Genomic DNA, 57,671 nt, shown 5'->3' with positions numbered 1-57,671 from the left:
CCCCTGAAGGCTCGACACTGATACCGGGCAGACGTTTAAGGACACTCTCTAAGGTGCGATCCACTTTGCGTGCAATCTGTCCGACGCTGTACGTTATGGTGTCTCCGCTCTGCCTTATCGGGTTGCTCTTTACGGTAACATCCGGCAGCACAAGACGCTCTTCGCGAAGCCGGAAGTCTACTTCAATGGAGCTTTTATCCCTCCAGTCCGGTTTTATGCTCTCTTTGTTGTACCCCAACAAACCGCACTCCAAGATATAGTCTTCAGATTCCGGTTTATGAGAGAGCATATACTCCCCTTTCTCATTTGTGAATGTATAGGCTATCGTCCTATATTTCCCGGTGCCATCGCCCCTTTTAAGCCTTACCGCAGCCCGAAGAATGGGTTTGCCGGTCGCATTGTCCGTAACCGTTCCAGATATTCTGACCTGCGCAGATAAAGCTCCACAAGAGAAAAGAAGCAGAGAAAATAGAAAAAGGGATCTCATAAAGTAAGATTTTGGTACTCTTATATTTCAGAGCTTTTACTCATCTTCCAGCTCCAAATAGACGTGATCTTTTTTCGGCTGTTTGGCAAAAGTGCCACCTTTAGATGAGTTTGGTAAAGACTGATAATAAGCGACAGGGTTGCTGTGGTATGCTTTGAGTTGCTTTTGAAATCTGGGATAAGTGGTCTTGGCAGGCTTGGAAAACTTATCCTTGTAAACAATACCGCCATCGGACTTTCGTACACCAAATGCTCTAAAAGCCAGTTTTCCTGTCCGGTCCACAGCTTCCAGTATCAATCCCGGCAGCCCGTTTAGCTTCCAGGGACCATCTGCAACATCCAGCTCTTCTGTGTACCAAACATCCCAGATCCGCCCTCGGAAAGTGCCTTCTGCCTTTTTGCAGTTGTAACCGAGTATGTTTTTCTCGCCATCCAGTATCTTCCAACGGATCTTTCCCAGCGGTTCTTCAAAAGAGAAAGGGCTGTAACTTACAAACTGCAACATCTCCATTTTATTCTTATCGTAGTACTTATACACTGTTGCAATCTTAAGAGATGGTCTGTCGTAATCGAATGTCGTCTTCCACACAAAGTCTCGAGGACCTTCAACCATCTTCATTTTAATAAAAACGGAATCGGAACGGTAATAGCCATAACGCATATAAGCCGAGACCTTATCCCCGATAATCAGAATATCTTCACTCTTTTCTATAACAGAGTGATCCGCTGCTTCCGGTCGAGAAAACTCGTATAACACTTCCAACTTTGCGAGATCCAACGTATCGGGCCAAACGGCTCGTGAAAGACGGCGATTCTGAGCAGTAACTCCTCCAAAAAGGAATAGTAGTGCAAATGATATGGTTAAAATTCTCATAGTTAATCTCTTTTCTCTTATTCCGAGTAATAATTCATTCAATTCATGCAGCCCCAAGCTACATAAAAATTCCTAATAAAAGCCACGAATATCTTGACAGATGTTTTTTCTCCAACTTACATTTATGAGGAATAAATAGTAAAATACCGGCAGATAAACCGAATATGCTTTCCTGAAAATTCCTCTTCTTAATTACAGAATAGCTCTTTCTAAAAAGAATGAACCTGCTCACAAAACAGATTGATCCTATATAAAAGTATGGCTAAAGCCTTAAAATGTTGGAAAGCAGGACTTGGTTTGCAGAGATCAAGGCTTGAAGTGTGGTTTTCAAGCCGTGAAATGTGGGACTCAAGCCTTGATTTCCACCAATCGAAGCTCGAATAGCACTTCTTAATACGATAAGAGAAAGAATTAAACGTATCAAACGGATCTTTTAGACAGGGTAAGAGAGAAAAAGAGTGGCGTATTCATAAAAAGTGTGTACATTTAAGAAGTGAAAAACTGACCAACCGTCAAGTGAGGAACTGTAATATCTAATTTTAGAACAACAAGTAACTATGAAGTCAAAAGAGTACTTTTTTAAGAATTTAGTGTTTGAAGGAGGAGGCGTAAAAGGAATATCTTACGTGGGAGCTCTTGAAGTATTGGAGCGAGAAGGCATTTATCAAAACATCGAACGCATTGCCGGGACTTCCGCAGGAGCTATCGTGGCGGTTCTGCTCGGCGTGGGATATACTCCCAAGGAGCTTAAAAAGATCCTGTGGGACCTTAATTTCAACAGCTTTATGGACGATTCTTGGGGCATTATTCAAGATAGCCACAGACTGATCAACGAGTTCGGCTGGTACAAAGGAGACTTTTTCCGTTCATGGATTGGCAATCTCATCGCTAAAAAGTTGGGCAATAGCGAAGCGACTTTTGATGATCTGAAACACTCGCTTAAAGAGTTGAACACAAAAGAGATCTATCTTATCGGAGCCAATCTATCCACAGGTTTTTCGGAAATCTTTTCGCATGAACACACCCCGAGATTCTGTATAGCGGATGCGGCACGTATATCCATGTCTATTCCTCTCTTCTTTGCCGGCAAGCGGAGTATGCGGGGAGACCTCTATGTGGACGGTGGTCTGCTGGACAACTATCCGGTAAAAATCTTCGACAGACGCAAGTATGTCCAATCGAATTGGAACAGAACGGACTACTACGAAAAGATAAATGAGAATCTGAAAGAGCGGAGCAGGAAGATCTCAGAGTACGTTTATAACAAACAGACATTGGGATTCCGTCTCGACAGCAAGGAGAAAGTTGCGATGTTTAGAGACCAGGCAGAGCCTCCGAAAAGGGAGATAAAAAACTTCTGGGATTATACTCTGGCTCTGCTGGGTACGCTGATAGATGCGCAGGATAATGTGCACCTTCACTGCGACGACTGGCAAAGAACCATCTACATAGACACTTTGGGCGTGAAGGCTACGGACTTTGCGATCAAGGAGGATAAGAAGAAAGAGCTGTTGCAGTCGGGCATCACCTACACAGAGGAGTATCTCAAGTGGTACAACAACAACGATCCGAAATCCAATAAGTAGGCATCGTCCGGCAAAAAAGCAGGACAGCAGAGCCCCATAAACGACAAGAGGAGATCAACTCTCCTCTTGTTTTATATGGTCTGTATTGTTCCACATTTTTATTATAAACCCATTGTCTTTTACTTCGACTATTCCCAACGATGTATTGGCTATCTCCGTAGTACTCTCCAACATGGTAAGAGAAGAGCCGTTGAGCAGACACCAAAGCACCTTGATGGTGAAGCCGTGGGAGATAAGCAGGACTTTCTCCTCCGCTCCCCGGTATCGCCGGCTGATTTCGGAGATAAAGTCGGAGAGTCTTTCCGTTATGGCTGCCGGTGTTTCCGTCTCCGGAGGTGGGGCGAAGGTGGAAAAGTCTTTGGGAAAAGCTTGTCCCTGAAACGACCCGAAGTAGCGTTCTCGCAACCTCTTATCCGAATAGAGAGAAGCCTTACCCCGATGAAAGGAGAGGATAAGCTCTGCCGTGTGGTGCGCCCGACCCAGATCGCTGGTATAGATAGCAGAGAAAGGTATTTCCGCCACTCGCTTTCCCACCGCTTTTGCTTCTTCTATTCCTTTGGGTGAAAGTGTCCCGTCCAGCTGCCCCTGGCATATATTCCGGGCATTTTCGAGGGTTTCTCCGTGTCTGATAATGTAGAGTTCCATCTTCAGTACTGGCAGTTATGATCGCTCCGCACTTTTGAGATAGCGTGCGGATATGGGAAGAATAATAGGTTTGCCCGATACGGGATTGCTGCTGACCACTACAACGGTATCGAAAACCGCTTCGATATTTTCATACGTAAGCACATCGTGAGGACGACCTTGGGCATAAGGTCTGCCACGCTTCATCATCAGGATATAGTCGCAATACTCCGCAGCCATGGAGAGATCGTGCAGGATCATAAGGACGGTGAGCTTCTCCCTCTCGTTCAACTCCTGCAACAGATTCATGAATGCCATCTGATGCCTGATGTCGAGATGGGCTGTCGGTTCGTCCAAAAGCAGTACGGTGGGTTGCTGTGCGAGTGCAGAAGCGATGCTAAGCATCTGTTGTTCTCCTCCGCTAAGCTCTTTCATGTTCTTGTGACGGAGATGAGTGGTTTGGGTCAGCTCCATATAGTGTTCCGCCAAAGCAATATCCTCCTTTTTATCGAAGAACTGATAGCGGTCTCTGTACGGAAGTCGCCCCATCAGCACATACTCCTGCGCCGTGAGATCCACGGGATCTCTAAACTGCGTTACTATCGCCATCTCTCTGGCTTTATCCTTCAAGGAAAAGGAAGAGAGGTCTCTGCCGTTGATCTCCACCGTGCCTCTTTTCAGAGGGAGCGTGCCGGAAATTCCTTTGAAAAGCGTTGTCTTGCCCGAACCATTGGCTCCCACTATCCCGGCAAAAGCACCCTCTTCCAAAGAGAGAGATACTCCTGCGGTTTCAAAGCCGGTGCTGTACCCACAGGTAACATCTTTAAGCGAGAAAAGTGGAGTGTTCGACATGACGGAAAGAGGTTAAAAGAGGTGTTTACGACTCTGTTTCGGGAATCTGCTTTGCCTCTTCCCACCAGACATCCATCTCTTCCAAAGAGAGGTCTTTAAGCTCCACGCCGTGCGCCTTGGCTTGCTTCTCTATGTGCGTAAAGCGATGGATGAACTTTCTGTTGGTGGCTTCGAGAGCATTGTCCGGATTGAGTCCCCACAGACGAGACATATTGATGATGCTGAAAAGGAGATCGCCAACCTCGGCTTCCAGCTCCGCAGAGGGCTTTCCTTCCGATGAACGGAATGCCTCTTCCACTTCTGCCAGCTCCTCTTTCACTTTGGCAAAAACATCTGTACGATTGTTCCAATCGAATCCGACATTGCGAGCCTTGTCCTGTATTCTGTATGCCTTGATCATGGAAGGCAGACTTCGAGGCACGCCGGAGAGTACAGTCTTGTTTCCACCCTTTTCTTTCTGTTTGAGTTTCTCCCAATTGCTCTCCACTTCAGCAGCGTTGTCCACGCTCTTATCCCCGAAGATGTGAGGATGTCTGAAGATCAACTTGTCCACCAAAGCGTCGCACACTTCGACAATATCGAACTCACCGTCTTCTTCACCTATCTTCGCATAGAAAGCGACATGCAGTAAGACGTCTCCGAGTTCCTTTTTAAGCTCTGCCATATTACGAGAAAGGAGCGCATCCGAAAGCTCGAATACCTCCTCTATCGTATTTGTCCTGAGAGACTCATAAGTTTGTTCCCGATCCCACGGGCACTTTGCCCGCAGGATGTCGAGAATATTCAGCACCCGTCCGAGAGCTTGCTGCTTCTCTTCGGGAGTATGTTTAGTCATATGTCATTAAGATTACTTGTTTCGTTCTTTGAACTCTCGCTTACCGGATTCCAAGAAATCCAAATACTTCGCAACGTCTTCATCGTATGCGTAAGATGGAGCAAGAGGTTTGCCTTGAGCGTCCAACAAGACGTAATAAGGCTGTGAGTTGGTTCCGAACTTAACGCGTTGCAGATAGCTCCACTTCTCTCCGATGCTCTTGAGTTTACGTTCTTTACCATTTTCGGTAACGATCATCGGTTCAGGGAGATTGGTCTTGTCGTCCACGATAAGTGTAATGAGAACGTAGTCGTTATCTATAACACTCTTCACTTTAGGGTCTGTCCAAACGGCTGCTTCCATCTTACGACAGTTCACACAACCGAAACCGGAAAAGTCTATCATTACCGGCTTATTGTGTTTAGCCGCATAGGCCATACCTGTTTCGTAGTCGTCAAACTCTGCGTGTACCTCTGCTTCGTAAAGGTTAAAGTCTTGAGTGTATAGCGGAGGAGCGAATGCACTAACCGCTTTTAGGGGTGCACCCCACAAGCCGGGCACCATATACATGGCAAAAGCAAAGGATATAGTGGCCATAAGAAGGCGAGGAACGGATATGCGTTTCACTTCGGAGTCGTGCGGTAGAGTGATTTTGCCCAAGAGGTACATACCAAGAAGGGCGAAGATGATAATCCATAGAGAAACGAACACTTCTCTATCGAGGATGCCCCAGCCGTATGCAAGGTCTGCCACGGAAAGGAACTTAAGTGCCAATGCAAGTTCAAGGAAACCGAGAACAACCTTTACGCTGTTGAGCCAGCCACCGCTCTTCGGCATGCTTTGAAGCATATTTGGGAACACGGCAAAGAGTCCGAACGGAATGGACAACGCCAATGCAAAACCAAACATACCCACTGCAGGGCCTACGGCATTACCGATGGTAGCGGCCTGTACAAGCAGTGTGCCGATGATAGGACCGGTACAAGAGAAAGAGACCAATACAAGTGTAAAAGACATGAAGAAGATGCTCAACAAACCTGTTGTGGCATCGGCCTTTGCATCCAACTTATTGGTCCAGGATTGTGGAAGTGTCAGCTCGAACATTCCGAAGAACGAAACCGCAAACACAACCAGTAGCAAGAAGAAGATAATATTGAATACGGCACTTGTCGAAAGGTCGTTAAGCGCGCTTGCTCCAAAGATTGAAGTGATGGTCAATCCGAGAAGAAGATAGATAACGATGATGGAAAGGCCATAAGTGATAGCGTCTTTGATGGCTTTCTTGCGGTCTTTGGTTCTTTTGAGGAAGAAGCTCACGGTCATCGGTATCATAGGCCAGACACATGGTGTAAGGAGTGCCACCAAACCGCCAAGGAATCCAAATATAAATATTCTCCAAAGAGATGTATCCGTTGTTCTGGACAGAGTGGTATCTCCAAACGATTTCAACTCCTCCACAACCGGCTTCCACAGGTCGCCGATAACGGTATCTTCGCTTTTTTCAGCAGAAGCCGCCTCCATGTTGGCAGATTCACCTTCCGCTCCGGATATTACCGGACTACCTTTTTCAAAGTTAAATTCCACTCTTTCGGGCGGCAAACAGCTCTCATCATTACAAGCCATGAAGAACACTTCCCCGCTTACCTTGTAGTTTTCAGGGTCTTCGACATTAAGCTCTTGCGTGAATATAACCTCATCGGCATACCAACGAAGGTTCATCTCGAAGTTTTTATCAAAAACATCCAACGGCTTTCTGTCCGGTGCTACCTCTCCTGAGAGGGTCATTCCGGCGAGTGTATCAAACAGAAATTCTGTTGACGAAGGACCGCCTTCAGGTAGATTCATGTCGTACACGTGCCATCCACTCTTCATCTTTGCAGTGAAGGAGATACGCGCCTTGCCGTCTGCAATGTCCGAGATAGAGATATCCCACTTTACGGCATCAGTAATCATCTGCCCCAATGCTGTATTTACCAAGAGCAGGGCAAGGGAAAAGAATAGGAATACTTTTTTCATAAAGATAATTTAGAACGGTATTTATAGGTCTATATTTGGTTGTCGGACTGTCTGTTTTTCAGATAACCGAACAGATGCGTGGGGAAAGAGCGTTTCAAAGAGATCCGTTTGCCGGTTTTGGGATGCGTGAAAACCAATGAGATCTGCTCCAACGCTATTCTGTCTTTAAGCGTGAACGGAGAAGAGTTTCTCTTGTCTCCCATGATCACCAATCCTTTGTTTGCCAAGACCTGACGCAGAGAGAAGATCCGTCCAAGAGAGGCATTCAGCCGGACGACACTGCTTTCGCCATCGGTCCGAAGCAGAGAAAGCTCCACCACGGATGCGTTTCGCTCTCTGGTTTCACTCTTACTCTTCTGTTTCTTGGAGCTATCCTCTTTGTTTCTTGCAAGTGTAGAGATCTGCATCTTATTCTCGGCAGGCACGCCTCCCACTGCGGCAACAAAGATCTGTTCCTGCACAATCTTGTTCCAAGATGAGATGATAAGCTCTTTCGCTTGCAATCCTTTGGCAAAGATCACAATGCCGGAAGTCTCTCTGTCGAGCCTGTTCACCATAAAGAGTTTGGCATCCGGATCGTACTTCTTGTAGTGGTTGCTAAGCAGGCGGATAGCCGTGCGATCTCCATACTTACCGGTGGTGTCCACCGTATACTGCCCGTAGAGCTTCTCTATGACCACGTAGTCCGAGTCTTCCCAAAGGATTTTGATTTTGGGATGATTGAACTCCTCCGGTCGGGAAACTCTTGAAATCTGCACCACATCTCTCGGAGAAAGCAGATGCGTTGCCTGCGAAATGTACTCACTATTCACCAACACACGCTTGGCCGAAAGCAGCTGTTTGGCAGAGCTACGAGAACGAGAAGAAACGTGTACAAGGTATGGCAATAGCTCCATTGCCTCTCGCACATGATAAGTCTCCTGAATAGGATTTCCTTTCAAAGTGGGTGTTTTTCTCTTGTCTCCGGGTGTATTCATAGACTCCGATATTTTAAGAATACAAAAATAGAGAAAACTATTGACACCTTTGGTATGTGATACCTAAAATGTGTCCTTGAAGAAGAGATTTTCGGAGGGAGTTTTTATATAAAAATGGTCTCGCAAAAAATCTCCGAATCAGCCTTTCGGACGAGTCCCGAAGCGAGGCAGGAAAGAGTAGAAAAATCGGAACAGCAAGAGTATCAAACGGATATAGATTTTCTCGAATTCCGAAAAAATTTTTTCTCTGTGCGCTTCATCGCCCTCTCTCAGGTTAAACAATGTAAAATCTAACACACCTGACTGTAAATATATACTAATAGAGAAATTGCCACAAAAACGACCTTTTTACGAAGAAAACAGCTAAGACACTCACAATCAACGCACAAGCCAAAAATTCTAAACACGTTAATTGAATCCGGTAAACGTGTTCATTGAAATCACTAAACGTGTTTACTGAAAAATTAAACACGTTAAGCCGGAAGAATATGCTCGTTTACTGTTTTGGCTTAACAAGTATTGCAATTTGTGTTAATAAAACGGGGCAAATTTAACAGTTCGGTCGTGCTCTGAAAATGACCTCTCCGATCAAAATAGAGAGAGCCCAAAGGCGGTGTATGGAATATATAAAAATCACCCTCAAAAGGCGATCGTAAAGAGTGCAAAATCGGTCTCCAAAATCTCTTGACACTACTCTGTTTCAGGCAACACATTTTTAGTCTGAGATTTGCTTTTGAAAACTCTTTTTCAGGATATGGTCAAGGTATAATGAAAATGGAATGATTTTTTTTTATCTTTGAGAAAAAGGAATTGCAGAAGAGGCTTAATATGGTCTTCGGGTATCCTTTTCAATTGTAGTATAAACACGTCCGACACTATGAAGACAACCAATGCCTCCAACTATCGTAAGTACCGCATCTGCTCGTTTGAAATGAGTCGTGGTCTGACGAAAATGTATAGCACATCATTCTATTCGGCTTCCAATCTTTTCTCCAAAGATATACGTCCTGCCATACACAGCATCTACGGTTTTGTTCGTATAGCCGATGAGATCGTGGACACCTTTCACGAGCACAACCAAAAGGAGTTGTTGGATCTCTTCGAAGAGTCTTATCATCTGGCACACAAGTATGGCATCAGCACGAATCCTATCCTTTATGCTTTTCAGCTGACGGTAAAGCAGTTCGGCATTCCCGAAGAACATATACAGGCATTCCTATCGAGCATGCGCGCGGATCTTGAAAAGAAAGAGTACAAGACAGCAGAAGAGACGGCAAAGTACATCTACGGTTCGGCGGATGTCGTGGGTCTGATGTGTCTGAAAGTCTTTTGCAAGGGGGACGAGAAGCTGTTCAAGGAGTTGGAGCAACCGGCCATGAAGTTGGGTTCGGCATTTCAGAAGGTCAACTTTCTCAGGGATCTGAAAGACGACTGTTTCGGATTGGGGCGCACTTATTTCCCAAATCTCCGCATAGAGAGTTTCGATGAAGCCACGAAGATGGAGCTTGTAAAAGAGATCGAACAAGAGTTTGACGAAGCCTACAAAGGCATACAGAAGCTCCCGGAAGATGCCCGGCTTGCCGTCCTCACCGCATATAAATATTACAAAGGCTTGCTCAACAAGATAAAGAGAACCCCTGCGGACAAACTTCTTCAGACAAGGATCCGTGTCCCGGACTATCAGAAAGGGCTGCTTTTACTCTCTGCAATCATCAAAAACCGAATAAACATTCTATGACTTCAAACAATACAGCAGATATGGTGGTCCTTGTGGATGCAGGCGACAACACGCTCGGCACCATGGAAAAGATGGAAGCACACCGCAAGGGAGTGCTGCACAGAGCGGTATCCATACTGGTCTTTAACACCCGGAAAGAGTGGCTTCTGCATCGGAGAGCCCGGGAAAAATATCACGCCGGAGGGCTTTGGACCAATGCCTGTTGTACGCATCCGTTCTTGGAAGAGAGCTACGAAGATGCCGCTTGCAGGCGTATGATGGAAGAGATGGGGATAGAAGTGGAAGCGAAGAGACTTGTCCGGCTGTTCGACTTTACCTATACTGCATTGTTCGACAACGGGCTCACCGAACACGAATATGACCGAGTCTTTGCCTACATAACCGATACAGAGCCGGTTCCGAATCCTGACGAGGTCATGGATTGGAACTACTTGCCCCACGAAACATTAGACTCGGACATCCGCAACCATCCCGATCTTTACACCCCTTGGTTCAGGATCATTTACCAAAAAACCATGGAGCATTCGGACAAGATAGAGGGCTGTTTTGAGAGAGGATAATTACCAATCAAAAAAAACGATAATTACTAAACTGAAAAATGGTAATTACTAAACTGAAAAACGGTAATTACTAAATTGAGAAATGGTAATTACTAAACCAAAGAATGGTAATTACCATTTTCGGGAACGATAAGCGAAACAGAAAAACAAGATATTTACAATCACTTTAGCAACCATAACAACCGATGCAAAAACATAAAAAAGCAGATTGGCTAATCATGGCTCTCATCGCCATCTTCTACATCTTCGGTGCGCTCCAATTGGCTAACCCCGAAACCCGAACCCTATATACCGGGATGACACCTTGGGTTCTGCTCTTCTCCGTACTATTCCTGGGGCTGTACGACAAAACCCCTAAAAGATCCGGGCTGCTGCTCTTCTCCCTCATCGTAGCAGTACTCAGCTTCGGCGTCGAAGTATGGGGAGTGGCAACGGGAGATGTGTTCGGAAACTACTCTTACGGCAGTGAACTGGGGGTAAAGATAGCCGAAACGCCGCTGCTCATCGGTCTCAACTGGGTGCTGCTACTCTATCTGAGTGCAGCCATATCAAGCTTCCTGCCACGAAACATCCTCTCTTGGATCATCTTGCCATCTATACTCATGGTCGGCTACGATATGGTTATGGAGCAGGTGGCACCACGTATGGACATGTGGTCGTGGGGCGGTGATGTAATCCCTATTCAGAACTATCTCGTATGGGGAGTGCTTGCTCTGCTGTTTCATACCCTGAGATACGTGATGAATATCACTGTCCGCAACAGAATGGCACTGTTTCTCTTCACCATCCAAGTCCTGTTCTTCCTCATCATTCTTATCGCATAATATGCTCGAAGCCCGACATCATCCCATCGTCTATCCCTTTTTTCAGTACTACACGGAGTACCTCATCCGGAGAAGATTCCATGCTGCCAAGATCATCGGGACATTCACGGACAGAGGACTGCCTGTATTGCTCATGGCCAATCATATCGGATGGTGGGACGGTTTTTGGGCAATGTATCTGAAACGGAAAGTGTTCAAGCGAAAATTCTACTTCATGATGCAGGAAGATCAGCTGCTACGCTACCGCTTCTTCAACCGCACCGGAGCATTCTCCGTCAATAAAGGCAGCAGGGAAGTGATCCGTTCTCTGGAATACGCCACACGGTTGCTCGAAGAGAAAGAGAATATGCTGCTGATCTATCCGCAAGGGAAGCTCCAATCTCTTTACCTATCCGAGTTCTCTTTTCAAAAGGGCATCGAACGCATCCTAAAAGATAAAAGAGAAAGCGTACAGGTGATCTTCTCCGCCAACCTTATAGATTATCTCGCCCATCCTAAGCCTACGGTAACGATGTATATAGAAGAGTTTGCCGGAGAGATGAGCCTCGACACTTTGGAAAGAGAGTATAACAGATTTTATGCCGACTGTCTCTCCCGACAGCTCCACACGGAAGAATGATCGAGTATATCGCATACGCCGTTTTCGGATTCGCTCTGCTGAGATTCCTGATAGCATCCCTCAACATGCTCTTCCTCGAAACTCTGCCCAAACATCCGCGCATCGGAGAGGCAGAGAGAGGGAAAGTCTCCATCCTTATACCTGCTCGCAACGAAGCCGACAACATCTCACACCTTCTCTCCGACCTTAAAAGAGTAAACGATGAAAGCATCCGAGAGATCATCGTACTGGACGATCAGTCCGAAGACAACACTGCCGAGATCGTCTCTCATTACTGCCGGGACGATGCCCGTCTGCGTCTGATCTCCTCCTCATCGCTACCCGAAGGATGGCTTGGAAAGAATCATGCCTGCCACTCTCTCGCCAAAGAAGCCGAAGGAGACTTCTTCCTCTTCCTCGATGCCGATGTTCGCATAGAGCCGGGATTCGTAGACAGAGCCATGGCATACTGTCAAAAGAAAAAGACAGACCTCTTCACCGTCTTTCCTACACAGGATATGGAGACATGGGCAGAGAAAGTTTCCGTTCCCAATATGCACATCATTCTACTCACGTTGCTGTTTCTGCCGCTTGTGAGACTATCATGCTTTTCATCGCTATCGGCGGCAAACGGACAGTGCATGCTATTCAGACGAAACGCCTACAAAGCTCTCCTCCCCCACTATACCTATCGCCACAGCAAAGCGGAAGATATTGAGATCGCCCGATATTTCAAGAGAAAACGGCGCAAAGTGGCGTGTCTTACCGGAATAAAAAGCATCCACTGCAAGATGTACAGCGATCTTCAAGGAGCACTGGACGGATTTTCCAAGAACGTTACCTACTTCTTCGGCGGAGCCAATGCCTATCTCCCTGCTCTGCTGTTCTGGTCTGTAACCACCTTCGGTATCGTTCCACTTCTGCTCTCATCCTCACCTATCTTTGCGCTGTACTATATCGGAATCGTAATTGTTACGCGGCTGATGGTCTCTCTGACTGCCGGACAGTCTCCCTTCTACAATATACTGCTCATCATTCCTCAGCAGATCATGCTTGGGGCATTCATTCTGAAATCGTGGATCAATAAGCGACGCCTGGAGTTCAGATGGAAAGGTCGTACTCTATAAACAGCTAAAACAGATGAAACACTTCACTCTACTATTCCTCCTGCTGCTCTTCTCTCTTCCTCTTTCGCTATCCGCATCGGAAAAGGAGAGCATCTACAACGCATACATATATAATAATATGGAGTCGTGGAAGCGTGTCATAGACCGGATGCACGCCATTAAAGAGAAAAACACAGAGCAGGAACTGGAGCTTCTCAACTTTGAATACGGCTACATCGGATGGTGTATAGGCAATAAGAAAAACAGCCTTGCCAAAACCTACATGAAGAGGATGGAAGAGAGGATGAACAGGCTCAAGAGCCGGCAGGTACGCCCTGCTCTGATGCTTGCATACGAGTCCGCCTTTCTCGGATATCAAGTGGGGCTCAACAAATTTAAGGCTCCATTCTTGGGACAAAAGAGTATATCGGCTGCCGAAAAGTCTGTAAAACAAGACCCCGACAATGCTTTCGGATATGTGCAGCTCGGCAACATCGACTTCTTTCGCCCTGCGCTCTTCGGTGGTTCCAAGCCCAATGCTCTCAAGCACTACCTCACGGCAGAGCGGCTATACCTCTCGCAGAAAGGAAGCAGTGCAGAAATCAAAGACTGGAATCTGCTTGCACTTTGGATACAAATAGCCCAAACCTATGACGCACTGGATGACGTCAAACGCGCAGACGAGTATTACAAAAAAATATTGATGGCAGAACCAAACTTCAAATGGGTGAAGGATGAGCTGTACTCCAAATTCAAACAAAAGCACAACATATCATGAATAAGAAAGTAACAATTATAGGCACAGGTCTTGGTGGCTTGGCGAGCGGACTCCTACTATCCAAAAGAGGCTTCCAAGTGTCTTTCATTGAGAAAAACAGCGAGCCGGGAGGACGTCTGAACCGGATTCGGAAAGATGGTTTTACCTTCGACACCGGTCCCAGCTTCTTTAGTATGTCTTATGTATTCAAGGAGTTTCTGGACAAGTGCGGTGTTGAGATGCCTTTTGAATTTGTAGAACTCGATCCGCTCTATTCGGTAAACTTCCGAGGAGATGATAAGACCTATCACCTATACAAGGATATAAAACGACTTGCCGAGCAGTTCGAGGAAGTGGAGCCGGACTTTGAGAACAAAATGAGGCGGTATCTCAAAAAATCGAGAGCGCTGTTTGAAGACACATTTGATATTGTCATCCGCAACAACTTCGACAATATGTTCGACTACATCACCACGTTGATGCAGGTCAATCCACGCCATATACCGGTTCTTCTCAAAACATTCTGGCAGCATGTTACAGAGCATTTCTCCTCAAAGGAGGCACGTCAGATCATCTCGCTGGTAGCATTCTTTCTCGGTCGCACGCCTTTCGACACCATGGCGATATACAGCCTTCTCTCCCACACAGAGTTTTGCCATGATGGCTATTACAATGTAAAAGGAGGGATGTACAACATCGTGCAGGGGCTGGTATCGGAGCTGGGAAAGGCAGGAGCCACATTCCGATTTGATACAGAGATTAAAGATGTCTCTTTCAGTGGAGACAAACTCACAGCCGTGATAGATAGAGAGGGCAACAGATATGAGTCCAACATTTTTCTTTGCAATGCAGACGCCGCTCTGTTCAGAGGAAGAGTGCTGCACCGAAAAGCGTACAGCGAGCAAAAGCTGGCTCAAAAAGAGTGGACCATGGGCTATCTGACGTTCTACATCGGTATTAAAGGAAAGCTGCCCCGGCTCGATCAGCACAACTACTATCTCGGCACAAACTATGAGGAGTATGCACACAACATCCTCAAAGATCCCGATACGCTGCAAAAGCCATACTACTACGTCAATGTCATATCCAAGCACAACGACAGCTGTGCCCCCGAAGGATGCGAGAGCCTGTTCTTTGTATGTCCCGTGCCAAACCTGCAATACAAAAAAGATTGGAGCGATAGAGATGAGATCGTGGACAGCATCCTTGAGGACTTCTCCAAGAGAATAGGAGAAGATATACCCTATATGGTAGTGTCGCGTACCATCTATACACCTAAGGAGTGGGAGGAGAGATTCAACCTCTATCAAGGTAGCGGTCTGGGGCTATCCCACAAGATGATGCAGATAGGCGGATTCCGCCCGGCGAATTTTGATGAAAAGTTGTTCAATCTGTTCTATGTGGGAGCTTCCACGATACCGGGTGCAGGACTGCCGATGGCTGTTATCAGTGCGGATTTGGCTTGCCGGCGGATAGAAGCTTTTGCGAACGAACAAAAGAGCAGATAGCCTGGCTCTGTCTCCATCAAGGCTTTAATAATTCATCTATAAGGGAATAAAAAAGCACCTTAACGGCTATAAAACTCTGCTTAAACAGATTCAAAACCAAGCATCAAGACTTGAATGGCAAAAATCAAGCTTTGAAAAGTACCCATCAAGGCATGATCTCTGCAGATCGCGCCTTGATGCCATAAAAGATACAGGATAAGAGCATCTTTTATACCCATTCAAAAAATCTTGCGAATACGTTTAATCTAAAAAGAGAGTATATCCGGGTATTCCATGATATACAAAGCAGGGTGTGCCATACCGATATGACACACCCTGTTTCGGTATAGAAACCGGAGATCGAAAGTTATCGTTTCACGATTCTGCGAGCAGCATCCCAAGCCACAAGCAGTCCGCCGGCACTCATGATAATGTCCTTGATCACGAGCCGTCCTACACCCGACAAGTATGGAAAGCCATAATGGGGCGTCGGTAAGTCTCCACCCAGATTGGGAACCCAAGACTCCGGAGTTGTTATAAGGAACGAAAGCGTAACGATGGACATACCAAAGGTGAGTAATCCTCCTATCAACCCGACCTTGGGAAGCCAAATACCCAGGAGGACAGAAAGCCCGATAAGCACAATCATCGTACCAAGGCCATAAGAGAAAGGATATGTACCGTTAGCCTTGTGCCAGTCTATATTCTTTTGTACCATCTTCCCCTCCGGATTTTTATGCAGTGTATACTCCTTGACCATCTCTCCTTTGTCATTCTCTACATAAGTATTAGACTTCGTGTAGAAGAAACTCATGAAAGGGCTGTTGCTTACAAAGTGCACGATACCATCGGCTTCGTATTGGCAAGCTTTAAGCCCTCCGATCCACGCCATAACCACAAAGATGGATATACGCATGAAGTTAAAGAATGGGCGCTCCAGGTTCAGAATAATTTTCCCGGATGTCTGAAAGATCTGTTCCATCAACTTTTTCATATCAACTTATTCATTTTACTATTTACACTGCAAAGTTCCGGCTTTTGAACAACGCAGGGAATGGATAAACATGATATTAACATGGATAGATTTGACACCCATCCGGTAAAAAGCCATACGAAAAAGATTTTCCGGTATTCAGTGAGGAGGTTGAGGAGGAGTAATGATGGTGATACCGACTTCATCCCTGAAGTGCTTCGGCGAAAGCCCTGTTGCCTTTTTGAAGTAACGGCTGAAGTAAAACTCGTCTTGGAAGTTCAGCATCAGTGCAATCTCTTTTATGCTCTTGTCCGTAAGGTGAAGAAGCCTTTTGGCAGCAATGATAACCCTGTCTTGTATCAGCTGTGTAGGACTTTTTCCAAACACCTGCTTGCTCTTCCGACTCAATACTTCGGGAGAGACACCCACTTCACGGGCATAAAAAAGCACTCTCCTCTCCTCCAGATGATGCTTCTCCAAGAGCTGCTCGAACAGGAGTGCCTGTCTGTCCGTAACACTGTTCAGCTGCCCCTCCAAAGCATCTTTCTGTCTGCTGCACAAGGCAAGCAGAAGTTGGAGATAGGTTTTGATGATAGAGGAAGTAAAAGGAAGCTCCTCTTTGTCCCTGTGCTGCTCTTCTGCAATCCGGTCTGTCAGCTCGTAAAGATAGCGCAGCAAGGAGGGCGAAACTGTTACGTAGGGTTTCAGATAGGCGTTGTTGAACAACAATCCATTGCAAGCCACCTCATATTTATGGTACTCGATGCAGTAGAAATCGCTATGAAAAGAGAGTTGTCGATAGCTCTCAGGGAGCTTTGACCACACCAAACTCTGGTAAGGTGAGAGGAATAACACCGTATTGGCTTCCGCATCGTAATCCGTACCATCCACCATGAATGTAGAACCCTGCTCCAGAAAAACAATGGTGTAAAGAGAGGAAGTAAAACTACTTTCCGGGATATTCGGCGGAAAATCTTGTATAGAGATTAACTGAGACATAGATCTGCTTGATATATATTATATTCCAACCTCTGATGGCAAAGATAACAACTCCCGACAAACTTTTCCCGTAAAGGTTCCGGATATTACATATTTTGTACGGATAAGCACTCCCCGATCCCAATCATAGATATCGAATACAACAATTTGAGCATAAAAGTATAATAGAAAGGAATATTAAGTACCTTAGCAAACTGGATGAAAGGAGTTACTCACCTTTCCTTAATAGTACAAATTATGAAATAACGGATTTGACAGGTATGATGAAATCTTTTTGGATAAGTGTAATACTACTGGTATTATCGGTTGCTACGATGAAAGCTCAAAACAGCAGATTCAACTCGTTTACCCATAACGAAAGCATTGCTTACTGCATCACCTCCAAAGGTACACCCAATAACATTGTCCGTCTTGACAACAACTGGGAGATACTTCTCGCTTTAAGAGAGCCTCACACCATTAAAGCATTGGATTCGATCAATGTTAAGTTCACGTACAGTCAGCTGCAACTGCTTGCAGATTGGAAGTTGATCCGAAACAACAAAAACAAATTCCAAACCAATATAATAATATTGGACAGCCTGCAAACCCTCAAACTGCGCAACCATTCTAAGGAGCTATCGGAGGCTTTGGCAGGTAAAATCGGGAAAGATGTTGCCGATTTTGTGAAGCTGTTGAAGAGTGAAGGAAGAGAGCGGAACTCGTACAGCATCCTTTTCTCTTATGTTATTGATGGACTGGTATGGAAGTGTTTGGAGGAGAGAGGAGCTATCAGAAAAAAAGAACTCTCCATGAAAGAACCCTTGTGGAGCGGTGAGTTTTGGACGCTTTATCCTAAAAGAGATTTTTACTGCGGTACTAATACTCTGTCAAGCAAGGGTTACTCGCTCAAAATCAACTGGAGTGAGGGTGCTTTTTCAAGGATAAGACCTTTTATCTCAAATACCCGACAACTGGATCTTCTCTTGAGAGACTTTGAGAAAAATGGGAAAATCACGGAAGAGAGCACCATTGCCGTATTTTCCAAGTTTAATTTATTCAATGAATCCGGGCATATAACCGTACCAATCCTTGAGGAAAACGATAAGAACTCACTCTATCTTCAGTCGAAGAAGATAGCCGATAGTGTTGCGGATTTTCTGGATCAATCTTTGGATATAGAGCTGTTGCAGAGGGAGTTTGGATTTGCAGACAAGTCGCAAGCAATCGTCATCATGTATCACGAAATACTTTGGGATCTGCTTGCGGAGCTGGAAAACAAAAAGATAATCACGAAACCGACTATTTTTATAGCCCCAGATGCTGCCAAGGATGAAAATGTTTCGGATCTGATCTTCTTCGTGAAAAGATAAGCGGATGAGTGATGTTTCCTTTCTTTCCGAAACCAACTGTTCGAGATATAAATATTATTGTGTACCTTTGCAAGGCGGAGTGAACAGGCGTATGTTCACGAACACAAAGTATTTAGGATAGATAAACAGAGAAAAGGAAATAACACGATTAGAACAGATGAGTAAGATTGTAGGAAACTTAATCCCCAACACATTCTTCATCACTAAGGGTAGTGGAGAATCGGATCTGGAACTACACGCAGGGTCATACCATATGGCGCTTTACGATGCAGGTATTTCAGACTTTAACATTATGGTTTACTCTTCCGTGCTTCCTGCTACGGCAAGGTTGGTAACAATGGATGAGATAGACCTTCCTCCTTTCGGCTCGGAGCTGAAAACCATCATGTCCGTGTCTCACGGTATGCAAGATGAGTTTGTTTCTGCCGGAGTGGTGTACGCATGGATGTATAAGGATGAAAACTTTGACGAAAAGATCGGTGGTCTTGTGTGCGAAGTGAGCGGAAGGTATCGTATAGAAGAGCTTGAAGCTCGTCTTATCCGTGTAATAAATGACCTGCACGAAAAGACTTACTCCCAATACTATCTTGGCGAACTAAACTTTATCACAGAAGGCATCACCATAGAAAAGAGATATGGTACAGCCCTTGCCGGACTTTGCTTTATAGACTTTGTCCAGCCTGAAGTAAAGAAATAACGGTTTCTCAAGTAAGGGAAGAAGATCGACATATAAAATTCACAAGAAAGGGAGATCGTGCTGTAAAGTATTGTCTCTCTTTTCTGTTTTCTCAAGGGGATCTTGTTACAATCGCACTTATTCTCATACAAAAACAACAAACAATGAAATATATAGGAGCACATGTAAGTGCCAGCGGAGGAGTGGAAAATGCTCCGGTGAATGCACATCAGATAGGAGCAAACACTTTTGCCCTGTTCACCAAAAATCAGAGACAATGGGTGGCAAACCCTCTTACGGATAAAAGCATCCGCCTGTTTAAGGAGAGATGCAGTGAGTATGGCTTTGATCTGAGTAAGATATTGCCTCACAACAGCTACCTCACCAATATGGGCAGTCCGGAAGAAGATATGCGACTGAAAAGCAAAAATGCGTTTCTGGATGAGATGCAACGGTGTGAGCAGCTGGGTCTGAACCTGCTTAACTTCCACCCCGGAAGCCATCTGAACAAAATATCAGAAGAGGAATGCCTGCTGAATATTGCTCATAGCATCAACGATGTTCTGGCTGAGACCTCTTCCTGTATAGCTGTTCTGGAAAATACCGCAGGGCAAGGCTCTAACATGGGATACAGATTTTCTCATCTGGCATACATTATAGAACATGTCGAGAATAAAGAGAGGATAGGAGTGTGTCTGGATACAGCTCACCTGTTGGCTTCGGGGTATGAAATCCGGAACAAGGAAGCCTACGAGGCTATGTGGAAAGAGTTTGAGGAGACTATCGGTTTGCAATATCTTCGAGGCATTCACCTGAATGACTCTATGAAGGATCTCGGCACTCGTGTAGACAGACACCACAGCTTGGGCAAAGGAGTAATGGGATTGGATTTATACTCCTATGTAATGAAGGATTCGAGACTGGATAACATCCCTATTATCCTCGAAACACCCGATGATACCATCTGGGCAGAAGAGATTGCTTACTTGCGTTCATTAGAATAGAGACACCAAAAGTTATGAAAGAGAGTCGTAGATATTTTGTACTGCTACTGCTGTGCTGCTTTTTTGTATCCGGCGTCGTAGCACAAGAACCTATTAAATGGGTTAATACTCTTATAGGAACTTCCAACTACGGAACGACCAATCCGGGAGCACAGCATCCGCACGGGCTTATGAACATCACTCCTTTTAATGTGATGGGTGGAGAGGGAATTAATAAGTTTGAAAAGGACAGTATGTGGTGGAGCACTCCGTTCAGCTCAAACAATAGTTTTCTTACCGGTTTCGCCCAAGTAAATCTTAGCGGTGTAGGATGTCCCGACTTAGGCTCTCTTCTTTTGATGCCGACAACCGGTGAACTGGTATTCGATCCGGTAAAGTATGGATCGGTAATGGAAGAGCAGGTGAACCAACCGGGATATTATGCCGTAACACTTGCCAAATATGGCATCCGTGCAGAGGTTACAGCGACAGAACGTACCTCTATGGCGCGCTTTCATTTCCCTGCCGGGAAAGCAAATATCCTGCTAAACCTCGGAGAGGGACTAACGAATGAGAGTGGAGCCATAGCGAGATTTAAGGATCAGCAGACCATAACAGGAAGTAAGTTGGTCGGTTCTTTCTGCTATCATCATGATGCTGTATTCCGTCTCTATTTTGCAATGAGAGTAGAGAGAACTCCCGTAAAACATGGCTTCTGGAAGCTTCAACGCTTCCTGCCGATAGACCTGGCTTGGGATAAATATACAGGGCAGTACAAACCTTATGAGGGCTTTACCCAAGAAATGTCGGGAGATAATATAGGTGTGTTCTTCTCTTACGATGTAGAAGAGCCTACCACAATCACTGTCCGAACCGGGGTATCTATGGTAAGCGAAGAGGAAGCAATGAAAAATCTTGAAGCAGAGCAACCTGCCGGGATCTCTTTTGAAACCATCGTAAGCGATGCTCAAAAGAAATGGAATAAAGAGCTATCGAAGATAAGAGTAAAAGGAGACAGTGAAAAAGACAAGATAGTATTCTACTCCGCTCTTTACCATACGCTAATCCATCCTAATATTGCGCAGGATGTTTCCGGGTCTTACAACAAGATGGAAACTCTTGAAAAGATTACACTACCACAAGGAAAGAAGAGATATACGGTATTCTCCCTATGGGATACTTTCCGAACAGTGCATCCTCTCTACTGTATTTTGGATCCTAAGAAGCAGTTGGAGATGATTGATGTGATGCTGGATATGTACAAAGAGAATGGTTATCTTCCGAAATGGGAGCTATACAGCCGTGAGACTTTCACAATGGATGGAGATCCTGCAGCCATTGTAATCAACGACACATGGCAACGCGGACTGAGAAACTTTGATACAAATCTGGCATTGGAAGCAATAAAACGCTCCGCCTTGGATGTTTCTAAAGAAAACAAGGTGCGTCCAAATATAGATCTGTATGTCAAACATGGATATGTTCCGAACCAAAAGAAGCACGACAACTGCGTCTCGCAGTCTTTGGAGTATTATCTCTCAGACTTTAATGCTGCTCAGTTTGCTCTTTCCATGGGGGACAAAGAGACTTACAAAACCCTTATTGCGAGAGCAAAAAGCTATACCAAGCTCTTCTCCAAAGAGTACAACTGCTTCAGACCAAGAATGCAAGATGGCTCTTTCATGACACCTTTCGATCCAAGAATTGGCAGAGACTTTCAAGAAAATACCGGCTACCACGAAGGATCGGCATGGAACTATAACTTCTACGTTCCATTTGACATCAAAAATCTGGCAAAGATGATGGGTGGAGAAAGGGTGTTTACCCAAAAACTGGATGAGACCTTCGCAAAAGGATACTATGACATGGCTAACGAGCCGGATATTGATAATGCTTATCTCTACTGCTATTTCCCTAAGTATGCTTATAGGACACAGGAGATGATTCCCGCTCTGCTGGATAAGTATTTTACGACAGCACCGGGCGGTCTTCCCGGCAATGATGATACGGGAACAATGTCCGCTTGGGCTATTTTCTCAATGCTCGGATTCTATCCTGTTTCTGCAGGAACACCTATATATGCCCTTACTGCTCCGAGATTCGATGAGGTGGTTATAGAGCTGGATCAAGAGTACTATCCTCATGCTTCACTTACGATAGAAGCAAAAAAAGAATCGCCTCAATCCAAATACATTGAAGCAATTCTATTAGATGGAAAACCTTATAGGAAAGGGTATATCATCTCACATAAAGAGCTGTTTAGTACTGAAAAATTGACATTTGTGCTGAGAGATAGAAGGCAATAAAACTTATTCTCCTCTCTTGGTGCAAACGATCTGATTTCTATACGAAAGGTTGACAACGGAGTACTTATTCACTCCGGTACGCGGAAGTATCTTTTCATAGAAGATATCAACCTTGCCAAGCTGTTCGTCAAAGTCTATCTTAGGACTGATACTGAACACAAACTCCCCTACTCTGGGATAGAGATAAATCTCTTTCTCTGAGACGACATGTATAGATCCGAAAAAGTTTCTCCATTTTCTATGCTTCTCAAGATAGTGAGCCAAATCGAGAAGATAGGTTTGTGCTATCTTCTCAGAAATACTACCGGTAACTACGGGGACATAAGCAGCTCCCTTTCTATTGGGGAAAATAATGCCTTCGGTATCAATATATGATGCTTTCTCCCCGTAATAGAGAGCCATCAAAGGTTGTCTCTCTTCCAGCTCAATCTGCAAAGAGTGAGACTGAGGTGCAACATAGGCTGTTGCAGATTTGATATATGGGCTTTTTTCGATGAGCTCCTGTTCGAGCTTTCGGGTATCTACACTACGAAGCACAGTATCCTTAATACTCAAATTCAGAAGAGAAAGCACATCAGTAGGGGTTACGAATGCCCGTTCTGCCTCATGAGAGATTTCCACAGATGTTCTACTTGGGATTATTTTATTGCCTTCCTCATATTTTTGAGGAGATGCAACCCAATAGGACGCAACAAATGCAGCGCACATAAGAAGTACACCAAGTATGATAACAATGTGCTTAAGTCTCTGCTTCATGGAGGTCTAAGATAGTGCTTTTTTCTGTTTTTGGATGAGATATTCTTTAACCTCCGGTACCAATAACTCTATATCTCCCGCTCCAAGCATGAGATAGACATCTGCCAGAAAACGATCCAATGTCTTCGTCAACTCCGACTTGGAGCAAGAGGTCGCAATAACATTGGGAGAGATATGCTCCAAAATAAGTTCGGATGTAATTCCGGGCATAGGCTCTTCTCTTGCCGGATAGATGGGAAGGAGAACAACTTGTGCTTCTTGAGAAAGAGCTTCGGCAAACTCTTTATAAAAGTCTGCGGTACGGCTGTAAAGGTGTGGTTGAAAAATTGCCGTGAGTCTGCTATCAGGATAGAGGACTCTCACGGAACGGATGCTTGCCGCTATCTCTTCGGGATGGTGTGCATAATCGTCAATAAGGACAAAGCCCCCTTCTCCCCCGGAAAGCACTCGTTCAAATCGGCGATGAACCCCCTTAAATGAAGAGAGATTCAAACGGAGTTCTGCCTCACTTTTTCCACATAAGTGAGCTACCGCGAGGGCTGCCGTTGCATTTTCCACATTGATTTCAATAGGAACACCAATGTGCATCTCCCGGTAAACACCTCCGGGAAAATGGAAGTCAAAGTATAGCTCACCGGATCTAAACTGTAAATTATTACTATAAAAATCTGCCTGCTCATTCTTAGCATAGGTGTAGAACTGAGCACCTTCGCGTAAGCGAGGTGTACAGGTTGCATGCTTGTGCATGACTAACCCTCCCTTAGGCGAAACAAGGGAAGTAAAATGCGAGAAGGCCTCCAAATATGCTTCTTCCGTGCCATAGATATCCAAGTGATCCGGACTGGTAGATGTAATGATGGCATAGTGAGGATGAAGGGTATGAAACGATCGGTCATACTCATCTGCCTCGGCAACTGTAAAAGAAGCATCTGCGTCCAAGAGAAGATTGCTGTTATAGTTGAGAGAAATTCCTCCAAGGAAAGCATTCACACCGACATGTTCAGATGGTATCACTGTTTCTGCCATAAGACAAGCCAAGATGGTAGAAGTGGTGGTCTTGCCATGTGTTCCGGCAATGCAAAGAGCCTTAGAACGAGACGTAATCTCTCCCAAAGCCTGAGAACGTTTGTATAATTTGATCCCTTTATTTCTGTAATAAGACATCACGGAAGCATCAGTCGGGACAGCCGGAGTGTAGATAACGTAGGTATCTTCCGAGCGAAAAGCTTCGGGTATAAAGTCTGAATTGTCATCATAAAAAACTTCCGCACCTTCTGCGACAAGAGCACGTGTGATATGGCTCTCTGTTCTGTCGTATCCTCCTACTTTGAATCCGTGAAGAAGAAAATATCGTGCAATAGCACTCATCCCAATTCCTCCTATTCCAATGAAGAAAATTGGAGTATAAGTCTCTTTTATATTCATTCTCGCAATATCTTTTCCAAAATATCTACTATTTGTTCTGCTGCATTTACTCTGCCCAATGGACGGACATTTTCAGACAGTGTACGACACTTTTCGTGATCATCCAAAAGAGAAAGAGCCGTGGGGATAAGAGATGTTGAGCAGTCCGCATCCTTAACCATCAATGCCGCATTCTTCTGAACCAAAGCCATGGCATTATGTGTCTGATGATCTTCGGCAACATTTGGAGACGGGACTAAGATAGATGCGAGTCCCAATGCCGAAATTTCGGATATACTACTTGCCCCGGCTCGTGAAATGACGACAGTAGCCAAAGCATAAGCTTTCTCCATTTCGTAAATAAATTTGCGTGCCACAATGTTAGAAGGCGATCCGTGTGCTTTAAGCGCAGCCTCTACTTTTTTGAAATATGCCGCCCCTGTCTGCCACAATACTTGTATGTCTGTACGTTTGGCAAGCATATCTATCTTTGCAATCACTCCCTGATTCACGCTCAATGCCCCAAGGCTGCCTCCAATAATAAGCAGTGTCGGTTTATCAGGAGATAAGCCAAAAGCTTCAGCACAAACTTCTTTAGCCGGAAGTTGATTCGTCAAACTTGCTCTGATCGGATTCCCTGTAAAGTGTATTGGAGCTTTTGGAAAAAATCTCTTCATATTGTCATAAGCGACAAAGACAGCCTTTGCTTTCTTTCCAACAATCTTATTCGTAACTCCGGCATAAGAGTTTTGCTCCTGCACCAAAGTTGTTATGCCAAGACGTTGGGCTGCTATTAAAGTAGGGGCACTGGCATATCCTCCCACTCCTATTACGGCTTGAGGCTTAATCTCTTTGATGGCTCCTTTTACCATTCTTAGGCTTTTGAGGAGACGGTAAAATACTTTGATATTTTTCCAAACCTTCTTCCTTTGCAATCCCATTATAGGAAGGAGAAGTATCTCATAACCGGCATTAGGAACTTTTTCCTCTTCCATTCGTCCTTTTGCCCCCACAAACAGAATCTTACAAGAGGGATAACGTCTCTTTATTTCGTCTGCAATAGAGATAGCGGGAAAGATATGCCCTCCTGTACCTCCGCCACTGATAATGATATTCTTTAGCTCTTTACTCATGATTTTCTATGTTTATGGTATCCGGTATTTTCGTCATCGTAATAGGATGCATCAGTTATGGGAACTTCCGGTATAACTTCTGTGTTAATAGCTATTGGAGTTTCTGCCCCGGACATTTGAGCAATGGCTTCTTCTTGTTGCTCTTCAAGCTCTCTACTTGCAGATAAAATGAGGGCAAAATAGATGGATGTTACAAGATAAGATGATCCTCCTTTGCTGATAAAAGGAAGGGTCTGTCCTGTAACAGGCATGATTCCTACATTTACCATCATGTGTATGAGAGCTTGAGTACATATAATTATACCAATCCCTATGACTAAGAATTTAGGGTAGAACAATTTTAGTCTGCTGGCCAGCTTCCCAATATAAAAGAGAAGCCAAATATAAAGAGCGATACATAGGAGCCCGGCAATAAGCCCATACTCTTCGAGGATAATTACAAATATAAAATCGGAGAAAGGCTGAGGCAAGACAAGACGAGACTCGCTGTTTCCAGGCCCAACACCTGTTACTCCTCCTTTTACAATAGCAATATTGGCTTGTATCCGTTGAAAGTCTTTTCCTTCATCTTCGTTCTCTTTTTCGATAGCATTCTTACCAATAAAGCTCTCTATCCGCGCTTTTCCCGTACCAAATCGACCCGGAATCTTATTTACAACATCCATCGGAAGAATTAGCAATAAACAGACAAGTAAAGCTGCTCCTGCAAACATTGCTATGGTTCCTTTTATAAAGGTTCTCTTATGCACCTTCCCCAGAAAACAGAGGATGTAGGAAGTCATACCAAGGAGAAGCCCACTAGAGATATTCTGGAGAAAAATAGGAATACAGATAGCTCCGGTTGCCAACGCAATATGTATAAAAGTACGTTTGCTGGCATACTCTTCGACAGAAAGTTTGAACGCAATATAGTTGATGAGGCAAAGGCGTGCCACCTCTGAGGTTTGAAACTCAAAACCTAAGATACTGAGCCACCTCTTTCCTCCATTACGCTCAATACCCATAAATTGGGTAAGAAGAAGTAGCACAATACCCAAAATAAGCCCAAACAGAGCGAACTTACGCCACAACTTCGTTGGAATATGAGAAAAGACCACACAAACAACAAGCGCCATGATCATAAGAGCAACGTGCTTAAGCATAGGAGCAAAAACAGAAGAATCATGAGCAAATGCCTCATTGGAAATGGCAGAATAGACGCTCAACAGAGACATGACCATCAGAAGAGCAATGATCATCCAAAGGGTCTTGTCTCCGGCAAATAGTTTCTTTTGATGAGAAAGATGAGTGTCCGGCAATCGATCTTTAGCTTCAAGTGTTGTCATAGCACTACTTCATAATAAGGTTTTTACAGCTTCCTTAAAACGGTCTCCTCTATCCTCATAATTCTTGAATAGATCAAAACTTGCACAACAAGGAGAGAGCAAAACGGTATGAGCTCCATACTCTTTTGCCATTTCATGTGCCTTTCTGACAGTATGCTGCACCTCCTCCGATACCACATAAGGAATACCGAGAGAGCCTAACTGTTGCTCCAATTTCTGATAATCCTTTGTCATAAATATAAGACCGAGAGATGTTCTTTTTACCTCCTCTGCTATTGTGGTATAGTCGTTACCTTTGTCTGTTCCTCCGAGTATCAATATGATATCTTTATCTGCCATGGCTCCGAGAGCATACTTCGTTGCATCTATATTGGTGGCTTTAGAGTCGTTGATGTAGTGAACAGACTCTACAATCCCGGCATCTTCCATACGATGCGGAACACTCTTAAATGTTCTCAGAGCCTCTTTCAAAGCAAAAAGATCTACTCCGGCATGCAGAGTTGCTGCTATTGCTGCCATTATATTACAGTAGTTGTGCACACCTTTCAGGCTCAACTCTGATAGTTTGAACGAAAAACGTCCCTGAGGCAAAGCCACTAAAATATCATCCTCTCTTAATGCGCCAAAGTAAAGATCTGCCTCCGGTTGTTGGGTATAAAACTTAAATTTTGCAATTCCGGAAGAGATCGGATAACGCACAAGCAATTTTCTGATCTCCTCATCTTCGCCAAAATAGATAGCAAGACCATCTGAAGCAAGATTGCAAAAAACCTTTCCCTTTGCATCGGCATATTTCTCTATATCATAATCATACCTATCAAGATGATCGGGCGTAATATTCAAAATAATAGAAACATAAGGAGAGAATGTCGGCATATCTTCCAATTGAAAGCTGGAAAGCTCTACCACATAAATATCTCTTCGGGAATCTTCCTGCGCATATCTGGAAAGGGCAAAACCAATATTACCGGATTCGACAGCATCCCAACCGGCAGACCTTAATACATGAGCAATAAGAGAAGTAGTCGTAGTCTTTCCATTGCTTCCGGTTACGGCGATAAAATTTGCGCCCTCCATATGGCGCGCAGCAAACTCTATTTCTGATATTACTTCACATCCATTCTCTCTTAATTGTAAAATTATTGGAGCTGTTTGTGGAATACCCGGACTTTTTACCGCGATTGTTGCATCGCTTATATTTTCCCAAGTGTGTCCTCCTTCCTCGAAAAGTATTCCAGCAGAGTTTAGAGACTCCTTAACTTCAGTCGGTATATTATTCTTATCCGAGACAAAGACTTCGTATCCCTTCTTTTTCGCTAAAAGAGCAGCTTGTAGTCCACTCTCTCCGGCTCCTAAAACGACAATCTTCTTCATCTCAACTTCAAAGTTATGATAGTTAATATAGCAAGTATAGCACCTATTAGCCAAAATCTTGTTACAATCTTTGCTTCAGGAATAGGTGTAATAGGTTTTTGTATTATAGCATCTATCCCCTCGTTCCCCGGTTTCTGAAAGTGATGATGTAGTGGAGCCATCTTGAAGATCCGCTTACCCACTCCTTGTTTTTTCTTTGTGTATTTATAATAATATCTCTGCAATATAACGGATAGATTTTCTACAACAAATATTCCACAAAGGATGGGCAAAAGAAGTTCTTTCCTTATAACTATTGCATAAACAGCTATTATACCTCCGATGGTAAGACTTCCTGTATCCCCCATAAATACTTGTGCAGGATAAGAATTGTACCAAAGGAATCCCATCGTTGCTCCTACAAATGCGGCTGCAAATACCACCAGTTCTTCTGCTCCGGGAATAAACATGACATTTAGATACTCAGCAAAAGTGAGGTGAGATGAGACATAAGCGAGAATACCCAGAGCCATTCCCATAAAAGCAGAAGACCCTGCTGCAAGTCCATCCAATCCATCTGTCATATTTGCGCCATTGGAAACGGCCGTTACAATGAGAATACAGGCAATAATAAAAATGAGAAAGGTCAACATCTCCTTATGCCGGTTAAAACCAGAAACAAACCAGCTATAATCGAAGTTGTTTTCTTTAACGAAAGGAATTGTTGTGGTGGTAGATTTCTCCGGAACGAGATTATAGGTTACGGTTATCTCCTGTGTTTCCTGATGTCTTACCTCATGATTTTCCAAAATTACCACACTCGGACTCATGAATAGAACAACGGCAACGATGGTGCCGAGTCCTACCTGTGCAATGATTTTATACCTGCCTCTCAAGCCCTCTTTATTCTTCTTGACAAGCTTGATATAATCATCTATAAATCCTAAAACACCCAGCCAAAGAGTGGTAAGAATCATCAGTATGATATATACATTATTAAGCTTGGCAAAAAGAAGTACCGGTATAAGTAGAGACACGATGATGATAATCCCTCCCATAGAAGGTGTTCCCGCCTTACTCTTTTCTCCCTCTAAGTCCAATGGACGGATGATTTCCCCCAATTGCAGCAGTTGAAGTCGAGCTATAATTTTTTTCCCAACGATGGTTGCCAGCAACAAAGCCAAAACAAAAGCGATACCGGAACGAGTTGTAACGTAAGAAAAAGCATTGATTCCCGGCACTTGCAAAGATTGCAGATAGTCTATCAGATAAGTAAGCATAAGGATTAAGAATGGTAATAAAGCATTAGACCTTTACATGGATTTATAGCAGTCAAGAACCTCCTCCACATCATCAAAATGGTACTTTACGCCACGTATTTCCTGGTAATTTTCATGTCCCTTACCGGCGATAAGAACAACATCTCCTTTCTTCGCCAACATACATGCCGTCTTTATAGCCTGCTTTCTATCTTCAATGGTCAGTACTTGGGCTTTTTCATTTGGAAGCAGCCCGCTTTCCATCTCTTTAAGAATTTGCATTGGCTCTTCATCTCTCGGATTATCAGAAGTCAAGATAAGCTTGCTACTCCACTTTGCTCCTACTGCCGCCATGATAGGACGCTTCTCTTTATCCCGATTTCCGCCACAGCCAACGACTGTAATCAGCTCTCCTTTGCCTTGTACCAAGTCGGAAACCGTATGTAACACATTTTCTAAAGCATCAGGCGTGTGAGCATAGTCTACAACGGCCACAAATCCTCTCGGAGACATTATGGTCTGAAATCTGCCATTAACCGGTATCAGACTGCTCATAACGGGAAGTAGGACATCCTTCTCGACACCCAAGAGTCTTGCTGCACCATACACGGCCATAAGATTATATCCATTGAAATCCCCTACGAAATGAGTAAAAATCTCTGTACCATCCATAAGCATTTCGGTACCATCCAAATGCTTTTCTATGATCTTTCCCTTAAAAGTAGAGTCGGTCTTGAGCCCATAAGTATAAACAGATGTTTTGGCATTTTGTACCATGACCATACCATTTCTATCATCCACATTGGTCAGAGCAAACGCATCTTGAGACAACTGATCAAAAAATCCCTGTTTGGCTCTGAGATAATTATCGAATGTCAAGTGATAGTCCAGATGATCATGCGTAAGGTTCGTAAATATACCACCGGCAAATGTTGTCCCTCCTATTCTGTGTTGAACCACAGCATGAGAAGAGACCTCCATAAATGCGTAGCTACATCCCTCCTCGACCATTCTGTGCAAGAAGTATTGAAGAGTAAGAGCATCGGGAGTTGTACGAACAGCTTCTATCTGCTCATCTCCTATTCTGACACAAACCGTAGAAAGCAAGCCGACCTTATACCCCAACTTTCTGAACACCTCATATAGTAGTGTCGCAGTAGTTGTCTTACCATTTGTTCCGGTAACTCCTACCAGCTTTATCTTATCAGACGGATGCCCATAAAAATTGGCAGCAACCATTCCCACAACGACATCCGTATGTTCTGTGCGGATAATGGCAATCTCTTCCGGCAGATCATATTCGGGAAGTTCTTCACACAAGATTGCCACAGCTCCCTTTTCTACTGCTTGACAAATAAAGTCGTGTCCATCCGACATAGTTCCACGGATAGCAACAAAAAGATCTCCCGAATTTACCTTTCTTGAGTCGGATTGTATTCCTTTAATCTCTATATGCCCCACATCCGCCAATTGCTCATGAGGAATTCCCTTAAATAGTTGCTGAATTGTCATATATTGGTATCTGTTCTTTTAATTATTCAAAACTAAGCACTTCAAGAAAGTCTGCTTGACCTGCTAATGCAGTCTTATGAAGAGTTGTGCGCCCGGCTTTATTTTCTGTCCTGCCGGAATGGACTGTGCCACCACTTTAGATCCATGATTGCCTACGGATACTTTCAAGCCACAAGACTGTGCAAGATAAATGGCATCCATTGGCATCATGCCTATTAAAGAAGGCATCCGATCCTCTGCAATATTAACCTCTTGAGGGAAAGAGTTTCCTAAACTATCTCTTCCATACTTGATCCAGTTGGAAACCTCTCCATCTGCTTTCTCGATACTATTCTTATCTATCACAAACTTCCAAGCCTTCTCCACTACATCGCCTCTTCCACCATGTATCGGCATACGGAATGTAGCCAGAGAGTCGGGAGTTATATCGTTCAGTTCCGCATACATCGTAGTGGCATGGATCTGTTCGGCGATAGACTTTACCACCGGACCACAGACAGCACCTGCTCCCAGCCTGGTTTGTGGTCTGCTTATCACCACAATTATACTGTATTTAGGTTCAGACGAAGGAAAGTATCCGGCAAAAGTTACATTCTTACCTCTTCCATATCCTCCACGTCCCTCGGAAATATAAGCCGTTCCAGTCTTTCCGGATATTTCTACGGAGTTAGACAGAGCAGATTTTGCCGTTCCTTCGGTTACCACTTCTCTGAGCATCTGCTGTATCTGTCGCAGAGTCTTTTCACTTGCCATACGCTCCTTTACAACGGTCGGTTCCGTACGCTTCAAGACCTCTTCATCCCTCACGATTTTTCTTACCAGATACGGCTGCATGACCCTTCCGTTATTGGCTATACCATTATAAAAACGAAGCATATATATAGGAGGTATCTGTGTTTCGTACCCGAAAGATATCCATGCGATGGAGGTCTTATCCCAATTTTTTGCCTCTTTTATAAAAGGTTTTGCCGTACCGGGAATTTCCAGAGAGATCGGTTCAAGCAAAGACATCTTTACCAGTCGGTCTCGGAATGCTTTATAGTCGTTTCCGTATCCTCTTGTTACAGCCTTGGCAACGCCGACATTGGAAGAGAACCAGATAGACTGTGCCAAAGTAATATCTCCGTATCCCCCACGATCTTTGTTGTGGTCCTGAACAACCCTTTTGTTGAAGAGCCATGTCCCATTGCCTACATCTATTATATCATCAGGCGATCCGTGCCCATCTTCCAACACAGCCATTACGGAAGGCACTTTAATTGTGGAGCCTGGTTCCAAAAGATCCCTTAAAGCATGATTGACAGTCTCTGCATACTCTCCGTTGCTCTTTCTGTCGAGGTTGGACATCGCCTTTATCTCTCCTGTGGCAACCTCCATAATCACGGCGGTTCCCCATAGAGCATCAAACTCCTTCACTTTCTCCAATAGAGCCCGCTCCGTTATGTCCTGAATATTGACATCTATGGTTGTATGTATATCGCATCCGTTTACAGGCTTTTTCTTTACCGGATAGACCCATTGACCGCTTACTCTTTTTTTAGCATTGATGCCCGGCACCCCACACAACAGAGAGTCGTACTCCAACTCCAATCCACTACTGCCGTGCGACAATCCCGTCGAATCTGTTTCAGAACGCAGAAAACCCACCGTCCGAGAAGCCATATTACCATAAGGTCTCTCTCGTCTAATCACCGGTTCATCTATGATTCCACTGACGTTTCTATTCCGAATATTGAAATATGGAGCTGCAGCAAGCTGTTGTCGTTCCAGGTGTGAGATCTCTTTGGGAATGATACGCTGAGTACGACGTTTACCCTTTCGCCCTTCGGCGTAAGCCTTCATCAAGTACTCCTTATACTGCCTTACACTTTTATCTCCCAGTATTCCGGAAAGATACCAAGCCATAGAGTCCACATTTGCCTTGAATATAGAGTCCTTAAATCCGGCAGCCTTAAAGTCTATGCTTACCTTGTATCTTGGTACACTTACAGCCATGGCAGTATTCATAGCCGAGTAGATATTTCCCCGTGTGGGCAGTACCGAAACATCCGGCTGTTGATGGATTTTATCTTTCTCCAGCCAGATTTGTCGCTCTGTTGTGGTTACAACAAGAGCTTTTACAATGACTCCGAAGCCCACACAGACCATCAACCAAGCGTAAAGATGATAGAAGTTTTTCAAGAACTTCTTCCGTTGCTTCTGTACAACGATCTTATCTTCTTCACTTGATCGACCTCCTGCCACCTTTGGGCGGCTCTCTTTATCTCGGATCCTGTTCCGAAACTCTTTTGGACTATCGCTCATCTGTCGGGACTCTATATTGAAGATCTCTAATCTATATATATGGGTGGCGTATCCGGAGAGGATATTTCGAGTTCGGCACTCTTCACTCTCTCCTCTATAACGGTGATGCGTCTGTTCTGAACAAGAGTAGAGTTCACCGATATTCGCTCCATTTTAAGCTCCTTCACTTCCTTTTTCAGCTTTTCGAGCCTTCTCTGAAAGCCCATAGACGTATATGATGCGGTGATGGAGATAAAAGAAGAGAGAACGATGGCTATGGCATACTTCGTAGTGCGTGGAGTCCAGCGGTTTGCCACCCACGTTCCATCAAGAAAGCCGAAGAAAGTACTTCTTGATCTGTTCTCTTTGCCACTCTTGCTACTCATAAATTTTCAGTTATAAAATCTTGAAACCGTCTCTACTCCTCTATGTTCGGCATACCTACACGCAGTTTTGCACTGCGAGAACGAGGATTCCTGTCTATTTCCTCAGCAGAAGGCAACACGGCTTTCTTGAACAAGGGGCGCATTGGAGAGAGTACATTTCCATACATATCCACCTCTCTTGTCCCCTCCATGTTGCCATAGCGGAAAAAGTTCTTCACCGGTCTGTCCTCCAAAGAGTGATAGGTAATGATTGCTATCCGTCCATCATCTGCGAGAAGCTCTCTTGAATACCTCAACAGATCTTTCAGAGCTCCCATCTCATCATTCAACTCTATCCGAAGAGCCTGAAAAAGCTTTGCCAGACTCTTCTTATCGTTCTCCCGGAAAAGAGATGGAGAGAGTATGCCTATAAGGTCATTCACTGTTCGTAAAGGCAAACCTTTCTCAATCGCTTGCTTTATAGTCTTGGCTATACGATACGGCTGATTCAGCTCTCCATAGTTTCTAAAGATCAAAGCCAACTCCTCTTCCGTCGCAGAGAGTAGAAGATCCGCAGCGGTCTGTTTCTGTTGAGCATTCATCCGCATATCCAATGGAGCATCGAAGCGGAAGCTGAAACCCCTGTCGGGATCATCGAAATGATGAGAAGAGACACCCAGATCCGCCAATATGCCATCCACTTTCTCCACTCCGATATAAGCGAGATAGTGGCGAAGATACCGGAAATTCCCATGCACGAAAAGCATTCGCTCTTCTCCCTCCGGGATATTCCGAATGGCATCTGCATCCTGATCCACAGCAATAAGCCTGCCTTTGGAGGAGAGTCGCTCCACGATGGCTTTGCTGTGTCCTCCTCCTCCGAATGTACAATCGACATAGATACCATCCGGTTTTATGTTCAACGCATCCAGTGTTTCATCCAGAAGCACCGGTACATGATAGCTTTCCGCTACCTTGATATTTGGAGTGGAGTTTGGTGTTTTACGCATTTCTTCGACGCAAAATATTGGGAGTAAAGCTGAAATCAAAGGTACAGATTATAGTTCAAATAAAAAACAGGTTTTTAGAAAGAAATCCACAAGAAAAGCTCATCACTTTTCATCGATCGTTCGAGTGTGATACAAAACCCGGAGGTTTCTTTATTTTTCCCACTTATTTTCATAACTTTGAGACAGACACAGATAATACCTTTCTGTAAAAAGCACGATCAAAACCTTTTTATTCGCTTTTCGGAGCAGTGTAGTACTCCGAGCGATTTATATTATTTATTCATTCATCAATAAAACAAACCATTATGGCTAATGAAAAACTCAACCTTAAAGCAGTGAAAAACTCCAAAGAGTTTAAGATTGACTACAGTAACATCAAACAACTACAAGAAATAGAGTTTGACGATACGATCAAGGTCAAACGCCAAACATTCGGCAACTACAAAAGACGCAGAGAAAAGTTAGACAAACCTCTTGTTAAGCGAGTTCCTCGTCCTTCTTTCGGGCCGGGTTTGAAGCTCTTCACCAAGTATTCTACACACGTTTATACCAAAGGAAGGATGATCGTTGTCGTCAACTACAACTTATATCCCGACATTAAATCTTCCATAGACCAATACGTTCTTGATGTTGCAAACGACGGGTACTATGCAGATGTGTATAGATATAAAGGAGGAACGGCGGCAGATTTAAGAAAATTCATTATCCGAAACCGAAAGAGATTTATTGAAAATCCGCGAGAAAGCAAGGGAGAAAAGAAAAACGAAAAAGACAGAAAGAGAAAAGCAGCTCTCAGAGGTGTAGTATTCGTTGGGAATCTTCCCATTGCATGGTATGAGCATAAAGCTAGAGGTCACTCCTCGGTATTTCCTTGTGATCTTTTCTTCATGGATGCCAATGGAAGATGGAAAGACAAAGACAAAGATGGAGACTACAATATACACGCCGGAGATATAGATGCCGAGATATGGGTGGGTAGAATATGGACTCCCGACATGAACGGCAACAACGCCCGGCTTATAAATCAGTACTTTGCTCGCAATCACTACTTTAGAAAAGGACTCTTAGGACAATCCAATAAAGGTCTGACCATCGTGGATGACGACTGGGCAGGATTCGGAGATTGTGCTATGGATATGATGCTTCCAAGCAGTAACATCGACGTTTGCACGGACAAAAAAGAAACCAATGCCAACACCTACAAGGCAAAGATGGCTAAACATTTCGGTTGGGCTCAGGTTTGTGCTCACTCCAACCCTTATCTCCACCGTTTTTCTATCCCTAACGAACCATTCAAGGAGGAGGACAACTACATAAGAGTCAAATACATCAAAGACGAAAATCCTCCTCAAGCAAACTTCTACAACCTCTTTGCATGCAGCAGTGCCCTGTTTACTCAGCCGGATTATATGGCAGGATGGTACATTTTTGACAAGCCCGGCAACGGTATCAATCCGGGTATGGCTGCAATAGGTAGTACAAAGTCTGGGTCGATGCTCTTCTTTGAAAACTTCTATGGCCCGATGGGCAAAGGCATGACAATAGGAGAAGCCTTTGTAGAATGGTGGAAATGCTTGGGAGCTAAACATGAAGACTGGGAAATAGGCTGGTTCTACGGCTTGGTACTATTGGGAGACCCGACACTAAACTGGTGGAGCGGTGTTGTTCCAAAACAAATAAGCCCATTCCCCTACCAGATTTTCAGCCACTACCCAAGAGATACAAGGTTTGAATGGACTCCCGTTGCAGTAGAAGGTGTTCCTGTTGAATACCACGTGGAGACGGATCATTTCTGTTGCGGTTGGGCCTCCGACCAAGCAATTGAGAGCGGTAAAAGCCACAATTACACCTACAAAACATCTAAAACATACCTTGATCATCTGTTCGTTGGAGCTCAAAGAGGCCGTTGGCGTGTCAGAGCAAAAGTAGGAGATATACTCTGTCCGTGGAGTGAGTGGAGGTATTTCTGCTATACTATTTAATCCTTGCTACTATTTCACAATTCTGTATTTTGAGGCACCGCAGTAGTCGGTGCCTCTTTTATATCCGTTCACAAAACAGACTATACACTTACAAAAGATGATGTGATGCCTTATACAGTTGTAAATCAAGAGCCGGTTTGTAGAAGTTAAGACTTGATTTGCAGGATTCAAGGCTCGATTTGCAGGCATCAAGATTTGATTGCTCCAAATGAAGATTTGGTTTGAAAATCTTAACCCGTTCAACAAAGAAAATATCCCTGTTCAGAACAACTTTTGAACACGGAAAAGAGAAGAATGAAAAGACTTGCAGAAAAGAGCGGAGAGGAGTGTGCAATAATCTTAAAACTACTATTTTCAACTTCCGCATTTTAATATATCTTTGTGCCCGTAAAAGTATTAGAAAAAAGATACTATGGAAATTCGTATCAGTCGTATTCTAAGCGAATACTACGACTTTACCCGAAAGGAGTCAGAAGAGCTCATCCGTGCCGGTCGGGTGACTAAGAATAACGAAGTAGTGGGTATCGGCGACAAAGCCTGTGTGGATGATGATGTGCGTTTGGACCACTCGTCTGTTCCCCTAAAAGGCATATTCAGAAAAGTAAGTAGAGAAAAAGCTCGCTCCTCTCAAGATGTATTTGTCCGTTTTGGCAGGGACGAGCAGGACGATAGAGATGGCATACGCTTCTCTTCTCCGAAAAGCGCAGAACTAAGGAAAGGAAGAAAGATCAGCTCCGGCACTAAGGGGGCAAACAGAAAAGGCAAGAACACCGAAGCTCCGAAAGAGAGCTATCGTGAAGCTAAACGCCTTGGCGGAATGAAGAAAGGGTGATGCCCCGTCCCCCTGATGCAGAAACCCCGATAATATGACAATAGACTGGATAAGACACACCTCTTTAAGCATAGACCCCATACTCTGTTACGGACAAACGGATGTTCCCGTATCCAAAAACTTTGAACACGAAGCCGAGCAGGTCAAACAGAAGTTGGATGCTCTCGGACATAGGTATGATGCCTCTTTTACTTCCCCTCTGAGCAGGGCGACACTGCTTGCGGACTACTGTGGATATGGCGATGCCATAAGGGATGACCGGCTTATGGAGTTTAACTTCGGAAGTTGGGAGATGAGACCGTGGTATGATATTTCAGATCTTGCATTGGGTGATGAGAATCTCTGGTTTGCCACATGGCATAAGATGGAGATACCGGATGGAGAGACTCTCCAGAATATGATTTTGAGGGTAGAAGAGTTCATCTCTTCCTGCAAAGAGAAAGGCTACTCCCACATTATCTGTTTCTGCCATGGCGGTGTCATCAATACCGCCCAGTACATTACCGGACAGATCGGGTACGATGATATATTCAAGCTCACCCCGAAGCATGGTGAGATCATATCCATCTCTCACTAAGCGAAACATCCGGAGCAGATGCTTGCAAAACTTAATAGGAACGCTCTCGTCCATGGACTATCTATGGTCGGGAGCATTTTCATTTGCGCTCCCGATTGCGTAACTTTACGTTTTCAAACTTTGAAGGCATCTTCGACAGATGTCTTTCGGCTTACAAACCAATAAGATCTACAATACATCGTAATGGAAACATTGAAGCACGAGTGCGGTATCGCCCTCATCAGACTACGCAAACCCCTCTCCTTCTATCATGAGAAATATGGGACGTGGCGTTACGGACTGAACAAAATGTATCTTCTCATGGAGAAGCAGCACAACAGAGGGCAAGAAGGAGCCGGAATGGCTTGTGTTAAACTGAACACTCCTCCCGGTGAAGAGTACTTCTTCAGGCATAGAGCTCAAGGCAGTAGTGCCATCACAGAAGTGTTTGAGGATGTCAGAAAAGATATAGACTCCACTCCGGAAGAGCTTTTCGAGAGTATAGACAGCATCTCCAAGCATGTTCCCTTTGCAGGAGAGTGCTACATGGGACACCTTCGATACAGTACTACCGGCAAGAGAGGTATGGCTTTTGTCCATCCGATGATGAGGCGTAGCAACTGGAGAGCAAAGAGTCTGCTCTTGTGCGGAAACTTTAATCTCACCTCCACGGATAAGATTTTCGAGTCCATCACATCCGTAGGACAGCATCCGAGAAACATGTCCGACACTCACATCGTCATAGAACAGATGGGACACGCATTGGATAGAGAGATAGAGCGAGTGTACAGAATCGCCAAGGGTATGGGACTTGAAGGCATGGACATTACCGACCATATAGAAAGCCATATCAACCTTTGCAATCCGCTCTCAAAGTGTTCGCCACTATGGGAAGGCGGGTATGCCATGTGCGGTATGACAGGAAGCGGAGAATCTTTTGTTATGAGAGACCCTGCGGGGATACGCCCTGCTTTCTATTATGTAGATGACGAAATCGTTGTCGTTGCATCGGAAAGAGCCGTCATCCAAACCGTTATGAACCTTACTTTCGATAAGGTTAAGGAGCTTCCGAGAGGCAGTGCCATCACGATAGATAAAAGCGGTGAGCAGGTCAATATATTCGAGATCCTTCCACAAGCACCCAATGCGGCTTGTTCGTTTGAACGCATATACTTCTCCAGAGGTAGCGATAGAGACATCTATAAAGAGCGCAAGGCGTTAGGGGCTAATCTCGTTCCACAGGTGATGAAGAGCATAGATTACGACTTGGATCATGCCGTATTCTCCTTTATTCCGAATACTGCCGAAGTGGCTTATTTCGGGCTTGTGGAGGGTCTGAATAAAGTACTCAACGAACAAAAACTAAAGGCTATCCAAGAGCTCTCGAACCCTACATCCGAAGAGTTGGGCACTATCCTCAACAAGCGCATAAGGGCTGAGAAGGTGGCGGTAAAGGATATCAAGCTGAGAACATTCATCACTCAGGGCGAAAGCCGAAAGGAGTTGGCGGCACACGTATACGATATTACTTACGGCTCTTTGAACCGAAACGAGGATAAGCTGGTGGTTATCGACGACAGCATCGTTCGGGGAACAACGTTGAAGGAGAGTATCATCACCATTCTTCATCGTCTCGGTCCCACAAAAATCGTAATCGTATCATCCGCACCTCAAGTGCGTTATCCGGACTGCTATGGTATAGACATGAGCAGGCTGGAAGAGTTCGTCGCATTCCGTGCAGCTGTTGCGCTGCTCGAAGAGAGAGGCCAAACCGCAGTGTTGGATGAGATCTACTCGGACATCATCAAGGCAGAAGCGGAGAACAGACTCACGGAACAGAATTTTGTGAAGCGTCTTTATGCTCCGTTCTCCGTGGATGAGCTGAACACAAAGATGCTTGAACTCCTGATGCCGGAGGGTATAGATATTCCTGTCGAGCTGGTATTCCAATCCATGGAAGGGCTTCACGAAGCTGTTCCGAACCATCCGGGCGACTGGTATTTCTCAGGTAACTATCCGACCAAAGGCGGAAATGTTTTGGTAAACAGAGCGTACATCAATTTCTATAAGAACAGATAACACTATGACAGATAAAAATCAAGATAAAAAACTACTGACTCACTCGAAAGCCGGGAACAAGGTTTTTGAAGAGGATAACATCTTCGATCATGTAACGGATGGAGATAAAGTGGCTATTCTTATGGCGCACTTCGGAACCACTCATGAGGATACCAGAGAGAAGACCATAGATATAATAAATGATATGGTTACGGCTCACTATCCGATGATAGATATGTACGAGGCGTACACATCGCGTATCATCGTGAAGCGTCTCAAGGATAGAGGAGTGGAGAAGATGTTACCGTCGGAAGCTCTAAGGCTTCTGGCAGATCAGGGATACACTCATGTCATAGTGCAGCCTACGACAATCATCTGGGGAGTAGAGATGGAAAGCCTCTGCATAGACGTCGAGGAGATCCGAGACAGGTTCAAAGAGGTTCGTCTATGCTCGCCACTTCTTTCGTATGAAGAGGATTATGATGCACTCATAGAAGCTATGACGGCTGAGACAGAAGAGGATGAAGTTTATCTTTGGGTCGGTCACGGCACTTACGATGTATCTACCGCACAGTATGCGATGCTCGATTACAAGCTTAAAGATCTCGGTTATCCCAATCACATTATAGGCTGTATCGAGGGCTATCCTTACTTTGAGCAGGCTCTCTCACAGCTACGCAGGTTGGATACCAAACGTGTACACCTTCAACCGCTTATGCTGGTAGCCGGCGAGCATGCCAAGAACGATATTGCGGAAGACTGGAAAGAGATGTTGGAAGAAGAGGGATACGAAGTGGTTCTTCACCTTTGCGGGCTTGGAGAGCTGCCTGCTGTTCAGGAGCGTTTTCTTGAACTTCTTACGTTCTATTCCCGACACCGAAAGATCGGGATCATGCAAAAGAAGAGCCTTTATATCTCCACAGGAAAGAAGATGAAGTAGAAAGATTTTCAGTTTGATACCTTAAGAACAGTAGAGCTTAGCGAATGAAGAAAGGAAAAATAGTGGTCGCCGGAATAGGTCCGGGCGGTAAAGAAGATATATCACCGGCTGTATTGGATGCCGTAAAGACGGCAGATGTAGTCGTGGGATACAAATATTATTTTCAGTTTATAGAGTCTGTTCTCTCTCCCGGCACGGTCTGTATAGATACAGGCATGAAGAAAGAGCAGTTGAGAGCCGAACAGGCATTCGATCTTGCCGAAGAAGGCAAGACGGTGGTGGTGATCAGCTCCGGCGATTCCGGTATTTACGGCATGGCGCCACTGGTATATGAGATGAAAGATGAACGCGATAGCGACATCGAGGTAGAGGTATTACCCGGTATAAGTGCCTTTCAAAAAGCGGCTGCTTTGCTGGGTGCTCCCATCGGACATGACTTTTGCGTGATCTCTCTATCCGATCTCATGACTCCCTGGGCTACCATTGAGAAGAGAATAGAAGCCGCAGCAATGGCAGACTTTATCACTGCCGTCTATAACCCCAAGAGTAATGGCAGGTATTGGCAACTGTACCGACTGAAAGAGCTGTTCCTTAAACACCGCGATCCTCAAACGCCTGTGGGATACGTCCGTCAGGCAGGAAGAGAAGATCAGAATATCACTCTTACCACATTGGAAGCGTTTGATCCGGAAGAGATAGATATGTTCACTCTTGTTCTGTTAGGCAATTCCCAGACTTATAAATCTGCCGACGGTAAGATGATAACCCCTCGCGGCTATTATCGCAACAGAGGTATGCAGGCGGATAAGATCGGACAGGATATTATGATCCGCAGTTTTCAGACCATCGAAAGCGAGTTGGCAAACAAAAATATCCCGTTGGATCACAAGTGGGCTCTGCTCCACTCCATCCACACAACCGCAGACTTTGACATGGAGAAAGTACTCTACACAGATGAAAAAGCCGTAGAGCAGCTTCATGAAGCCTTTATCTCCAAGAAAGTAAGTACCATCATCACGGATGTTACCATGGTTGTCTCCGGCATCAGAAAGGGAGCATTGGAGCGTTTGGGCATAGAAGCCAAATGCTATTTGCACGATCCGAGAGTAGCACAGATGGCTACGGAGAAAGGCATTACCCGTACTCAAGCCGGCATCCGATTGGCGGTAGAAGAGCACCCTGATGCGCTCTACGCTTTCGGCAATGCCCCTACCGCACTTATCGAACTATGCGATCTGATCCGAAAAGGAAAGGCTTCACCTATTGGGGTGATAGGTGCTCCGGTCGGGTTTGTGAATGTTTGCGAGTCGAAACACATGCTCAAGTCTTTCCCCTCCATCCCTAAAATCATAGTGGAAGGACGCAAAGGCGGCAGCAATCTGGCGGCTACACTTGTAAACTCCATCCTGACACTCGACGATGCCGAACAGCTTCGCCCCGGACGAGACGTGTAATAAACGAAAAAATGAAGTTCACTATCATTGGCATAGATGACAATAGAGAGCAGCATCTCTCCCCTCATCTTCGGGAGCGTATAGCCCGAAACAGTGTCTTTTCGGGCGGATTGCGTCATAAAGAGATCATGGATCCCTACCTGCCCGAAGGGTATAGTTGGATTCCGATAGTAGTTCCTCTCTCTCAAGTTTTCGAGGCATATCGCCGGCACGAAGAGGTTGTGATATTTGCCTCAGGCGATCCGCTCTTCTTCGGATTTGCCAATACCGTTCTGCGAGAAATGCCCGAAGCGGAGATTGACCTCTATCCCTACTTCAACTCTTTGCAGCTACACGCTCATCGCCTCCTGCTCCCCTATCAGGATATGAAGATTGTCTCTCTCACGGGACGCCCTTGGCACAAGTTCGATGAAGCTCTCATTCTCGGATATGACCTTATAGGCATACTCACGGATAACAAAGAACATACCCCTCAAACCATAGCTAAACGGATGTTGGAGTATGGGTATGACAACTACAAGATGTCCGTAGGCGAACTGCTGGGCAATACCGAAGCAGAGCGTGTTACCACTCACGGTTTGGAAGAGATCGCTTCGCAGTCGTTTGCATTTCCCAATAACATCATCCTCCACAAGCAATACACTCGTCCCCGACCGCTTGGTCTTCATGAAGGGAACTTTCATCTGCTCAACGGTAGAGCCAAGATGATCACAAAAATGCCTATCCGACTTCTCTCCCTGAGTGCATTGGAGCTTCGGGAAAGGAGTGTCTTTTGGGATGTCGGATTCTGTACCGGCTCTGTCTCCATCGAGGCAAAGCTGCAGTTTCCACACCTTCAGGTTTATGCTTTTGAACAGCGAGAAGAGGGGCGGATGCTCATCCATGAAAATGCAAAAAAGTTCGGAACACCCGGCATCAATGCGTTTATCGGAGACTTCACAGAGACCGAGACGGATGCTTTACCTGCTCCGGATGCTGCTTTTATCGGCGGACACGGAGGCAAGATGAACGAAATCGTGGAGAAATTATCCGCGAAAATGGCTTCGGGCAGCATATTGGTCTTCAACGCCGTATCTCCCGAAAGCAGACAGATGTTCCTTGATGCGTGCGGGGCACACGGCTTCGGAGAGATGCAGAGTACCCGAATCACGATAGACGACTTCAATCCGATAGAAGTCATGAGGGCTGTTAAACAATAAGACGACAGATGAAATCCATTGCAATCATACTGGTTTCCGAGCGTAGCCGACACCTTGCCGAAACCATTCTAAAGGAGTATCCCGACGCGGAGATACATCCGCTCACCCATGTCGGCGAGTTATTTTCCAAATCCGATGCCTTAGTCTTCATCGGGGCTATGGGTATCTGTATCAGGACTATCGCACCATATATCAGAGACAAATACACAGACCCTGCCATTGTCAATATAGACAGCACGGGGCAGTTCGTTGTATCTGTTCTCTCCGGGCATGTCGGAGGAGCAAACGAACTCTCCACAGCTTTGGCACGAGTGCTTGGAGCACAAGAGGTGATCACCACTCAAAGCGATGGTCTCGGCTTATGGGCATTGGACACGATAGGTAAAAAGTACGGTTGGAAGACAGAAACCTCCGAAGCCAACCTGAATGCACCCATCACGCTATTTGTTAATGACAAGCGGGTAGCCCTTCTACTCGACATCAAAGATAGCGGAACGGCATACATGGAGCGCACCAAACCGCCGCACGTAGATCTCTTCTACAACATTGCGGATATAGAGTGGAAAGAGTACGAGCTGTTCATAGCCGTCACGCCGAAGATATACAGAGAGGTGCCTGTCCCTGCCATCTACTATCGTCCGAGTGTATTGCACCTCGGCATGGGATGCCGTCGCCAATGCTCCTCTACCGGAGTAGCCGGCTATCTGGAAGAAGCCCTTACAGGTTTTGGCTACTCTCCCCTCTCCATTGCATCACTATCGTCCATAGAGCTAAAGAAAGATGAGCCGATGCTGCACGAGCTTGCCACGCATTTTGGTGCGCCTCTCCATATCTTTTCGGACAGAGAGTTGGACGGTGTGGAAGTACCCAACCCCTCCAAGAAAGTAGAAGAGGTAACATCCGTACCGAGTGTATCGGAAGCCTCATCCATTATGGCTGCAAAGGGAGGAGCTTTACTGTTGGAGAAGCAGAAAGGGGCACTTTCCGCCGGGAATGAGTTCACATTCGCATTGGCGCAGGATAGAGCATCTGTTCGCGCCGGTCATATAGAAATTGTAGGTGCCGGTCCGGGAGATCCGGAGCTTGTATCGGTCAAAGGGAAAAGATTTCTGCAACAGGCGGATCTTATTCTTTATGCCGGCAGTCTCGTACCCATAGAGCTGACCCACTATGCCAAAGCGGGAGCCACAGTGCGTAGCTCCGCATCAATGAGTCTTGAAGAGCAGTTTGAGATCATGAAAGAGTTTTACGACAAAGGGCTTTTGGTGGTTCGTCTGCATACGGGTGACCCTTGCATCTATGGCGCCATCCAAGAGCAGATGGCACTCTTCGATGCCCACGATATGTCGTATCACATCACACCGGGAATCTCATCATTCCAAGCGGCGGCAGCGGCTCTTCGATCGCAGTTTACCATTCCGGAAAAGGTGCAGACCATTATCCTCACTCGTGGAGAAGGGCGTACCATGATGCCGGAAAAAGAGAAGCTCCATCTGCTGGCACGTTCTCAGAGCACCATGTGCATCTTCCTCAGTGCCGGCATCGTGAGGGATGTTCAGGCTCAACTCTTGGAGCACTATCCGCCAACCACTCCGGTGGCTGCCTGCTACAAACTTACGTGGAAAGATGAGCGCATTTACCGGGGAGAGCTGAAAGACTTGGCAAAAATCGTGGAAGAGAACAACCTCACCCTAACCACCATGATTGTGGTGGGAGAAGCCATAGACAACCGGCACGGATTATCGAGACTTTATGCAGATGAGTTCAAACATCTGTTCAGGACATAAGCGATAAAAGAGTAGATAAAGACACTTCCTCCCGGCAGGGAAGTATAAACTCTACTCTACAAAACCGACAGGAAACCGAGATAAAAGCTCCTTGATCTTTTCAAGGAGCTTTTATCTTTTGGAAAGAACACTTTGCCAAAAGAGATTTTGCAGAGTAGTTCAGAGACAAGAGATGAAGAGTGAAAAAGGACGGAAGTGTACTCACGTCTGAGAGCAAGCTCGAATCTCGAAAGCAACACCGTAAATGAGATGCCGTGCAAAAGTCTCGATGAAGCTGCAATGCTTTATTGAAGATGAGCTGAAAGCATTCAAATGTTTCTCTTATCCCGTTAAATGGTTCCATTAAGCAGGAACAGATCTGCAAATCAAGGCACGATTCCCGGAAGTCAAGGTTTGAAAAGCAGCAACCAAGTACCGATTTATAAAAACCAAGCTTTGAACGTGAAGAGTGAATCTGTTTGGGAGAAGTTTTTAACAGGGTAACAGAAAGTTTTGAACGGCTTAAAGAGAGCTTTGGAAAGGGATCCTTGGGGCAAAAAACTTTGCCAAAAGAGATTTCCACCCAAGCATCCGAGAGCGACAAGAGTGCATAAAAAGAGGAGAGTCCCCGACAAGTCGGGAACTCTCCTCCATTCATATATAGCTTTAGATAGTAATCTCTCGCGGAGTATTACTTATTACCGTAGCTGTCGATAATCTTCTTCGCTTCCGCTTCTGCGTCATAGATCTGATAGATAACCTTGTAAAGCTTAAACTCCGCCATATTGAAGAACGTAGGAGCTGCGCCACTGTTGGTTCTCATTACAGTAAGACGAAGATGCTTAATAGCAGGATCTGCATCTATTGGCTGAGAATCGTAAACAGAAGAAGCACCGGTAGGAAGACCGCTGTTGATGCGAGTAAGCTCTCTCCAATCCTCTCCGTTCTCACTACCGGATACGATAATGTCTTGAGGTTTTCCGTTTCCATTATTACGGTTCTTATACCAGAACTTAAACGCTTTCTGCTCTTGAGGAATAGCTATCTGAAGATAGTGTGCATCGGTAGTCTGAGGAGCACTCCATCTGGAGTGGAAATATGTGCCATCGTTTCCATCAATAAGATTGGCAATAGGTCCTTCCGAAGGCTCTTGAGCATTGGTAGAAAGCATTGCAACAGTCAATGGAATAGCTTCCGTAGAGAATGAACTTACAGGAGCAACGGGAGCAGATGTAGCCTTGAGTGTCTGGCTTGCACCTTCTTTACCCGAACTGCTCACCACAGTTACCGTAAACGTATATTCTCCTGCTACCTTGAAAGTCTTGGGTATAACACAAGAAGTGGAGTAGTTGCTGGTAAGACGGGTAGTGTTCTTATTGGTATAAGGGTCGAAGTAGCTTACTCTGACATAGAGCAAGTCCTTGCCTGCTTCTTCCACTTTATCCCAGTGAAGCACTATCTGTCCCGGAGTTGTCTCATATCTTAAATTGGAGATGCTGATAGGCTCTACCGTAGGCATATCTTGCTTGTCCTTACATGAAGCAAAAGCAAAAGCCAGTAGAGGCATAAGGGCGAGCATCATTACTTTTATTCTTTTCATTGTATTGTCTTTATCTATTTAATGGTCAGAATCTTAGTAACCCACGTTTTGAACCAAGTTACGGTTCTTATTGATTTCACCTTGAGGGATTGGCATGAGATAGTTGCGAGGAGAAACGAATGAACGTTGTACGTCCACAGTCATCACCTGACACATATCTTCCAACGTTGCAGCCTTCTCGTTAAGACCCTTTGGCTGTTGAGAGAAGTAGGTCTCTGCAAGCAACCAGCGGCGCATATCCCAGAAGTTTTGTCCTTGAAGGTACATCTCCACCATACGTTCTTGGCGTACAATCTCACGCAGACCTTCTTGAGAGTTGGCTTTGCCCGGCTCTTTTGCTCTTGCCCAAGCTTCATCTACAGTAGGGATACCGGCACGTGTGCGGATCTTATCCAAGTAGGTCTTTGCGGTAGTAAGGTCTCCTGTCTCCACAGAAGCCTCTGCCATAAGGAGGTAAAGATCTGCAAGAGAGATGAACGGATAGATAAACTGAGGGTTGTTACCCGGACGCTTGGCAGGAGAAACCAGTTTCTTGTTCAAGAAGAGTGTAGGACAGTAGTTGTTATTACGCAGATTGTTAACAGGACCTCTACCTCCGGGCTCTCCGGCAAGCATCTTCATCACAACCTTCTTACTATTCTGTCCTCTGCGAAGATTACGTGCATAGTTTCCTTTTTCGTCCTTGTTGTCTATCTCGTAGTAGCCATTTTGGAAAGCCACCCAAGCATAAAGACGAGGCTCACGCTTGAAAAGGAAGTTAGGAATGCGGCCTTCGGCATTGGCATAACCCGAAGGAACGTCCATAAGATTCCACCAATCAGACTCTGCAAAGAACTCAGGATCTTGGTCGATAGGCAGACCATTTTCTGTGTAGAAGCGCTTCATCATGTTGAGCGTAACACCTACACCCGAATATGCATTGTCTGATCCGTGGTATGGTGCAGATTTAGCTGCGATGTCATACCAGCCTTGTTGTCTGGTATCACCCCAGATAATCTCTTTGGTATTATCTCTATCAAGAATCGCAAAACGCAAAGAGCGTTGGACAGGATCTTGTGGTTCAGGCAAGCTGGATAGTGCTCCCTCTTTTGCCACATAGAGTTCAAAGCCGTCTGCTTCCGCAAGAGAGATGGCCTCTTTAAGTGCTTGTACAGCTCTTGTCCACTTGCTTGCATCAAATGTCAAAGGCATAAGCTGCGTACCATCAGGGCTCTTAAGATCGGCATAGAACTTAGAGTTACCATTGAACAGAGGAGAAGCCACCATCACATAAAGCTTAGCCTTGAGGGCTTTAGCCGCTGTGCTCGTAACCAAACCATATTCGCTACCCGTACGTTCCTTAGGAAGTTTTGCAGCCGCAGCATCAAACTTGTCTGCAACAAACTTAACACACTCATCCAACGGACGGCGAGGCAAGAAGTCTTTAGCGTCTGTGTTAAGATCTTCTACCTTAGTCACGATAATGGTAGGACCGTAGTTTTGGATAAGCAGATAGTGATAAAAACCGATAAGGAACTCGGCCTGTGCCTTGTAATCCTCTATTTTGTCTTTCTCCATACCGGGTACCTTGTCTATATTGTCCAATAGCATGTAGCAGTAACGAATACCGGTAAAGAGGCTGTTCCAATAGGAGATAACAGGATCGCTGGCAGTATAAGTTCCTTTCGGGAATCTTGCAAAAAGCTCGTGTTCAAAAGATGTAACCACTTCATCTCCGGTAAGGAAGTCCAGCCCACTTACTGTAGCAGAAAGTCTTGGAAGAGATCCGTAGCAAGAATAAAGGAATTTTTCTGCAGCCTTTGCATTCTTGAAAGAGTCTTCTACGGTAGCTGTCTCATCCGGAACCACGTCCAAATAGTTACATGCTCCCATTGCTCCCATAAGAAGCAGAGCCAATAGTATGTTATATATCTTTTTCATGTCTAATTCTCTAAATCGTATTTGTGATCATATATATATGTACACCTCTCTGCCAATTACTTAAATGACACTTGAAGACCCACGTTTATAGTAGTCTGAGTAGGATACTTTAGACCATTACCACCACCCATTTCAGGGTCCCAATGCTTAAACTTAGAGAAGGTATAAACGTTCTGAGCAGAGACATAAAGTCTTGCATTCTTGTAAGTATAACCGAGCTCTATGTTTTTTAACTTCAAGAATGAAGCGTCACGCAACCAATAAGTGGAAACAGCAGTATTGACAGCTTTATCTTGTTTAGTAAGTTCAGGATAAGCGGCATGTATATTTTGGTTAGAAGCACTCCAGTGATCATCAGCAATAAACTGCAATACGTTACGGTTAGACTGTGTACCGAACGGGTGGAAACCGGATAGCATCATAGAGGTATTAGCAACACCTTGGAAGAAGATACCGAAATCCACATTCTTGTATTTCATATTAGAGCCGAGACCATAAATGATTTCAGGGATTGTAGGATAACCGATAGGCATACGGTCATTAGAGTCGATACGGCCATTGTAGTTGCCATCTCTATCCGGAAGATCCTTATACTTGATGTCTCCTGCCTTGGCTCCATTGGCAAATGAAGACTGATCCGGGCTGTTTGCAACCTCAGCATCGTCAATGAACAGACGCTCTGCAACATATCCTGTCCAGACATTCAAGCTACGACCAACCTGTGAAAGAAGAGGGTATTCCAAGAAGAACGGTTCGTCCCACTTCTCTACACGGTTGCGAGCAAAGGTAAATGTACCACGAACATTGTACCAGAAGTCTTTGCTTACATTCTTATTGAAGTCAAGCGCAGCATCTATACCACGGTTGCTAATCTCGGCAAGGTTACCATAGATCTTGGTTGCCGCTGTACCCATATAGCTTGGAACAGCTCCACGTTGCTGGAATACGTTGGTACGATACTCATGGAAGAGGTCTACATTAAGGCGAAGACCTTTAAGGATTTGAAGGTCGATACCGACGTTTGCTTTCTTTCCGACTTCCCAAGTAATATCAGGATTACCGAAGCGTCTGATATCAGGGCCGGTCAAACCATACTGTTGATCCAAACCGGTAGTATAAGAAGGGCCTCCACCTTGCAGGTTCACATCGGGAAGGTATACGAAACGGTCTCCACCGATAGCCTCATTACCCACAAGACCATAAGAACCACGAAGCTTGAAAAGAGGGATATACTCCTTGATCGGTTCCCAGAACTTCTCTTCGGAAACATTGTAACCAAGAGCCACAGAAGGGAAGAAACCGAAGCGCTTACCCTTTGCAAAGTTTTCGGTACCATTGAAACCGAAGTTGGCTTCAAAGACATATCTGTTGTCGTAGCTGTATGTGAAACGACCTGCAAGACCTTGTTTGCGACGTGGCAAGTTGTGCAAGATGTTGTCGTTAGAGAGGTTATTGGCTGTCTCTTCCTGGTTATAGTTGAACATAGCCCCCATGTCGTGTCCGCCGAAATTGCGATTCCATAGCAACATAGCGTGCGCATAGAAACGGCGGTCTCCGTTGTTTCCACCGGCAGACTTCAAGTTTGTGTTCACTTCATCAGCCAAACGGTTGAGTGTAAAGTCGTACTCTCCGGTTGTTGGATTCAACTGATATCCTGTCAACTCGAAATAGTTGTTATCACGGAAACGGCTTGTGCTTGTGGAAGCCCAGTTCTTAAACGAAGCCAAGGCAGTAAACTTAAGACCCGGAGTGATCATCTTGAGATCTTGTGTAAACTCAAGATTAGCGATTACCGTAGAGTTGAAGTTGTCTGTATAACCCGCAACAGCTGTGGCGTAAGGGTTAGGAATCATTGAAGGACCGATCTTTCTTGCTCCCCATTTGGTATAAAGCGTTTCGCCATCCTCAGGATAAGCTATCGGGAAATCTACCGGGTTGGAGTTGATTACCTGTCCAAAGATGTCGTTGATCGCTGTTCTCGGACCTCTGCTCTGTCCTATCTGAGCATTCAAACGGAGTGCAAGAGAAGAAGTCTCCGTAAAGTTCACTCGGATATTGTTTTGGAATGCGTAACGATAAACATTGAGAGAATTGTCGAAAGAGCTATGCTCCAAACTTCTATTCTTCAACATACCTGTCTGATGGTCGGCTGTAACGGACATGAAATAGTCGAGCTTCTTACCACCACCACGTATATTGAAGTTTGCCTTTTGGTTGAAAGCAGCTGTCTTGAACAGCTCATCGTACCACATTACATTAGGGAAAACGTAAGGATTAACCCCTGCGCGAGTGTTCTCGATCTTCTCACGTGTGTACTTAACGTCACCGGTAGGAAGGTTGTCCAATGCTTCGTTGAACAGCTCCATAAAGCGAGGGCCATCCACAAACTTAGGCAGACGGGTCGGAGTATTTACATATCCCTCCACACGTACATTGATAATCGGTTTCGGAAGATCTGTACCTGTCTTGGTGGTAACGATAACCACACCGTTTGCACCACGAGAACCGTAAAGCGCAGTAGCCGTAGCATCTTTAAGGATAGAGAACCCTTCGATAACTTCAGGGTCGAGAGCGTTAAGGTCTCCCGCTGACACCGCCACACCATCAAGGATGATAAGTGGAGAGCTGGCGTTTACGGAAGAGATACCACGAATCCAGAAGTCGGCACCATCGGCACCCGGAGCTCCTGTTCTTTGAACAGAAACCACCCCGGCAAGACGTCCTGCAAAAGATGCAGAAAGGTTGGAAGCCGGCACTTTAAGCTCTGCCGGACGGACAGTCTGCACAGAACCTACAAGAGAAGCTTTCTTCTGACCTGTGGCAAACGCTGTTACGACAACATCCTCTGCTGTAAGGACGTCTTCTTGAAGCACAACATTTACATTCTGTACGCCTCTAACGCTCAAACGCTCGTTGCGATAACCGACAGAAGTAAAGATCAGATGTTGGTTTTCAGCCACTCCGCTGATCGTAAACTCCCCTTTGGCATTGGTAATAGCTCCCTTTGAAGGCATCTCCGCAACGCGCACACGCACGCCGCCGAGCGGTGCTCCCTTAGAGTCCACTACCTTACCTTTGATCGTTTTTCCTTGATTGGCTTGCGCCTCCGTTGTTACGGCAGCATCTCCATTAGGAGCAGCGTATGCAACAGGAGCAATGCTCAAACCACCCAAGCATATAGCCCCTGCAAGAGCAATCCTGCACGGCCATAGTGATAGAAATTGTTTCTTCATATCTCTAAAAAGTGATTTTTGGTAAACTGTTATAATTGTGTTAAACATACTTCCAATTCACCTCCTTTTTGGTTTGTTAATAAAACCTCAACAAAAAGGAGCGGTCATTAGCTAAATCCTTTGTGGAACATAGACTTATTCTGTAAAGAACATACCCATATTCGTGTCAAAAGTAGTTATTATTATTAAGACCAACAACTTTAATAAGACTCCATTACACTTTCAAACAATCTTCACACACCTTTATGTCGCATATATCCTACACTTATACTATATGTTAACGATAGATGTTAACCATGTTAATAAAATTAACACCTCTATTTTCATCTGTTTTCGACAAGAAAAAGAAAGATATTCATCCCTTAAAAGCAGGCATTTCCTCAACGACAAAAAGGTGTAAACTTAGACAAAACAGACTCTTCTCAGCCCCTGTTTCCAAAACACCAATCCACCCAACCAGCATCTCCAAACGGTATAAGAGGTAAAAGACCCATCTCCACGATAAGAAATGTTAATGCAACTTTCCCGATCGACATCCTTAAACATCAAACAATATTTTCGTTACTGCGAATAAAAGAGGCGGTTTTTGAGAAAATTAAGAGTTATCACAATCATCCTTTTAATGACGCCCAAATGGGATCAAAATATAAAATCAATCTCGGATAAGAGACAGATTTCTATTCTAAACGTATTCATAAAAGTTGTTATACGTGAATAAAAACAGCTCTGAACGCTTAAAATGTTTCCGATCAAGCTTTGATTCTCAAAAACCACGGCTCGGTTTCCCAAAAGCAAGGCTTGAATGGCAGACAGCAAGTGGCAATTTTCACCAACCAAGCCCTGAACGGATACTCTTATAAGATTCAGAGAAAGATGTAAACAGGACTAACGTCTTTTTTCAATCGGTTCATCAAAGATTGATAAACAGTCTGTTTCTTCAAGCCCCGCACATAACAAAAGCCCACACTTACCTCAACGGTGAATGTGGGCTCATACATTAAAAATCTTGTACTTTTAGCTGTTTTGCACCAGCCAATCAGTCTATCAAACTGAGAGATACACACTTCAAAGACAAGGCATCGCGCCTCTCGTTTCTAAGCGGTACCATGAAAAGAGTCTATTATCGTCTATGCGTTTGTTTATATTTATCTATCTGTTTTTCTATTGCTTCCAGTGCCTCTGTCAAAGCCTGCTCGAAAGAGTCTGCGCTCTTTACAGCCACCAATTCGCTGTTCGGAACAGCGACAAGCACCTTCGCCTCTTTGTTACTATTCGTTTCCGGTTTTATGAGAGAAAACAAAACATCTACCCTGATGATGTCTCCTAAAAAGCGTTCAAGCTTTGAGACCTTCTTTTCTGCGAACGCTTCTAACTGAGTGCTAAGCTCAAAATGGTTAGCTTGGATGTTAATGTTCATACGCTTTACTGTTTTTGCTCTGGGATGAGCGTGATACATTTTTTGCAACTCCGTAAAAGAAGTATGCGTATAAATAGTTGTGGTTGAAAGATCGGCATGCCCCAATAGCTCTTTTATACTGAGCAACTCGGATCCGTTATTAAGCATGGACGTCGCAAACGAGTGCCTCAAAACGTGAGGACTACGCTTTGTAAGTCCGGCAACAGCCCCAAGTGCACCCCTCACCATAGTATAAAGCTGTGTGGGAGATATACTCCCTCCATTCTCTGTACATAAGAGATACGGATGCGAAGGTGCTATGTCCTCCCTTCTACACAAATATAACTCTATTTTTTTTAGCAAACAAGAACCAAAAGGTACAATTCTCTCTTTATCCCGTTTACCTAAAACTTTGATCTCCATCTTCGACAAATGGATGTCTTCGACCTTAATGCCACAGAGCTCGGATCTGCGAAATCCGGTCTGATAAAGCATATCCACAACAAAAGCGGTATTCAAATCTTTGTGTTGATGAGAGGAAGCATAAACATCATACAGATCCGAAATGAGGTGTACCAGCCCTTCGCTCCTGACATAAGCAGGCAGCTTCCGCTCCTCTTTGGGCATGGAAAGTCCGAGACAAGGATTCCGCCCGATCTTTCCCTGCACCCGAAGATAGGAGTACCAGCTTCTGACGGCACTGATCTTCCGCTTGATGGTCGTGGCTTTGAGATTGGAGGTGGAGAGCTTCAGCATCCATTTGCGCACCTCTTTGGAAGAAATCTCGGCATAACGCTCTTCTCCCCCCTCGCCAAACAACTCTGCAAGAAAAGCCAACCAGTCCGCAAGATCTCTCTCATACGCGAGAATGGTGTGAACGGAAGCATTGCGCTCATACCTCAAATAGTCTATGTAGGACTGAAACAACTCTCCCATCTTAATCTGTCTGAGATAAATTTCTTTGAAACAACCGGCTCTGCTGCCGAACAAACAAGGATAGCCCGGAAGTAGAACAGACCCTCCTGTACGAGGATTAAATATAGCAAGAGTTTGGAAAGAGGACAAAAAAATAACCGACAGCAAGGGAATTGTTGCTATCGGTTATGATAATAAGATGAGTGTATGTGTGCAGCAAAAATTAAGACAGACAAAGCTCCGGATCAATACTTCCAGGGTGGTTTTTTTGAAAATTAACCTAATATACGTACATTTACAATCCTTAAAGCCAAATAATAAGACGGGAAAATGTGTTATTTACGGCAATCGCCCTTGTAGAAAGAGTTATTACATCGGACGAGAGCCTATATCTCATCCACTGTTTAATTTGATTCGTTATGTTATACTTTTTCATTGCAGTAGTTGCCATCATCTTTTTTGTAGCAATAGTGAAGGTTGCATCCGGCAACTCGACATCTCCACAACCAACGGCATCCGCCCTCACAGAAGAGCAACAGCGGTGGATACAAAAAGTAAAGTCGATCTTTGAAGAAAATAGAACCGTATCATTTTTAGATATTTTTGTGGAATGCGGAATGCCTAAAGAGATAGCTCACTCCAAGAATGCAGAAGCAGTAAAGCAGGCTTTCCCTTTCGACAAGGAGGAGACCAGACACAACGGCTACGATATTTTCACCTCCTATCAATGGGCTGTTGCCCGACGCTACGACCTGCAACACGACAAGCTGGACCCTATCGACGCTTCGCAACATGGGCTTAACCTGCGAAAAGGGGAAGTAGCATATCACGTGATATATGGCGTGGAGCTTCATGAAGAAAAGACTACTCATTATAATATAGCTTATTCGGGAGTGCGGTGGGAAAGTGGTTTGCTGCATGCCGGAAGCATCTCTTTTATCGGGAATGAGATTACCAGCTTCTCTCTTATGGATATTGGGAGGTTGTTCATCTCTAATGAACGTATATTGTTCATCGGAATGCGAAATAATGTAACAGCATCAATACCGATCGAGAGCGTGCTCTACTACAATCTTTATCAAGATGGCGTTCTCATCCATATACCGAACAGGAAACCGTTGTTACTAAAATTTGATACCGGATATAAGCCCGAAATACTCCACGTAGAAGATGGATTGAATGAATTTGTCTGTGTGATTGATCGTATCATTTCAGGTACTGAAAATCAAAAACTGTCGGAATGATTATACCTCAATAGAGGGATTCAATGGCAAAACACTTCAGGACAAAAGTGTTGGATGAAACAATGATACTAAAAAAAGCCGAAGCGTAATTGCTTCGGCTTTTTGGGTATCAAATCATAACTATTCGGACTCTGTAAGGAAATAGAATATCTTCATATCTATCCTCTTCTCTGAAATATCTCCCGGAGGTTGCTAATCTGTAAAATAGTTCTCAGAAAAGCTAAGGCTGTAGAGAGCAGCAATGTTTTGAATTGAACAACAGATTAAAGACCCTTAATCCATTATCATTTCTTTATTTACACCAATACAGATATTGTTTTCGTCAAATAGCAGTATAATAATATAAGGCATTTCTGCCCAAGTACATAGAGTCCCTTTTCTCCCGGTATCCGCAACAGTACAAGCTTGTATTATTCTGGGGGCACCAACCTTTTCTTTGATTTCATCTAATGTTTTGCCAGCAAGATTACCCATTGCAACAAAATCCTCTTGCAACATATACCCTTTTGCCGTGGTGAGACCGGCGATAAAATATCCTACAAGCAGCCCGAAACCTAATCCACACATTACTCCAACCGTTGAAAAATCGGAAAGAAAACCTCCAATACCAAAGCCAATTAAAGCAAATGAGGTTGCCATTGAATGCTTATTCATAACTCTCCTGTCATTTATTATTTCAAAAGTCTTTTACATACTCTTCCGCCTTTTTGTGGCAATTCTGTAACATGATTCTACACTCCATTCTGTTACATGCACTTGCTTAATACTTCCGAATGGTATATTGGTTGCCTCCTTGCACACAACTGCCCGTAGTCATGATGCCCACAAAAGCGATTGATGTAAATAATGATTTTCTCATTGTCTTGTTGCTTATGGTTAACAACCCTCAAATATATAAATTTCACAAAACAATGAAACCCCTCTTTTCTCTTTTCAAAGCAAATGTTCTTAACCGACGGTACAAATTTTCCGAAAAATTGAATTTCGGTTATAGTAAAAAAGAAGCATAAGGACCTTAGAAAAAGTGTTGAATGAAATAATGATACTAAAAAAGCCGAAGCATAATTGCACAATTGCTTCGGCTTTTGGGGTATCAAATCAGAACTATTCGACCTCTGTAAGAAAACAGAATATTATCATATCTATCCTCTTCTCCGAAATACTCCTCAACATTCGTTTTGGAGCTTTTTACCTGATGTTATGTTCAAAGATTAAACACATCGAGAGCTTGAAAAGAGGGAAAAAAATAACCAACAGCAAAAGACTTATTGCTATTGATTATAAAAAGTGGAGGATATCGGACTCGAACCGATCACCTCGACACTGCCAGCGTCGCGCTCTAGCCAGATGAGCTAATCCCCCAGCGTGTATATGAAAGAGATATTGAAACAAAAACCAACTAAGTAGAAGGGAGTAGAAGATGCCTGCTCCTTACTAATCATTTATCTGTGTGCTTACCGGCGTCATACCCAAGTAATAGCTGTCTGTCCTTTATATAAACAACAGACACGAATACTTCGCTCCAGAAAGGAGGTGTTCCAGCCGCACCTTCCGGTACGGCTACCTTGTTACGACTTAGCCCCAGTTA

At 44.7% G+C, this 57,671-nt stretch carries 45 protein-coding genes, 1 tRNA gene and 1 rRNA gene (1 of these 47 running past the window's edge); 21 read left to right on the top strand and 26 right to left on the bottom strand.

Annotation, left to right across the window (positions count from 1 at the left end; all coding sequences use genetic code 11):
* Positions 1 to 487, bottom strand: the start of a protein-coding gene (locus JT26_RS01910; RefSeq protein ID WP_036845409.1) for a carboxypeptidase-like regulatory domain-containing protein. It extends 2,147 nt beyond the left edge of the window; 487 of the gene's 2,634 nt are visible here — the first part of the coding sequence; it begins with the start codon at positions 485 to 487; its stop codon lies off the left edge, out of view.
* A gap of 36 nt (positions 488 to 523) precedes the next feature.
* Entirely contained in the window at positions 524 to 1,360 is an 837-nt protein-coding gene (locus JT26_RS10070) for a GLPGLI family protein (RefSeq protein WP_052110292.1), read from the bottom strand.
* 557 nt (positions 1,361 to 1,917) lie between these two features.
* On the opposite strand from JT26_RS10070, the gene JT26_RS01900 reads away from it, so the two are divergent.
* Complete coding sequence (locus JT26_RS01900) at positions 1,918 to 2,946, top strand: patatin-like phospholipase family protein (protein WP_036845406.1); 1,029 nt, start codon at positions 1,918 to 1,920, stop codon at positions 2,944 to 2,946.
* A gap of 54 nt (positions 2,947 to 3,000) precedes the next feature.
* Here JT26_RS01900 and JT26_RS01895 read toward each other — a convergent pair whose 3' ends face one another.
* Genes JT26_RS01895 through JT26_RS01875 form a run of 5 tightly spaced genes read right to left on the bottom strand, consistent with a single transcriptional unit; the run spans position 3,001 to position 8,229 of the window.
* Entirely contained in the window at positions 3,001 to 3,591 is a 591-nt protein-coding gene (locus JT26_RS01895; RefSeq protein WP_052110291.1) for a histidine phosphatase family protein, read from the bottom strand.
* A 15-nt stretch (positions 3,592 to 3,606) separates the two neighbouring features.
* Entirely contained in the window at positions 3,607 to 4,422 is an 816-nt protein-coding gene (locus JT26_RS01890; protein ID WP_036845403.1) for an ABC transporter ATP-binding protein, read from the bottom strand.
* A gap of 25 nt (positions 4,423 to 4,447) precedes the next feature.
* A complete protein-coding gene (gene mazG / locus JT26_RS01885) occupies positions 4,448 to 5,257 on the bottom strand; it encodes a nucleoside triphosphate pyrophosphohydrolase (protein ID WP_036845400.1) in 810 nt (269 codons plus the stop codon).
* A 12-nt stretch (positions 5,258 to 5,269) separates the two neighbouring features.
* Positions 5,270 to 7,252 carry a cytochrome c biogenesis protein CcdA gene (locus JT26_RS01880; RefSeq protein WP_036845397.1) on the bottom strand — a complete coding sequence of 661 codons (1,983 nt, stop codon included), beginning with the start codon at positions 7,250 to 7,252 and terminating at the stop codon, positions 5,270 to 5,272.
* A 29-nt stretch (positions 7,253 to 7,281) separates the two neighbouring features.
* Positions 7,282 to 8,229 (bottom strand): pseudouridine synthase, encoded by a 948-nt coding sequence (locus JT26_RS01875; protein ID WP_052110290.1) that lies wholly within the window; start codon positions 8,227 to 8,229, stop codon positions 7,282 to 7,284.
* A gap of 877 nt (positions 8,230 to 9,106) precedes the next feature.
* Here JT26_RS01875 and JT26_RS01865 point away from each other — a divergent pair.
* The 7 genes from JT26_RS01865 (at position 9,107) to JT26_RS01835 (ending at position 15,320) form a co-directional block, all read left to right on the top strand.
* Positions 9,107 to 9,967 carry a phytoene/squalene synthase family protein gene (locus tag JT26_RS01865; RefSeq protein ID WP_081966357.1) on the top strand — a complete coding sequence of 287 codons (861 nt, stop codon included), beginning with the start codon at positions 9,107 to 9,109 and terminating at the stop codon, positions 9,965 to 9,967.
* Positions 9,964 to 10,527: an isopentenyl-diphosphate Delta-isomerase gene (gene idi / locus JT26_RS01860; RefSeq protein WP_036845393.1), complete on the top strand. Its 564-nt coding sequence runs from the start codon at positions 9,964 to 9,966 to the stop codon at positions 10,525 to 10,527. Before JT26_RS01865 ends, idi begins: the two co-directional genes overlap by 4 nt.
* Before the next feature lie 185 nt (positions 10,528 to 10,712).
* Positions 10,713 to 11,351 carry a carotenoid biosynthesis protein gene (locus JT26_RS01855; protein WP_052110289.1) on the top strand — a complete coding sequence of 213 codons (639 nt, stop codon included), beginning with the start codon at positions 10,713 to 10,715 and terminating at the stop codon, positions 11,349 to 11,351.
* Between the two features lies 1 nt (position 11,352).
* A complete protein-coding gene (locus tag JT26_RS01850; RefSeq protein WP_036845390.1) occupies positions 11,353 to 11,970 on the top strand; it encodes a lysophospholipid acyltransferase family protein in 618 nt (205 codons plus the stop codon).
* Entirely contained in the window at positions 11,967 to 13,076 is a 1,110-nt protein-coding gene (locus tag JT26_RS01845; protein ID WP_036845386.1) for a glycosyltransferase family 2 protein, read from the top strand. Before JT26_RS01850 ends, JT26_RS01845 begins: the two co-directional genes overlap by 4 nt.
* Before the next feature lie 13 nt (positions 13,077 to 13,089).
* Positions 13,090 to 13,833: a hypothetical protein gene (locus JT26_RS01840; RefSeq protein ID WP_036845384.1), complete on the top strand. Its 744-nt coding sequence runs from the start codon at positions 13,090 to 13,092 to the stop codon at positions 13,831 to 13,833.
* Entirely contained in the window at positions 13,830 to 15,320 is a 1,491-nt protein-coding gene (locus JT26_RS01835; protein WP_036845381.1) for an NAD(P)/FAD-dependent oxidoreductase, read from the top strand. The genes JT26_RS01840 and JT26_RS01835 overlap by 4 nt, the downstream gene beginning before the upstream one ends.
* Positions 15,321 to 15,666: 346 nt before the next feature.
* On the opposite strand, the gene JT26_RS01830 is transcribed toward JT26_RS01835, so the two are convergent.
* On the bottom strand, positions 15,667 to 16,281 hold the full coding sequence (locus JT26_RS01830) for a YkgB family protein (RefSeq protein ID WP_152565540.1): 615 nt from the start codon (positions 16,279 to 16,281) through the stop codon (positions 15,667 to 15,669).
* A 150-nt stretch (positions 16,282 to 16,431) separates the two neighbouring features.
* Complete coding sequence (locus JT26_RS01825) at positions 16,432 to 17,271, bottom strand: AraC family transcriptional regulator (RefSeq protein WP_081966356.1); 840 nt, start codon at positions 17,269 to 17,271, stop codon at positions 16,432 to 16,434.
* A 260-nt stretch (positions 17,272 to 17,531) separates the two neighbouring features.
* Between JT26_RS01825 and JT26_RS01820 the strand changes: the two genes are divergently transcribed.
* The 4 genes from JT26_RS01820 to JT26_RS01805 all read left to right on the top strand — a co-directional run bounded on the left by JT26_RS01820 (position 17,532) and on the right by JT26_RS01805 (position 22,588).
* Positions 17,532 to 18,623: a hypothetical protein gene (locus JT26_RS01820; protein WP_036845375.1), complete on the top strand. Its 1,092-nt coding sequence runs from the start codon at positions 17,532 to 17,534 to the stop codon at positions 18,621 to 18,623.
* 157 nt (positions 18,624 to 18,780) lie between these two features.
* Positions 18,781 to 19,320 (top strand): pyruvoyl-dependent arginine decarboxylase, encoded by a 540-nt coding sequence (locus JT26_RS01815; RefSeq protein ID WP_036789254.1) that lies wholly within the window; start codon positions 18,781 to 18,783, stop codon positions 19,318 to 19,320.
* Between the two features lie 143 nt (positions 19,321 to 19,463).
* Positions 19,464 to 20,303, top strand: coding sequence for a deoxyribonuclease IV (nfo, locus tag JT26_RS01810; protein WP_036789256.1), 840 nt, complete (start codon positions 19,464 to 19,466; stop codon positions 20,301 to 20,303).
* A gap of 14 nt (positions 20,304 to 20,317) precedes the next feature.
* The gene (locus JT26_RS01805) at positions 20,318 to 22,588 is read left to right on the top strand and encodes a GH92 family glycosyl hydrolase (protein ID WP_036845371.1); all 2,271 of its coding nucleotides are present in this window, start codon (positions 20,318 to 20,320) and stop codon (positions 22,586 to 22,588) included.
* A 3-nt stretch (positions 22,589 to 22,591) separates the two neighbouring features.
* On the opposite strand, the gene JT26_RS01800 is transcribed toward JT26_RS01805, so the two are convergent.
* From JT26_RS01800 to rsmH, 10 genes are all read right to left on the bottom strand, one after another.
* Entirely contained in the window at positions 22,592 to 23,344 is a 753-nt protein-coding gene (locus tag JT26_RS01800; RefSeq protein WP_036845368.1) for a cell division protein FtsQ/DivIB, read from the bottom strand.
* A 6-nt stretch (positions 23,345 to 23,350) separates the two neighbouring features.
* Positions 23,351 to 24,769 (bottom strand): UDP-N-acetylmuramate--L-alanine ligase, encoded by a 1,419-nt coding sequence (gene murC, locus JT26_RS01795; protein WP_036845365.1) that lies wholly within the window; start codon positions 24,767 to 24,769, stop codon positions 23,351 to 23,353.
* The gene (gene murG, locus JT26_RS01790; RefSeq protein ID WP_036789262.1) at positions 24,766 to 25,881 is read right to left on the bottom strand and encodes an undecaprenyldiphospho-muramoylpentapeptide beta-N-acetylglucosaminyltransferase; all 1,116 of its coding nucleotides are present in this window, start codon (positions 25,879 to 25,881) and stop codon (positions 24,766 to 24,768) included. Before murG ends, murC begins: the two co-directional genes overlap by 4 nt.
* Positions 25,878 to 27,206: an FtsW/RodA/SpoVE family cell cycle protein gene (locus JT26_RS01785; RefSeq protein WP_036845362.1), complete on the bottom strand. Its 1,329-nt coding sequence runs from the start codon at positions 27,204 to 27,206 to the stop codon at positions 25,878 to 25,880. Before JT26_RS01785 ends, murG begins: the two co-directional genes overlap by 4 nt.
* Before the next feature lie 9 nt (positions 27,207 to 27,215).
* Entirely contained in the window at positions 27,216 to 28,580 is a 1,365-nt protein-coding gene (murD, locus tag JT26_RS01780; protein ID WP_036845346.1) for a UDP-N-acetylmuramoyl-L-alanine--D-glutamate ligase, read from the bottom strand.
* The gene (gene mraY, locus JT26_RS01775; protein WP_036789268.1) at positions 28,577 to 29,839 is read right to left on the bottom strand and encodes a phospho-N-acetylmuramoyl-pentapeptide-transferase; all 1,263 of its coding nucleotides are present in this window, start codon (positions 29,837 to 29,839) and stop codon (positions 28,577 to 28,579) included. Before mraY ends, murD begins: the two co-directional genes overlap by 4 nt.
* Before the next feature lie 33 nt (positions 29,840 to 29,872).
* Positions 29,873 to 31,330 carry a UDP-N-acetylmuramoyl-L-alanyl-D-glutamate--2,6-diaminopimelate ligase gene (locus JT26_RS01770; RefSeq protein ID WP_036845343.1) on the bottom strand — a complete coding sequence of 486 codons (1,458 nt, stop codon included), beginning with the start codon at positions 31,328 to 31,330 and terminating at the stop codon, positions 29,873 to 29,875.
* A 63-nt stretch (positions 31,331 to 31,393) separates the two neighbouring features.
* Complete coding sequence (locus tag JT26_RS01765) at positions 31,394 to 33,634, bottom strand: penicillin-binding protein (protein ID WP_052110288.1); 2,241 nt, start codon at positions 33,632 to 33,634, stop codon at positions 31,394 to 31,396.
* Positions 33,635 to 33,660: 26 nt separating this feature from the next.
* Positions 33,661 to 33,999: an FtsL-like putative cell division protein gene (locus tag JT26_RS01760; protein ID WP_036845339.1), complete on the bottom strand. Its 339-nt coding sequence runs from the start codon at positions 33,997 to 33,999 to the stop codon at positions 33,661 to 33,663.
* Between the two features lie 32 nt (positions 34,000 to 34,031).
* A complete protein-coding gene (rsmH, locus tag JT26_RS01755) occupies positions 34,032 to 34,988 on the bottom strand; it encodes a 16S rRNA (cytosine(1402)-N(4))-methyltransferase RsmH (protein WP_036845336.1) in 957 nt (318 codons plus the stop codon).
* Between the two features lie 305 nt (positions 34,989 to 35,293).
* Here rsmH and JT26_RS01750 point away from each other — a divergent pair, with 305 nt between their 5' ends.
* The 8 genes from JT26_RS01750 to cobM all read left to right on the top strand — a co-directional run bounded on the left by JT26_RS01750 (position 35,294) and on the right by cobM (position 45,796).
* Positions 35,294 to 36,970, top strand: a complete 1,677-nt coding sequence (locus tag JT26_RS01750) for a hypothetical protein (RefSeq protein ID WP_036845333.1) — start codon at positions 35,294 to 35,296, stop codon at positions 36,968 to 36,970.
* Between the two features lie 412 nt (positions 36,971 to 37,382).
* Positions 37,383 to 37,802, top strand: coding sequence for a hypothetical protein (locus tag JT26_RS01745; RefSeq protein WP_081966355.1), 420 nt, complete (start codon positions 37,383 to 37,385; stop codon positions 37,800 to 37,802).
* 34 nt (positions 37,803 to 37,836) lie between these two features.
* A complete protein-coding gene (locus tag JT26_RS01740) occupies positions 37,837 to 38,379 on the top strand; it encodes a histidine phosphatase family protein (protein ID WP_036845330.1) in 543 nt (180 codons plus the stop codon).
* A 183-nt stretch (positions 38,380 to 38,562) separates the two neighbouring features.
* Positions 38,563 to 40,437, top strand: coding sequence for a hypothetical protein (locus JT26_RS10775; RefSeq protein WP_036789281.1), 1,875 nt, complete (start codon positions 38,563 to 38,565; stop codon positions 40,435 to 40,437).
* Between the two features lie 4 nt (positions 40,438 to 40,441).
* A complete protein-coding gene (locus JT26_RS01730) occupies positions 40,442 to 41,356 on the top strand; it encodes a sirohydrochlorin cobaltochelatase (protein ID WP_036845326.1) in 915 nt (304 codons plus the stop codon).
* Positions 41,357 to 41,400: 44 nt separating this feature from the next.
* Positions 41,401 to 42,810, top strand: coding sequence for a precorrin-3B C(17)-methyltransferase (cobJ, locus tag JT26_RS01725; RefSeq protein WP_036845323.1), 1,410 nt, complete (start codon positions 41,401 to 41,403; stop codon positions 42,808 to 42,810).
* An 11-nt stretch (positions 42,811 to 42,821) separates the two neighbouring features.
* The gene (locus JT26_RS01720) at positions 42,822 to 44,009 is read left to right on the top strand and encodes a bifunctional cobalt-precorrin-7 (C(5))-methyltransferase/cobalt-precorrin-6B (C(15))-methyltransferase (RefSeq protein ID WP_036845320.1); all 1,188 of its coding nucleotides are present in this window, start codon (positions 42,822 to 42,824) and stop codon (positions 44,007 to 44,009) included.
* Positions 44,010 to 44,017: 8 nt separating this feature from the next.
* Positions 44,018 to 45,796 carry a precorrin-4 C(11)-methyltransferase gene (cobM, locus tag JT26_RS01715; protein WP_036789289.1) on the top strand — a complete coding sequence of 593 codons (1,779 nt, stop codon included), beginning with the start codon at positions 44,018 to 44,020 and terminating at the stop codon, positions 45,794 to 45,796.
* 670 nt (positions 45,797 to 46,466) lie between these two features.
* On the opposite strand, the gene JT26_RS01705 is transcribed toward cobM, so the two are convergent.
* The 4 genes from JT26_RS01705 to hpf form a co-directional block, all read right to left on the bottom strand.
* Entirely contained in the window at positions 46,467 to 47,375 is a 909-nt protein-coding gene (locus JT26_RS01705) for a discoidin domain-containing protein (protein WP_081966354.1), read from the bottom strand.
* A gap of 33 nt (positions 47,376 to 47,408) precedes the next feature.
* A complete protein-coding gene (locus tag JT26_RS01700; protein WP_036845314.1) occupies positions 47,409 to 49,295 on the bottom strand; it encodes a RagB/SusD family nutrient uptake outer membrane protein in 1,887 nt (628 codons plus the stop codon).
* 56 nt (positions 49,296 to 49,351) lie between these two features.
* Positions 49,352 to 52,528: a TonB-dependent receptor gene (locus JT26_RS01695; RefSeq protein WP_052110286.1), complete on the bottom strand. Its 3,177-nt coding sequence runs from the start codon at positions 52,526 to 52,528 to the stop codon at positions 49,352 to 49,354.
* 1,120 nt (positions 52,529 to 53,648) lie between these two features.
* On the bottom strand, positions 53,649 to 54,860 hold the full coding sequence (gene hpf / locus JT26_RS01690) for a ribosome hibernation-promoting factor, HPF/YfiA family (protein ID WP_036845448.1): 1,212 nt from the start codon (positions 54,858 to 54,860) through the stop codon (positions 53,649 to 53,651).
* A 398-nt stretch (positions 54,861 to 55,258) separates the two neighbouring features.
* Here hpf and JT26_RS01685 point away from each other — a divergent pair, with 398 nt between their 5' ends.
* Entirely contained in the window at positions 55,259 to 56,083 is an 825-nt protein-coding gene (locus JT26_RS01685) for a hypothetical protein (protein ID WP_036845312.1), read from the top strand.
* Between the two features lie 273 nt (positions 56,084 to 56,356).
* Here JT26_RS01685 and JT26_RS01680 read toward each other — a convergent pair whose 3' ends face one another.
* The 3 genes from JT26_RS01680 to JT26_RS01665 form a co-directional block, all read right to left on the bottom strand.
* Positions 56,357 to 56,737: a hypothetical protein gene (locus JT26_RS01680; protein ID WP_036789297.1), complete on the bottom strand. Its 381-nt coding sequence runs from the start codon at positions 56,735 to 56,737 to the stop codon at positions 56,357 to 56,359.
* A gap of 634 nt (positions 56,738 to 57,371) precedes the next feature.
* Positions 57,372 to 57,445: transfer RNA gene (locus JT26_RS01670), tRNA-Ala, on the bottom strand.
* Between the two features lie 164 nt (positions 57,446 to 57,609).
* A 16S ribosomal RNA gene (locus tag JT26_RS01665) occupies positions 57,610 to 57,671 on the bottom strand; the annotation flags it as partial.

The organism is Porphyromonas sp. COT-108 OH1349 (assembly GCF_000768755.1).
Classification (GTDB): domain Bacteria; phylum Bacteroidota; class Bacteroidia; order Bacteroidales; family Porphyromonadaceae; genus Porphyromonas_A; species Porphyromonas_A canoris.
Note: the sequence above shows the minus strand (reverse complement) of the source record. Positions and strands in the feature narration are given on the sequence as shown.

Excerpts from the sequence above, each read along its gene's own strand:
- JT26_RS01730 (WP_036845326.1), top strand. The coding sequence starts at position 40,442 with ATGACAGATAAAAATCAAGATAAAAAACTACTGACTCACTCGAAAGCC.
- murG (WP_036789262.1), bottom strand. The coding sequence starts at position 25,881 with ATGAGTAAAGAGCTAAAGAATATCATTATCAGTGGCGGAGGTACAGGA.
- JT26_RS10070 (WP_052110292.1), bottom strand. The coding sequence starts at position 1,360 with ATGAGAATTTTAACCATATCATTTGCACTACTATTCCTTTTTGGAGGA.
- JT26_RS01785 (WP_036845362.1), bottom strand. The coding sequence starts at position 27,206 with ATGACAACACTTGAAGCTAAAGATCGATTGCCGGACACTCATCTTTCT.
- JT26_RS01805 (WP_036845371.1), top strand. The coding sequence starts at position 20,318 with ATGAAAGAGAGTCGTAGATATTTTGTACTGCTACTGCTGTGCTGCTTT.
- JT26_RS01820 (WP_036845375.1), top strand. The coding sequence starts at position 17,532 with ATGATGAAATCTTTTTGGATAAGTGTAATACTACTGGTATTATCGGTT.
- JT26_RS01835 (WP_036845381.1), top strand. The coding sequence starts at position 13,830 with ATGAATAAGAAAGTAACAATTATAGGCACAGGTCTTGGTGGCTTGGCG.
- JT26_RS01830 (WP_152565540.1), bottom strand. The coding sequence starts at position 16,281 with ATGGAACAGATCTTTCAGACATCCGGGAAAATTATTCTGAACCTGGAG.
- JT26_RS01880 (WP_036845397.1), bottom strand. The coding sequence starts at position 7,252 with ATGAAAAAAGTATTCCTATTCTTTTCCCTTGCCCTGCTCTTGGTAAAT.
- mazG (WP_036845400.1), bottom strand. The coding sequence starts at position 5,257 with ATGACTAAACATACTCCCGAAGAGAAGCAGCAAGCTCTCGGACGGGTG.
- rsmH (WP_036845336.1), bottom strand. The coding sequence starts at position 34,988 with ATGCGTAAAACACCAAACTCCACTCCAAATATCAAGGTAGCGGAAAGC.
- JT26_RS01815 (WP_036789254.1), top strand. The coding sequence starts at position 18,781 with ATGAGTAAGATTGTAGGAAACTTAATCCCCAACACATTCTTCATCACT.
- nfo (WP_036789256.1), top strand. The coding sequence starts at position 19,464 with ATGAAATATATAGGAGCACATGTAAGTGCCAGCGGAGGAGTGGAAAAT.
- murC (WP_036845365.1), bottom strand. The coding sequence starts at position 24,769 with ATGAATATAAAAGAGACTTATACTCCAATTTTCTTCATTGGAATAGGA.
- JT26_RS01800 (WP_036845368.1), bottom strand. The coding sequence starts at position 23,344 with ATGAAGCAGAGACTTAAGCACATTGTTATCATACTTGGTGTACTTCTT.
- JT26_RS01825 (WP_081966356.1), bottom strand. The coding sequence starts at position 17,271 with ATGTCTCAGTTAATCTCTATACAAGATTTTCCGCCGAATATCCCGGAA.
- JT26_RS01745 (WP_081966355.1), top strand. The coding sequence starts at position 37,383 with ATGGAAATTCGTATCAGTCGTATTCTAAGCGAATACTACGACTTTACC.
- mraY (WP_036789268.1), bottom strand. The coding sequence starts at position 29,839 with ATGCTTACTTATCTGATAGACTATCTGCAATCTTTGCAAGTGCCGGGA.
- JT26_RS01855 (WP_052110289.1), top strand. The coding sequence starts at position 10,713 with ATGCAAAAACATAAAAAAGCAGATTGGCTAATCATGGCTCTCATCGCC.
- JT26_RS01680 (WP_036789297.1), bottom strand. The coding sequence starts at position 56,737 with ATGAATAAGCATTCAATGGCAACCTCATTTGCTTTAATTGGCTTTGGT.
- JT26_RS01700 (WP_036845314.1), bottom strand. The coding sequence starts at position 49,295 with ATGAAAAAGATATATAACATACTATTGGCTCTGCTTCTTATGGGAGCA.
- JT26_RS10775 (WP_036789281.1), top strand. The coding sequence starts at position 38,563 with ATGGAAACATTGAAGCACGAGTGCGGTATCGCCCTCATCAGACTACGC.
- JT26_RS01770 (WP_036845343.1), bottom strand. The coding sequence starts at position 31,330 with ATGACAATTCAGCAACTATTTAAGGGAATTCCTCATGAGCAATTGGCG.
- hpf (WP_036845448.1), bottom strand. The coding sequence starts at position 54,860 with ATGGGAGAGTTGTTTCAGTCCTACATAGACTATTTGAGGTATGAGCGC.
- JT26_RS01750 (WP_036845333.1), top strand. The coding sequence starts at position 35,294 with ATGGCTAATGAAAAACTCAACCTTAAAGCAGTGAAAAACTCCAAAGAG.
- JT26_RS01895 (WP_052110291.1), bottom strand. The coding sequence starts at position 3,591 with ATGGAACTCTACATTATCAGACACGGAGAAACCCTCGAAAATGCCCGG.
- JT26_RS01765 (WP_052110288.1), bottom strand. The coding sequence starts at position 33,634 with ATGAGCGATAGTCCAAAAGAGTTTCGGAACAGGATCCGAGATAAAGAG.
- cobM (WP_036789289.1), top strand. The coding sequence starts at position 44,018 with ATGAAATCCATTGCAATCATACTGGTTTCCGAGCGTAGCCGACACCTT.
- JT26_RS01705 (WP_081966354.1), bottom strand. The coding sequence starts at position 47,375 with ATGAAAAGAATAAAAGTAATGATGCTCGCCCTTATGCCTCTACTGGCT.
- JT26_RS01865 (WP_081966357.1), top strand. The coding sequence starts at position 9,107 with ATGAAGACAACCAATGCCTCCAACTATCGTAAGTACCGCATCTGCTCG.
- JT26_RS01900 (WP_036845406.1), top strand. The coding sequence starts at position 1,918 with ATGAAGTCAAAAGAGTACTTTTTTAAGAATTTAGTGTTTGAAGGAGGA.
- JT26_RS01840 (WP_036845384.1), top strand. The coding sequence starts at position 13,090 with ATGAAACACTTCACTCTACTATTCCTCCTGCTGCTCTTCTCTCTTCCT.
- JT26_RS01890 (WP_036845403.1), bottom strand. The coding sequence starts at position 4,422 with ATGTCGAACACTCCACTTTTCTCGCTTAAAGATGTTACCTGTGGGTAC.
- JT26_RS01850 (WP_036845390.1), top strand. The coding sequence starts at position 11,353 with ATGCTCGAAGCCCGACATCATCCCATCGTCTATCCCTTTTTTCAGTAC.
- idi (WP_036845393.1), top strand. The coding sequence starts at position 9,964 with ATGACTTCAAACAATACAGCAGATATGGTGGTCCTTGTGGATGCAGGC.
- JT26_RS01685 (WP_036845312.1), top strand. The coding sequence starts at position 55,259 with ATGTTATACTTTTTCATTGCAGTAGTTGCCATCATCTTTTTTGTAGCA.
- JT26_RS01875 (WP_052110290.1), bottom strand. The coding sequence starts at position 8,229 with ATGAATACACCCGGAGACAAGAGAAAAACACCCACTTTGAAAGGAAAT.
- cobJ (WP_036845323.1), top strand. The coding sequence starts at position 41,401 with ATGAAGAAAGGAAAAATAGTGGTCGCCGGAATAGGTCCGGGCGGTAAA.
- JT26_RS01760 (WP_036845339.1), bottom strand. The coding sequence starts at position 33,999 with ATGAGTAGCAAGAGTGGCAAAGAGAACAGATCAAGAAGTACTTTCTTC.
- JT26_RS01845 (WP_036845386.1), top strand. The coding sequence starts at position 11,967 with ATGATCGAGTATATCGCATACGCCGTTTTCGGATTCGCTCTGCTGAGA.
- JT26_RS01695 (WP_052110286.1), bottom strand. The coding sequence starts at position 52,528 with ATGAAGAAACAATTTCTATCACTATGGCCGTGCAGGATTGCTCTTGCA.
- murD (WP_036845346.1), bottom strand. The coding sequence starts at position 28,580 with ATGAAGAAGATTGTCGTTTTAGGAGCCGGAGAGAGTGGACTACAAGCT.
- JT26_RS01720 (WP_036845320.1), top strand. The coding sequence starts at position 42,822 with ATGAAGTTCACTATCATTGGCATAGATGACAATAGAGAGCAGCATCTC.
- JT26_RS01740 (WP_036845330.1), top strand. The coding sequence starts at position 37,837 with ATGACAATAGACTGGATAAGACACACCTCTTTAAGCATAGACCCCATA.